General features: G+C 69.4%; 50 protein-coding genes (1 of these 50 only partly in view). 17 read left to right on the forward strand and 33 right to left on the reverse strand.

The genetic code is table 11. The annotated features are described in order from the left end of the window. The 4 genes from VFZ09_RS11590 to VFZ09_RS11605 form a co-directional block, all read right to left on the reverse strand. Positions 1-962: the 5' portion of a serine/threonine protein kinase gene (locus VFZ09_RS11590; protein WP_329727591.1), read on the reverse strand. It extends 745 nt beyond the left edge of the window; only the first 962 of its 1,707 coding nucleotides appear in the window; the start codon lies at positions 960-962; the stop codon falls past the left edge of the window. A 106-nt stretch (positions 963-1,068) separates the two neighbouring features. Then, the gene (locus VFZ09_RS11595) at positions 1,069-1,677 is read right to left on the reverse strand and encodes a head protein (RefSeq protein WP_329727592.1); all 609 of its coding nucleotides are present in this window, start codon (positions 1,675-1,677) and stop codon (positions 1,069-1,071) included. Between the two features lie 227 nt (positions 1,678-1,904). Continuing rightward, positions 1,905-4,082 (reverse strand): IPT/TIG domain-containing protein, encoded by a 2,178-nt coding sequence (locus VFZ09_RS11600; protein ID WP_329727593.1) that lies wholly within the window; start codon positions 4,080-4,082, stop codon positions 1,905-1,907. A 71-nt stretch (positions 4,083-4,153) separates the two neighbouring features. After that, a complete protein-coding gene (locus VFZ09_RS11605) occupies positions 4,154-4,771 on the reverse strand; it encodes an HmuY family protein (RefSeq protein WP_329727594.1) in 618 nt (205 codons plus the stop codon). A 151-nt stretch (positions 4,772-4,922) separates the two neighbouring features. On the opposite strand from VFZ09_RS11605, the gene VFZ09_RS11610 reads away from it, so the two are divergent. Further along, complete coding sequence (locus VFZ09_RS11610) at positions 4,923-5,438, forward strand: hypothetical protein (protein WP_329727595.1); 516 nt, start codon at positions 4,923-4,925, stop codon at positions 5,436-5,438. Between the two features lie 48 nt (positions 5,439-5,486). Next, positions 5,487-5,867 (forward strand): hypothetical protein, encoded by a 381-nt coding sequence (locus VFZ09_RS11615; protein WP_329727596.1) that lies wholly within the window; start codon positions 5,487-5,489, stop codon positions 5,865-5,867. Between the two features lie 32 nt (positions 5,868-5,899). Here VFZ09_RS11615 and VFZ09_RS11620 read toward each other — a convergent pair whose 3' ends face one another. Both VFZ09_RS11620 and clpB read right to left on the reverse strand, forming a co-directional pair. Then, positions 5,900-7,930, reverse strand: coding sequence for a TonB-dependent receptor (locus VFZ09_RS11620; protein WP_329727597.1), 2,031 nt, complete (start codon positions 7,928-7,930; stop codon positions 5,900-5,902). Between the two features lie 186 nt (positions 7,931-8,116). Further along, positions 8,117-10,720, reverse strand: a complete 2,604-nt coding sequence (gene clpB, locus VFZ09_RS11625) for an ATP-dependent chaperone ClpB (protein ID WP_329727598.1) — start codon at positions 10,718-10,720, stop codon at positions 8,117-8,119. A gap of 67 nt (positions 10,721-10,787) precedes the next feature. Here clpB and VFZ09_RS11630 point away from each other — a divergent pair, with 67 nt between their 5' ends. Next, positions 10,788-11,456, forward strand: a complete 669-nt coding sequence (locus tag VFZ09_RS11630; protein ID WP_329727599.1) for a hypothetical protein — start codon at positions 10,788-10,790, stop codon at positions 11,454-11,456. Between the two features lie 12 nt (positions 11,457-11,468). On the opposite strand, the gene VFZ09_RS11635 is transcribed toward VFZ09_RS11630, so the two are convergent. From VFZ09_RS11635 to VFZ09_RS11645, 3 genes are read right to left on the reverse strand one after another with little or no spacing between them, the layout of a single operon-like run. Then, on the reverse strand, positions 11,469-12,128 hold the full coding sequence (locus VFZ09_RS11635) for a hypothetical protein (protein ID WP_329727600.1): 660 nt from the start codon (positions 12,126-12,128) through the stop codon (positions 11,469-11,471). Beyond that, positions 12,125-12,424, reverse strand: coding sequence for a DUF1844 domain-containing protein (locus VFZ09_RS11640; RefSeq protein WP_329727601.1), 300 nt, complete (start codon positions 12,422-12,424; stop codon positions 12,125-12,127). Before VFZ09_RS11640 ends, VFZ09_RS11635 begins: the two co-directional genes overlap by 4 nt. A 4-nt stretch (positions 12,425-12,428) precedes the next feature. Continuing rightward, positions 12,429-12,662, reverse strand: coding sequence for a hypothetical protein (locus VFZ09_RS11645; RefSeq protein ID WP_329727602.1), 234 nt, complete (start codon positions 12,660-12,662; stop codon positions 12,429-12,431). A 95-nt stretch (positions 12,663-12,757) separates the two neighbouring features. Between VFZ09_RS11645 and thiE the strand changes: the two genes are divergently transcribed. The 4 genes from thiE to VFZ09_RS11665 all read left to right on the forward strand — a co-directional run bounded on the left by thiE (position 12,758) and on the right by VFZ09_RS11665 (position 15,676). Further along, positions 12,758-13,435, forward strand: a complete 678-nt coding sequence (gene thiE / locus VFZ09_RS11650; RefSeq protein ID WP_329727603.1) for a thiamine phosphate synthase — start codon at positions 12,758-12,760, stop codon at positions 13,433-13,435. After that, entirely contained in the window at positions 13,432-14,193 is a 762-nt protein-coding gene (locus tag VFZ09_RS11655) for a gamma-glutamyl-gamma-aminobutyrate hydrolase family protein (RefSeq protein ID WP_329727604.1), read from the forward strand. Before thiE ends, VFZ09_RS11655 begins: the two co-directional genes overlap by 4 nt. Further along, on the forward strand, positions 14,190-14,930 hold the full coding sequence (gene thiD, locus VFZ09_RS11660) for a bifunctional hydroxymethylpyrimidine kinase/phosphomethylpyrimidine kinase (RefSeq protein ID WP_329727605.1): 741 nt from the start codon (positions 14,190-14,192) through the stop codon (positions 14,928-14,930). The genes VFZ09_RS11655 and thiD overlap by 4 nt, the downstream gene beginning before the upstream one ends. An 80-nt stretch (positions 14,931-15,010) precedes the next feature. After that, entirely contained in the window at positions 15,011-15,676 is a 666-nt protein-coding gene (locus tag VFZ09_RS11665) for a hypothetical protein (protein ID WP_329727606.1), read from the forward strand. A 3-nt stretch (positions 15,677-15,679) separates the two neighbouring features. On the opposite strand, the gene dnaB is transcribed toward VFZ09_RS11665, so the two are convergent. The 9 genes from dnaB to VFZ09_RS11710 all read right to left on the reverse strand — a co-directional run bounded on the left by dnaB (position 15,680) and on the right by VFZ09_RS11710 (position 22,169). Beyond that, a complete protein-coding gene (gene dnaB / locus VFZ09_RS11670; protein WP_329727607.1) occupies positions 15,680-17,053 on the reverse strand; it encodes a replicative DNA helicase in 1,374 nt (457 codons plus the stop codon). 215 nt (positions 17,054-17,268) lie between these two features. Continuing rightward, positions 17,269-17,715 (reverse strand): 50S ribosomal protein L9, encoded by a 447-nt coding sequence (gene rplI, locus VFZ09_RS11675; RefSeq protein ID WP_329727608.1) that lies wholly within the window; start codon positions 17,713-17,715, stop codon positions 17,269-17,271. Positions 17,716-17,748: 33 nt separating this feature from the next. Next, positions 17,749-18,096 (reverse strand): 30S ribosomal protein S18, encoded by a 348-nt coding sequence (gene rpsR / locus VFZ09_RS11680; RefSeq protein ID WP_116120511.1) that lies wholly within the window; start codon positions 18,094-18,096, stop codon positions 17,749-17,751. A gap of 51 nt (positions 18,097-18,147) precedes the next feature. Further along, positions 18,148-18,612 (reverse strand): 30S ribosomal protein S6, encoded by a 465-nt coding sequence (gene rpsF / locus VFZ09_RS11685; protein ID WP_047856541.1) that lies wholly within the window; start codon positions 18,610-18,612, stop codon positions 18,148-18,150. Positions 18,613-18,840: 228 nt separating this feature from the next. Further along, positions 18,841-19,419, reverse strand: a complete 579-nt coding sequence (gene pth, locus VFZ09_RS11690) for an aminoacyl-tRNA hydrolase (protein WP_329727609.1) — start codon at positions 19,417-19,419, stop codon at positions 18,841-18,843. Between the two features lie 72 nt (positions 19,420-19,491). Continuing rightward, positions 19,492-20,157 (reverse strand): 50S ribosomal protein L25/general stress protein Ctc, encoded by a 666-nt coding sequence (locus VFZ09_RS11695; RefSeq protein ID WP_414640696.1) that lies wholly within the window; start codon positions 20,155-20,157, stop codon positions 19,492-19,494. A gap of 193 nt (positions 20,158-20,350) precedes the next feature. Continuing rightward, positions 20,351-21,304: a ribose-phosphate pyrophosphokinase gene (locus VFZ09_RS11700; RefSeq protein ID WP_047856544.1), complete on the reverse strand. Its 954-nt coding sequence runs from the start codon at positions 21,302-21,304 to the stop codon at positions 20,351-20,353. A gap of 67 nt (positions 21,305-21,371) precedes the next feature. Further along, positions 21,372-21,677 carry a septation regulator SpoVG gene (gene spoVG, locus VFZ09_RS11705; RefSeq protein WP_329727611.1) on the reverse strand — a complete coding sequence of 102 codons (306 nt, stop codon included), beginning with the start codon at positions 21,675-21,677 and terminating at the stop codon, positions 21,372-21,374. A gap of 90 nt (positions 21,678-21,767) precedes the next feature. Beyond that, positions 21,768-22,169 (reverse strand): DUF5658 family protein, encoded by a 402-nt coding sequence (locus VFZ09_RS11710; RefSeq protein WP_414640693.1) that lies wholly within the window; start codon positions 22,167-22,169, stop codon positions 21,768-21,770. A 134-nt stretch (positions 22,170-22,303) separates the two neighbouring features. On the opposite strand from VFZ09_RS11710, the gene VFZ09_RS11715 reads away from it, so the two are divergent. From VFZ09_RS11715 to VFZ09_RS11735, 5 genes are all read left to right on the forward strand, one after another. Continuing rightward, on the forward strand, positions 22,304-22,906 hold the full coding sequence (locus tag VFZ09_RS11715; protein ID WP_329727612.1) for a thymidine kinase: 603 nt from the start codon (positions 22,304-22,306) through the stop codon (positions 22,904-22,906). Positions 22,907-22,936: 30 nt separating this feature from the next. Beyond that, a complete protein-coding gene (locus VFZ09_RS11720) occupies positions 22,937-23,752 on the forward strand; it encodes a uracil phosphoribosyltransferase (RefSeq protein ID WP_329727613.1) in 816 nt (271 codons plus the stop codon). Positions 23,753-23,762: 10 nt separating this feature from the next. Further along, the gene (gene hpt, locus VFZ09_RS11725) at positions 23,763-24,296 is read left to right on the forward strand and encodes a hypoxanthine phosphoribosyltransferase (RefSeq protein ID WP_329727614.1); all 534 of its coding nucleotides are present in this window, start codon (positions 23,763-23,765) and stop codon (positions 24,294-24,296) included. 141 nt (positions 24,297-24,437) lie between these two features. Next, positions 24,438-26,678: a peptidase domain-containing ABC transporter gene (locus tag VFZ09_RS11730; RefSeq protein WP_329727615.1), complete on the forward strand. Its 2,241-nt coding sequence runs from the start codon at positions 24,438-24,440 to the stop codon at positions 26,676-26,678. Positions 26,679-26,681: 3 nt separating this feature from the next. Beyond that, a complete protein-coding gene (locus tag VFZ09_RS11735) occupies positions 26,682-26,852 on the forward strand; it encodes a hypothetical protein (protein ID WP_329727616.1) in 171 nt (56 codons plus the stop codon). Between the two features lie 71 nt (positions 26,853-26,923). Here the strand turns inward: VFZ09_RS11735 and VFZ09_RS11740 are convergent, their stop codons facing one another. The 9 genes from VFZ09_RS11740 to VFZ09_RS11780 form a co-directional block, all read right to left on the reverse strand. Next, entirely contained in the window at positions 26,924-27,085 is a 162-nt protein-coding gene (locus VFZ09_RS11740) for a hypothetical protein (protein WP_329727617.1), read from the reverse strand. Between the two features lie 176 nt (positions 27,086-27,261). Beyond that, on the reverse strand, positions 27,262-28,218 hold the full coding sequence (locus VFZ09_RS11745) for a hypothetical protein (RefSeq protein ID WP_329727618.1): 957 nt from the start codon (positions 28,216-28,218) through the stop codon (positions 27,262-27,264). Next, positions 28,215-29,987, reverse strand: coding sequence for a vitamin K epoxide reductase family protein (locus VFZ09_RS11750; RefSeq protein WP_329727619.1), 1,773 nt, complete (start codon positions 29,985-29,987; stop codon positions 28,215-28,217). The genes VFZ09_RS11745 and VFZ09_RS11750 overlap by 4 nt, the downstream gene beginning before the upstream one ends. Before the next feature lie 144 nt (positions 29,988-30,131). Beyond that, positions 30,132-31,283, reverse strand: coding sequence for a serine/threonine protein kinase (locus VFZ09_RS11755; protein ID WP_329727620.1), 1,152 nt, complete (start codon positions 31,281-31,283; stop codon positions 30,132-30,134). Positions 31,284-35,543: 4,260 nt separating this feature from the next. After that, complete coding sequence (locus tag VFZ09_RS11760; protein ID WP_329727621.1) at positions 35,544-36,479, reverse strand: DUF2381 family protein; 936 nt, start codon at positions 36,477-36,479, stop codon at positions 35,544-35,546. A gap of 104 nt (positions 36,480-36,583) precedes the next feature. Then, entirely contained in the window at positions 36,584-38,440 is a 1,857-nt protein-coding gene (locus VFZ09_RS11765) for a serine/threonine protein kinase (protein ID WP_329727622.1), read from the reverse strand. A 68-nt stretch (positions 38,441-38,508) separates the two neighbouring features. Further along, on the reverse strand, positions 38,509-39,054 hold the full coding sequence (locus VFZ09_RS11770; RefSeq protein ID WP_329727623.1) for an MmcQ/YjbR family DNA-binding protein: 546 nt from the start codon (positions 39,052-39,054) through the stop codon (positions 38,509-38,511). 51 nt (positions 39,055-39,105) lie between these two features. Then, complete coding sequence (locus tag VFZ09_RS11775; RefSeq protein WP_329727624.1) at positions 39,106-39,561, reverse strand: dirigent protein; 456 nt, start codon at positions 39,559-39,561, stop codon at positions 39,106-39,108. Between the two features lie 86 nt (positions 39,562-39,647). Next, entirely contained in the window at positions 39,648-40,502 is an 855-nt protein-coding gene (locus tag VFZ09_RS11780; RefSeq protein WP_329727625.1) for an IF-2 protein, read from the reverse strand. 101 nt (positions 40,503-40,603) lie between these two features. On the opposite strand from VFZ09_RS11780, the gene VFZ09_RS11785 reads away from it, so the two are divergent. The 4 genes from VFZ09_RS11785 to VFZ09_RS11800 are packed head-to-tail and all read left to right on the forward strand — an operon-like array spanning position 40,604 to position 49,267. Continuing rightward, positions 40,604-44,989 carry a hypothetical protein gene (locus VFZ09_RS11785; RefSeq protein WP_329727626.1) on the forward strand — a complete coding sequence of 1,462 codons (4,386 nt, stop codon included), beginning with the start codon at positions 40,604-40,606 and terminating at the stop codon, positions 44,987-44,989. Positions 44,990-45,004: 15 nt separating this feature from the next. Then, positions 45,005-45,859, forward strand: a complete 855-nt coding sequence (dapF, locus tag VFZ09_RS11790; protein ID WP_329727627.1) for a diaminopimelate epimerase — start codon at positions 45,005-45,007, stop codon at positions 45,857-45,859. A 37-nt stretch (positions 45,860-45,896) separates the two neighbouring features. Next, entirely contained in the window at positions 45,897-47,747 is a 1,851-nt protein-coding gene (locus VFZ09_RS11795) for a GGDEF domain-containing response regulator (RefSeq protein ID WP_329727628.1), read from the forward strand. A 17-nt stretch (positions 47,748-47,764) separates the two neighbouring features. Further along, a complete protein-coding gene (locus VFZ09_RS11800) occupies positions 47,765-49,267 on the forward strand; it encodes a DUF4388 domain-containing protein (protein WP_329727629.1) in 1,503 nt (500 codons plus the stop codon). A gap of 79 nt (positions 49,268-49,346) precedes the next feature. Here the strand turns inward: VFZ09_RS11800 and VFZ09_RS11805 are convergent, their stop codons facing one another. The 4 genes from VFZ09_RS11805 to VFZ09_RS11820 form a co-directional block, all read right to left on the reverse strand. After that, the gene (locus tag VFZ09_RS11805; protein ID WP_329727630.1) at positions 49,347-50,894 is read right to left on the reverse strand and encodes a hybrid sensor histidine kinase/response regulator; all 1,548 of its coding nucleotides are present in this window, start codon (positions 50,892-50,894) and stop codon (positions 49,347-49,349) included. Continuing rightward, positions 50,894-51,352: a response regulator gene (locus VFZ09_RS11810; RefSeq protein WP_329727631.1), complete on the reverse strand. Its 459-nt coding sequence runs from the start codon at positions 51,350-51,352 to the stop codon at positions 50,894-50,896. Before VFZ09_RS11810 ends, VFZ09_RS11805 begins: the two co-directional genes overlap by 1 nt. Positions 51,353-51,361: 9 nt before the next feature. Next, positions 51,362-52,981 (reverse strand): PAS domain S-box protein, encoded by a 1,620-nt coding sequence (locus VFZ09_RS11815; protein WP_329727632.1) that lies wholly within the window; start codon positions 52,979-52,981, stop codon positions 51,362-51,364. 219 nt (positions 52,982-53,200) lie between these two features. Beyond that, positions 53,201-53,536 carry a hypothetical protein gene (locus VFZ09_RS11820; RefSeq protein WP_073567959.1) on the reverse strand — a complete coding sequence of 112 codons (336 nt, stop codon included), beginning with the start codon at positions 53,534-53,536 and terminating at the stop codon, positions 53,201-53,203. A 40-nt stretch (positions 53,537-53,576) separates the two neighbouring features. Here VFZ09_RS11820 and VFZ09_RS11825 point away from each other — a divergent pair, with 40 nt between their 5' ends. Further along, the gene (locus tag VFZ09_RS11825) at positions 53,577-54,896 is read left to right on the forward strand and encodes a tetratricopeptide repeat protein (protein WP_329727633.1); all 1,320 of its coding nucleotides are present in this window, start codon (positions 53,577-53,579) and stop codon (positions 54,894-54,896) included. 16 nt (positions 54,897-54,912) lie between these two features. Here VFZ09_RS11825 and VFZ09_RS11830 read toward each other — a convergent pair whose 3' ends face one another. After that, the gene (locus VFZ09_RS11830) at positions 54,913-55,728 is read right to left on the reverse strand and encodes a class I SAM-dependent methyltransferase (protein WP_329727634.1); all 816 of its coding nucleotides are present in this window, start codon (positions 55,726-55,728) and stop codon (positions 54,913-54,915) included. A 67-nt stretch (positions 55,729-55,795) separates the two neighbouring features. Next, positions 55,796-56,797: a class I SAM-dependent DNA methyltransferase gene (locus VFZ09_RS11835; RefSeq protein ID WP_329727635.1), complete on the reverse strand. Its 1,002-nt coding sequence runs from the start codon at positions 56,795-56,797 to the stop codon at positions 55,796-55,798. Positions 56,798-56,833 lie beyond the last annotated feature (36 nt).

The following is a 56,833-nucleotide window of genomic DNA, read 5'->3' on the forward strand; positions in this document are numbered from 1 at the left end:
CATCGCCCGGGGACCCTGCGTCGGGGCGCCGCCGGGGCGGGTGCAGGCTGCGGGTCCTGACTGGCTTCCGGGAACATCCGTGTGCGCCAGCTCTTGTCCGCCTGGGTGCACTGTTCCGCCAGGTCCTCCGCGAGCGCCCGTGCATCCGGGTAGCGGGCCTCGGGGTCCTTCTCCAGCATCCCCATGCACAACTCGCTCAGTGCCACGGGGACACGTGGGTTGAGCACGTGCGGAGCGGGTGGTGTCGTCTCGAGGATGGCCCGGTTCAACCCCGGATGGCTCCGGTCTCCGAAGGGAAGCGTGCGCGTCATCAGCGCGTAGATGACGACCCCCATCGCCCACAGGTCGTCTCCAGGCGAGAAGGGGTAGGGCTCGCCCTCCCACTGCTTCGCGAAGCGCAACGCCTCGGGGCTGCGGTACTCGGCGGTGCCCGGTGGCAGCCGCATCGTCAGACGCGGCGCCCCCTCCTTGATGCCCGCCGCGCCGAAGTCCACCAGCACCGGTTGCCCGTCCGCCTCGCGAACGATGATGTTGGCTTCCTTGATGTCCCTGTGCACCACGCCCGCGTCATGCACGTCCGCGAGGGTGAGCGCGAAGGGCAACAACACCCGCGTCACCAGCTCGAGCGCGGAGGGATTCTCCCGGGCCGCCCAGGCATCGAGCGTGAGGCCCTCGACCAGCTCCAGGGCCAGGACGAGCCAGTGCGGAGCATCCTCTGGCCAGAGGCCATAGCCGTGGAAGGACACCACGTTGGGGTGCCGCATCAGACGCAGTGCGGTCGCCTCCCGGTCGCCTCGCGGATCAATGCGCACCAGCTTGATGGCGTAGGGCCGTCCGCTCCGCCTCGCGCGGTACACGGTGCCGAAGCTGCCAGAGGCAATCGTCGCCTCGATGGTGAAGCCCGCCACCTCCGTTCCCGGCGCGAAGCGCGGCCCAAGAAGCTCATCCCTCTCGTCGAGCATCTCCCTGCCTCCGAAAAACCGTGGAGGCTACCAGGGAGATGGGCCCATGACCCGGATGCGGCAGGTTGGGTAACAGGTGGAGGACCAGGCTCGGGCAGCAGTGCTTCTATTCTTCCTCTCCTCGCCCCTCCTGTTTTCTTCTACTCCGCCTTTCATGGAGCTTCTCGACGAGCGAGAAGGGGAAGAGGGCGCGGTGATGGATGTTGCGGTAATACGCCGCCAGGTAGTGCTGGCCACCAATCTGTATGACGGTTTGAGCGGGAGGAGCGGTCTGACTGTTGAACCAGGCGCTTGCCTCTTCACGCGTTTCGAACGTGGCCACGGCTGGCGGAAGGCCGTCCCTCGTCATCTCCTCGAGATGGTATTCGAGGTCCGGGTGAGGGACCAACGAGCAGCGCTTGCCATCACGAGAAGACATGATGACATGGTATTCATCGTCGATCAGGACATAGGCCAGTTCAGGCGGATGTGGATTGGCGCTGAGCCAGGCCTCCGCTTGTTCGCGCGTCTTGAAGGCCGCAATCACCCGGGCAGGGCCCTTGGATTCGGCATCCCTCCGATAACCCTCGAAATCATTCGTCCGGCCATCTCTCCAGATGAACCAGAGTGCATCGATGGCCAGGAGAAACAACTCCTGCTCCTTCGGAGACTGCGTGTCTTCACGATTCTTTCCGAGGAGCTCCTGTGCTTCGATGATTCGGTCGAAGATGGTCACGGTGCCACCGCCGTGATGGAGGGAGCGCGGACCACTTCCGATGAAGCCAGAGCAGCTACTGGCCTCAGTGCATGGAGCGCTGTCTCCAGGATGATGTGGCAAGGGGGCGGCTTCATCTGACGGACTCTAGAAGAGCCAGGCTGACAGCGCCACCGCGTTATCTCATGAATGGCTCCTCACGCTTCGTCGCGGTGGCGACGGGCGTGGGATGGGTGACTTCTCTTTGTTCACGGAGGGGCGCCCTGGGCGACCCAATCGATGATGGCCTGCTTCTGCGCGGCGGTGAGTGGAGAGCCCTTGGGCATGGGCGAGCCCGAGCAGGCGGGGCTGGTGTTGGTGGCGAGGATCTTGTCGACGAGGAAGCTCTGGGTGCGCAGCGGGCCGCAGGCCGTCACCTGGGGACGCGAGGAGCAGCCACTGCTGGGGACGCCGACGAGCTCGCCGTAGGCGCGGCCCGCGGTGAGGTTGACGGGCGTGGACGGGCTGCTGTGGCACCCGGCATTCGCGCAGCTCGCGGTGAAGATGGGCTGGACGTCATTGGCCAGCGTGGCGGCCCGCGTGGCCACCCCGAAGTAGGCCGGGGCGGAGGGGCCGCCTCCTGGCGCTGGATTGCTGACGACGACGGCCGCCGCGTTCCCCGTGGGAGCCGTGGCCACCAGCGAGGAGGGGATGGCGGCCCGCAGCTCACCCGAGCTCACGAAGGTCACCGTCACCGGGTTTCCGTTGAAGGTGGCGCTCGCTCCCTCCACGAAGCCCGTGCCACTCAGGGTCAGGGTGAAGCCCGCCGCACCGGCCACGAGCCCGCAGGGAGACAGCGAGGACACCACGGGCACGGGATGAGGTGTCTCGACGGTGAAGCCGAGGCTGTTGCTGGCTCCTCCACCCGGCGTGGGATTGGTCACCGTCACCGGGAAGCTGCCCGCGGTGGCCAGGTCCGAGGCGGGAATGGATGCCGTCACCTCCGTCGGGCTCACGGAGGTGGTGCTCCGGGCGGCGCCGTTGAAGGACAGCGTGGCACCGGACACGAAGCCCGTCCCCGTGGCCCGCAGGGTGAAGGCCACCCCTCCGCGAACGGCCTGGGACGGCGACAGCGCTGTGAGCGTGGGCACCGGGTTGGCCTCGCGCACCTGGAGCGTGGGCGTGTTGCTCGTCTCGCCCGTGCTGTTCTTCACCTGCACCGGGTAGTCGCCCGCGGGCGTGGCGGGCAGCGCCACCGTGAGCTGCGTGGAGGCGCAGGTCGACACCGTGTACGAGGCTCCGTTGAAGAGGACGGTGGAGCGGCTGGCGGGAGGCGAGCAGACGTAGCCCGAGCCCGTCACGGTGAGGGTGAAGGCGGTGCCCGCGGCCACGCGCGCCGGGGCGAGCCCGGTGATGGTGGGGGCGCTCGAGGTGACGGCGGTGAGCGTGAGGCCATTGCTCGTGCCTCCGCCGGGGGCCGGGTTGCGCACGGTGACGGGGTAGCTGCCCGGCGTGGCGAGGGTGGGAATCCGGGCCGTCAGTGTGGTGGGTCCCACGTAGGTGGTCGTCACGTCGGCCCCGTTGAACGTCACCGTGGAGGCGGGGGTGAAGCCCGTGCCGGTGAGCGTCAGGGTGAAGGGCGCGCCGTTGGTGGCCACGCTGGAGGGCTCGAGGCTGCTCGAGGCTGGCACCGGGTGGGTGACGAGGAACTCGAGCTCGGCGCTATCGCCACCGCCCGGAGAGGGGTTGCTCACCCGGAATCGGTGGGTGCCACTCTCGGAGGTGATGGCCGCAGCCAGAAGGACCTCCAGCCGCTCCGGGCTCACATGGGTGGAAGCGAGGGGCACGCCATCGAAGAGCACCTGGCTGGTGGAGACGAAGCCTCCGCCGTTCAGGGCCACCCCCACCTCGCCCGTGCCCATCAGCACCGAGGCGGGCGTGAGGGAGTCCAGCCGGGGCAGCGGGTTGTCCGCGCCCCCATCCGTTCCACCGGTTCCCGAGGGCTCCGGTGCTCCCGAGCAGATCCACCCCGCGACGTCGCGCAGCGCCGCCTCATCGAGGTAGGGCCCGCCCTGGGGCATCCGCCCCGGCGCGTCTGGCAGCAGCTTGAGGTAGAACTGGCTGCGCTCGGGCCGGCCGGGGACCACGAGCCGGCGGGTGGGCACTCCGGTGGAACTCTGGTTGACGGTGGCCCGCCACAGCTCCTGGGCGTCGCGGAAGGTCAGGCCTCCGAGCCCCTGCTCGTGACAGGCCGTGGTGCAGCCCGTCGGTTGTCGTCCCGAGAAGTGCGCGGCGAACACCTCGTCCAACGTACGAGGGGCCACACCTTCGCACACGGGGCTGGGGGACTCGGGAAGGACCTCGGCCTCGGGTAGCTCGTCGGTACAGCCAGCCATCCAGACGAGGCACAGCAGGGGCGCGATCGAAATACCGGACGTTGAGCGCATCTCCACTCCTGGGACTGGAGGGAGGACCCGCATGCGCCCCCGATGGCCACAATTCCCGCGCCGCCCTCCGCTCAGGGCGCCGCGGTGGGAGGAGGCAGGGGCTGGTAGCGGAACGAGAGGCGGGCCGGTGTGCCCGCGCCGTCGTAGTACGAGAGCATCTGCAGCTTGAAGAATTGCCCGGTGTTGCTGCGGACCACGTACAGCAGCTCCTCGCGGGGGGTGAGCCGGTGCACGGAGAGATCGTAGAAGTACCAGCCTCCCTCGACGCCGCTGAACACGGGCTCCGAGGCATCCTGCTGGTAGCCCTCGGCGGGCGCGGCCGTGAGTGAGTCCCAGGGCGTGTTCTTGAGCACCGCCACGCGGACCTGGCCGGTGGGGTTGCCGCCCCCGCCGTTCATCGTGATGGTGTAGCGCTGGAAGGACAGATCCCAGGCATTGGTGTCGAAGGCCTCATCGGTCTTCATCTCCCGGCCCTCGTCGATGTCGAAGAAGACCAGGGCGGACTTGTTCGTCGCGTCGATCAGCGCGTGGGAGCTTCCGTCCTCCTGATCCGTCACCTCGACGAGGGGTCCGCTGTTGGTCTGACCATCGAAGGGGTAGTCCGAGCGCAGGTCGGGTGCACAGCCCGCCACCGCGAGCCCGAGGAGCAGCACCGTCTCGTGAATCCGCATCCGCATGTCGATCCTCACCGTGACTTTCTCCCAGGCGAGGAGGGGGCCTGTCCAGCGGTGAGCAGTCCGTGCCGCGAGGAGCAACTTGTCGGGCTGGAGGTGTTCGCGGCTGGTACCGTCCGAGCCGGCGGGCAGGCAGGCAAGGCCGCGCGGCATGAGGGAGAGTGCAATGAGGTCAGTCGTCCTGACGCAATGGACGTTTCTGCTGATGGTCGTGGCTGTGGCCAGTGGCGGATGCTCCCACACGCAGCAGCCAGAGCGAAGGGTCTACGTCATTTCCGAGGACGCGAGCGGAGTGGGCTCGAACCTCGAGAGCGGAACGGGCGGGGCTGGCGCGGAAGCTTACTGCAACGAAATGGAGAAACAGTGTTTCAAGAAGTGCTGGAGGCGCAAGCCCAAGGAGCCGAGTATCGAGAAGCATACCGAAAACCATCACAAATACTGCTCCAGTGAATGTCTCAAGGTGTTCATGCAGTGTCTCAAGGAGCAGGAGGAACTGGAGCGGCAGGAGTCACAGTCTCAGCGCAAAGAGCTCCATTTCCCAACTGTGGACGCGGCTCTCGACTGGATCAGGGTGCACAAGACCGAGGTAGCGATTGGAACAGTCGTCATCGTGGGGGGCATGGTCGCCGCTCCTTACGTCATTGCTGTGATGGGTGGCGCGTTGGTTCTGGCCCCGCTGTGAGCGGACCGAAGGTCTGGTGCAGAGATGGCAGACATTCCAGGATTTGATTTGGATGAAGCGATCTATTTTCTGAACCCCTTCATCGAGAATCATGCAGAAGGTTCGAAGGAGAGGAGGTTATTCGGGCTTGCTCAGATTGCGTTGCTCTACATCCGTGACCGCGTGAAGCGAGAGGAGTTCGCAAAATTCCATAGGGCATGCTTCGACACCGACTTCACGGTCGAGGTCGCTCATGAGTTCGCGACGCGGGAAGAGGCGAACCAATGGCTTGCCAGTGGGAAGGCCAAGGACTCCGAGCGTGTGAAGATCGCCGGCAAGGGCTTCATGGTGGTCGAGGTGTCAGGGAAGCTGTACTTCATGATCGCCCCTCTCCCGGAGGAGTTGGAGACGGACGAATGGAAGGATGACTCCGACGACTCCGACGAGTAGGTGCGGAGGGCACCTCGGTCGTGCCCTCTGGCTCAATACTCCCACTGGACTCCGCCCAGTACGCCGCGCGGAGGGCGCGGGTTGAACTGCTGGTCACCCACGTTGAGCAGGTTGTAGCCGTTGACGAAGACGTCGAACCCGCCCCGCAGCTTGTAGGTGACCTGGGCCTCGAGATCGAAATACGAGGGCGCCCAGACCTCGCGCTCCTCGCCGAGGCCGAGCACGTTGGCCATGCCTCCGTCCGTGCCCAGGTAGTACGGCCGTCCACTCACCCACGAGCCCCGGACCGTGGCCTCCAGGTTCCACGGGCGGTACTTCGTGGCCAGCTGCGCGTTGACGCGGTGCCGCGAGCGCGCCTCCAGCGGGCGGTTGCGCGTCTGATCCTTCGCGTCCAGCAGCATGTACGCCAGGTCCAGGTACGTGGCCCGGATGGGCAGCTTGAAGCGCCCGTTGAGCTCGAAGCCCTGTGTATAGGCCCTGGCCACGTTCTCGTAGCTGAACGTCACCGGGTTGTCCGGGTCCGGCGCCCCTCCCGCCGTGATGTTGATGAGGTTGGTGAGCCGGGTGTGGAAGGCGCTCGCGGAGAGCACCCACCCGTCGATCGGGGGCCGCCAGTCCACGCTCGCGTTCACCGCCGCGGAGCGCTCGGCCGTGAGGCTCCGGTTGCCCGCGACGATGTAGCCGATGCCCTGGTTGGTGAAGCGCAGGTACAGCTCCTGGAAGGACGGCGGGCGGAACCCGAGTCCCACCGAGGCGCGCACCGTCACCGCCGGGGACGGATCCAGCTTGAGCGCCAGCCGTGGCGAGGGCGCTCCGCCGAACTGCGAGTCCAGGTCGAAGCGGAAGCCCGGTGCCACTTTCAGTTTCGGCCCGGCTCCGTCCGAGGACAGCGCCACGTCCCACTCGTCCTGGAGGAACGCGCCGCCCCGGATGCGGGCCACCGGGCTCTCCTCGAGCCGCGCCGAGGTGAGCCGCTCGCCGAGCACCTCGATGCCTCCGGTGAGCGCATGGTCGCCGAGCCGGTGGTCCGCCTGGACGACGCCCTCGTAGAGCCGGTTGACGTTCTGCGTGTAGTCGTCGAGCCCCCGCGAGCCGCGCTGGTCCTGCTGCAGCTGATCGCGGAACAGGCCGAAGTGTCCCCGGACGAGCAGGGCGGTGTCGCTGGCGAGCCGGTTCCTGCCGCCGAGCGACACATCGAATTGCTCCTGGCGCTGCCGCCGGTCCAGCACGGCGCCCGAGGGGTTGAGGTCGACGGCGTTCTCGTCGCGGAAGGTGTACTGGCTGCGCAGCCACAGGCGCGACCGTTCATCCGGCGTGTAGGCGAGGGCCACGTCCCCGTCGATCCGGCGGATGCCCGAGCCGCTCGTCGCCGCGTCCGCCGGCACCCAGTCGTAGGGGTTGCGCGTGCGGTAGCCGCCGCCCACGCGCACCTCGAAGGGGCCCTGCTTCGTGCCCGCGTTCGCGCGGACGTCGCCCTCCAGCAGCGTGCCGAACGAGCCTCGGACTCCCAGCTCCAGCGGGCGCTGCACGTGCCGGGTGATGAGGTTCACCACGCCGCCAATGGCATCCGCTCCGTAGAGGGCCGCGGCCGGTCCCTTGACGATCTCCACGCGCTCCACGTCGCGCAGGCTGAAGCGTCCCAGGTCCAGCGTGGTGCCCACCCGGCCGCTCACGCGCTCGCCGTCCACGAGGATGAGCACGTACTCGGGATCCAGGCCCTGCAGCCGCATGCCCGTGCCCCGGAAGGTCTGCACGAGCTCCACTCCCGGGTGTTGCTGCAGCAGCTGGCCCAGGTCCCGCGCCCCCACCGCTTCGATCTGCTTGCGGGTGATGACCTCGGTGGCCACCACCACGTCCTCGAGCTTGCGCTCGGAGCGCGCGGCGGTGACGACCGTCTGCTTGCGCCGGTCCGGCTCCTCGGGCTCGGGCGGCGCCGGAGGCGGGGCAGGGGGGGATTCGGAGACGGCGGGCGTGGCGGCGTCGGGGGTGGCGGCGCCCACGTCCGGCTGCGGGGGGTCGATCGGCTGGCTCACCACGAGGGCGGCCACCAGGGGGAGGATCACGGGGTGACTCTCGGCCGGATGCTCCCTTGCGTCAATGGGCCCACACCAGCCGAGCGGGCTCGTGACATGACAAAGGGCCCCGGGGTTCAACCCGGAGCCCTCGATACCCTCACCCCGTCCCTCTCCCGAGGGGAGAGGGGATGTTGGGGAGCCAGGGGACTTCTGGAGTGCGGCGACTGGCTGGAGCTAGGCGGCCTTCGCCTGGCCCTTGCCGAACGTCAGCCCGTCCTTGCCCGCGTCCACCACGATGTGGTCCCCGGGCAGGAACTCGCCCCCGAGCACCTTCAGCGCCAGCGGATCCATCAGGTACTTCTGGATGGCCCGCTTCAGCGGCCGCGCGCCGTACGTCGGATCGTACCCGCGGTCGGACAGCACGTCCTGCGCCTTCTCCGTCAGCTCCAGCGTCAGCCGCTTGTCGCTCAGCAGCTTCTGCAGCCGCGCCACCTGCAGCTCGACGATCCTCCGGATGTCCTTCTTGCGCAGCGGCTCGAAGAGGATGACCTCGTCCACGCGGTTGAGGAACTCCGGCCGGAAGTGCTGGCGCAGAATCCCCAGCACGTCCTCGCGCGTCGCCTCGTCCAGCTCCTCCTTGCCCTGCATGCCCTCCTGCAGCGCCTGCGAGCCGATGTTGCTCGTCATGATCAGCACCGTGTTCTTGAAGTCCACGGTCCTGCCCTGGCTGTCCGTCAGCCGGCCCTCGTCCAGAATCTGCAGCAGCATGTTGAAGACGTCCGGGTGGGCCTTCTCGATCTCATCGAACAGGACCACCGTGTACGGCCGGCGCCGCACCGCCTCGGTGAGCTGGCCGCCCTCCTCGTAGCCGACGTACCCCGGAGGCGCGCCCACCAGCCGGGCCACGGAGTGCTTCTCCATGTACTCGGACATGTCGATGCGCACCATCGCGCTGTCGTCGTCGAAGAGGAACTCCGCCAGGGCCTTGGCCGTCTCCGTCTTGCCCACGCCCGTGGGGCCCAGGAAGATGAACGAGCCGATGGGCCGGTTCGGATCCTGCAACCCGGAGCGCGCCCGGCGCACCGCGTTGCTCACCGCCTCGATGGCGCTGCGCTGCCCGATGACCCGGTTCGCCAGCCGGTCCTCCATGTGCACCAGCTTCTGGACCTCGCCCTCCATCAGCTTGGAGACGGGGATGCCCGTCCACTTGCCCACCACCGCGGCGATGTCCTCCGCGTCCACCTCCTCCTTGAGGAACTTGTGGCTCTTCTGCAACTCGGCCAGCTTCGCGTTCTGCTGGGCGATCTCCTTCTCCAGGCCGGGGACGACGCCGTACTTGATCTCCGCCGCCTTGTTGAAGTCACCCTGGCGCTCGGCCGCCGCCTGGTCGTTCTTCGCCTTCTCGAGCTTCTCCTTCTGCTCGCGGATGCCGGCAATGGCCTTCTTCTCCGAGTCCCAGTGCGCCTTCAGCCCGGTGAAGCGCTCGTTGAGCTCGGCCAGCTCCTTCTCGATCTTCCCCAGCCGCTCCACCGAGTGCGGATCCGTCTCCTTGCGCAGGCCCTCGCGCTCGATCTCCAGCTGGTTCATCTTGCGCCGGATGTCGTCGATCTCCGTGGGCATCGAGTCGATCTCGATGCGCAGGCGGCTGCACGCCTCGTCCACGAGATCGATCGCCTTGTCCGGCAGGAAGCGGTCGGAGATGTAGCGGTTGGACAGGTTGGCCGCGGACACCAGCGCCGAGTCCTGGATGCGCACGCCGTGGTGCACCTCGTAGCGCTCCTTGAGGCCACGCAGGATGCTGATGGTGTCGTGCACGCTGGGCTCGCCCACCATGACGGGCTGGAAGCGCCGCTCCAGGGCCGCGTCCTTCTCGATGTGCTTGCGGTACTCGTCCAGCGTGGTCGCGCCGATGCAGTGCAGCTCACCGCGCGCCAGGGCCGGCTTGAGCATGTTGCCCGCGTCCATCGCGCCCTCGGCCTTGCCCGCGCCCACCAGGGTGTGCAGCTCGTCGATGAAGAGGATGATCTCCCCCGCCGCGTCCGCCACCTCCTTGAGGACGGCCTTGAGGCGCTCCTCGAACTCGCCGCGGTACTTGGCCCCGGCCACCATCGCGCCCAGGTCCAACGTCACCAGCCGCTTGTTCTTCAGCCCCTCGGGCACGTCGCCGTCGATGATCCGCCGCGCCAAGCCCTCGACGATGGCCGTCTTGCCCACGCCCGGCTCACCGATGAGCACCGGGTTGTTCTTCGTGCGCCGGCTCAGCACCTGGATGCAGCGGCGGATCTCCTCGTCACGGCCGATGACCGGATCCAACTTCCCGGAGCGTGCCGCCTCGGTCAGATCGCGCCCGTACTTCTCCAGCGCCTGGTAGGTGGACTCCGCGTCCTGGCTCGTCACGCGGCTGGAGCCACGCACTTCCTTCAGGCTGGACAGCACGCGATCGCGCGTCACGCCCGAGGACTTCATCACCTCGCCCACCGCGCCCTTGTCCTGCGCGAGCGCCAGCAGCAGGTGCTCGCTGGAGACGAAGTCGTCCTTGAGCGACTTGGCCTCGTCCTCGGCCTTGTCGAATGTCTTGAGCAGCCGCTGGCTGAGCGTCGCGCCCTCGCCGCCCTGCATCCGCGGCAGCTTCTGGAGCGCCTCGCCCAACCGGCCGGCGAACAGCTTCACGTCCACGCCAATCTTGCGCAGCAGGGGCTCGACGATGCCCTCCTTCTGCCCGAGCAACGCGGTCGCGAGATGCTCTGGCTCGTAGTTCGGGTTGTCAGCCCGGCGCGCCAGAGACTGCCCTTCCTGGATGGCCTCCTGGGCCTTGACTGTGTACTTGTCGAGTCTCATGCCCCCAACGTAAGAGCCGGGGCAGCCTTGGCAAGAACGGGGGGACCACCCAGATTTCACTTGTCGCGTGAGCCTGGATGCTTGGAGCCTCCACGAACTTCCAGGCTCTCCGGGAGTTGCCTTCCTCCCACCACCCCGGGTATATGCGCGCCCACTTGGGGGGCATCCTCTGGAAGCGCACGGCGGTTATCTCATCCGAACTGAATCCCTGGGCGGCCTGAAGCTCCTGGAGCTGGCCCGGCGTGCGCTCGTCGAGGACGGTGCTCCGGCGGACACCCAGCTGACGGTGTCCGTCTACCGCAAGCGCAAGGTCGTCCGGCTGGCCCTGGACGGCCCCCACACCGCGGGGCGCCGGGGCTCGCACTGGTACAGCGAGCACCAGGCGCTCGCCCGGCTGCTGTCCAAGGAGGCCGGCCTCACCGTCCATTCCTACGTCTACGACCCCCAGGAGTACGAGGAGGTCATGGCCTTCGGTGGAGGCCAGAACGTGGGCGGGGAGCGGCTGCTCTATGACGAGGTGGAGCTGCCCGAGTGCCTGGACGGGGAGTTCGACGACGAGGCCTTCGCGCGGATGCAGGAGCGCTGGCCGCTGGGCCACCTGGCGTGGGTGTACGGGGTGGAGCGGGACCTGTTGCTGCAGCTGCACCGCATGCCGGGGACGCGGCTGGGGCTCACCGGCTCGGAGCCGGAGTCGGAGCGGCCGCTGGAGCACCTGCTGCGCGGCATCGCGGCCTAGTCCGTCCTCGTCTCAGTCCTCTTCTTCGACGGCCAGCTCGCCATCCTGGGCGGTGATGGCCTGGCGGACGCTCTCGGAGCGGAAGTACTGGCCGAGCAGGGCGAAGGTGCCGGCGATGAGGGCCGTCATGCCCATGGCGAAGGCCGCGGCGATGCCGGGCAGCATGGCCTTGAGCTGGGCGGCGGCCTGGGGATTCTGGAAGGCGGGCAGGGTGCTGAGGTGCTCGGCCATGACGGGGCCGATGCGCCGGGCCACCACGGCCCACTGCGCGCCGTCGATGGTGCGCAGCAGGGCGGCGAGGATGGCGGAGATGGAGAGCACCCGGCGCATCCGCTCCAGGGGCAGTCCTCCGGGCCGCAGCAGCCGGCCGGCGGCCACGAAGGCGAAGGAGCACGCCACCGAGAGCGCCCCCAGCACCAGCGAGCGCGCCTCGCGCATGGGCTCGAGCGCGGCGATCTGCGCCTCGGAGATGTGCGCGGCGACGAGCACATCCGGATCTCGGGAGAAGCGCGACAGGTTGCTGACCTCGTCGCGCAGCTCCCCCAGGTGGCCCAGCTCCAGGGTCTCCCGGAGGGCCGAGAAGCCCGTGAGGGCGGCGAGCACGAGGCACACCGCCGCCGCGAAGCGGATGCGCCGCGGCAGGAGCGGGGTGGGGGAGTTGGGGGACGTCACCGCTTGTTGGCCTCCACGAAACGCAGGCGCAGATCGGCGAGGAGGTTGTCGAAGAGCTGCTTCTCCTCGGGGGTGAGATTGCCGCGCGTCTTCTCGTGCAGCATTCCCAGCAACTCGATGCTCTGCCGGGCGAGGACGAGGTCCTTGCCGGCCGTGCCCGTCTCCGGGTTGGGCGCCTCCCCCAGGTGGATGAGGGCACTGGACGCCAGCCCGATGAGGAAGGTGCTGAAGGTGATGGGCGCCTCGGGCGCCTCACCCCGCATCACGAAGGTCTCTCCGCGCTTCTCCTCGCTCATGGCATCACTCGTCCGACTCGGAGTCCTCGTCGCCCTCGTCCTCGTCGTCCTCGAAGTCCTCGTCCTCGTCGTTCTCCAGCTCGTCGTGCATCACCGTCTCGACGGGGACGCTCTTCTCGGAGACATCCGGGAGGGACTCGATGTGGCGCTGGTACGCCTTCTCGTCCACGGCGCCGGAGCGCAGGTAACGCTCGGCCGTACGCTTGTCGAGCTGCTTGGGGTCTGTCGGGTTGGCCATGGTCAACTCCTCGGAATCTCTTGGAAAAGGGCGCGCCACCTTATAGCAGGGCTACCCTCTGTCAACGCCGCTGAACCCCCACCCATCCGGAGCCGATGAACGCCCCCGCCCGTCCGTCCCTTCCCCGAGGCCTCTATGTCCTCTGTGACGACACCGTGCGCCCCGAGCTGCCGCTGAGGGAGAAGGCGGCCGGTCTGCTCGCCGGAGGGGCGAGGGTGGTGCAGCTGCGGATGAAGCGGACGCCCCTGCGGGAGGCCCTGGCGGCGGCGCGCGAGGTGGTGGCGGCCTGCCGGCGCGCGGGAGCGGTGTGCCTGGTGAACGACCGGGTGGACCTGGCGCTGCTGTCGGGAGCGCACGGGGTACATGTGGGAGATGAGGATCTGCCGGCGGAGGAGGCGAGGGCGCTGCTGGGCCCGGAGGGGCTGGTGGGGGTGACGGTGCGAGGCGTGGAGGACGCGAAGGCGGCGCGGGCGGCCGGAGCGGACTACGTGGGCCTGGGCCCGGTCTTCGGCACCACGACCAAGCAGGTGAACGCGCCAGTGCTGGGGCTGGAGGGCTTCGCCGCGGTGGTGCGCGCCAGTCCCCTGCCGGTGGTGGGGATTGGCGGGGTGAAGCTGGAGAACATCGCTGGCCTGGCCGCCACGGGGGCACACGGTGGAGCGGTGGCCTCGGATGCCCTGCTCGCCGGGGACATCGCCGAGCGTGTCCGGCGCCTGTCCGCTGCTTTTGACAGGGGCGCCCAGGGGGCTAGCCTCGTGGGCGGAGACGTATGAAACCTCATGGCCATGGCCAGGCACCGCGCCGGCCCAACATCGGCATCACCCCGGACTTCAGCGCCAGCCGGCCGGACTCGCAGTTCCCGTACTACGAGTTGAAGGTGCCCTACGCGGACGCGGTGCTGCGCGCGGGGGGCCTGCCCTTCGTGCTGCCGTACTCGGACGAGCTGGCGTGCGTGGACGCGTACCTGGATCGCATCTCCGGGCTGCTCGTGACGGGTGGGGCCTTCGACATCCCGCCCGAGGCGTACGGCGAGACGGCGCGCGAGGGCATGGGGCCGCTGAAGCTGTCGCGCACGGCCTTCGAGTCGGCGCTGATGCGCGGGGCGCTCAAGCGGAACATGCCGGTGCTGGGCATCTGCGGGGGCATGCAGCTGCTCAACGTGGTGCTGGGCGGCACGCTGCACCAGGACATCGGCCGCGAGGTGAAGGGCGCGCACGAGCACGAGCAGAAGCACGACCGGACGCACCCGCAGCACCCGGTGGACGTGCGGGACGGGACGCTGCTGGCGGAGGCGCTCGGCAAGGGCCAGCTGATGGTGAACTCCACGCACCACCAGGCGGCGCAGCGGATGGGCGCGCAGGTGGTGGTGAGCGCGGTGTCGCCGGACGGGGTGGTGGAGGCCATCGAGTCCACCCAGTACGGCTTCGCGCTGGGCGTGCAGTGGCACCCGGAGCTGATGCTCCACACGGTGCCGGTGCACGTGGGGGTGTACCGGCTGTTCATCCAGAAGGCGCGAGAGCACCGGCGGTGAGCGGAGCGCCGCGCGTGCTGCTGTGCGCGGGCCACGAGCCCACGGGCCGCGCGGGACTGCTGGCGGACGTGGCCGCGGTGCGGGCGCTCGGTGGCGCCCCGGTGGCCGTGCCCTCGGCGCAGACGGCGCAGGGCCGGGGGACGTTCCTGTACCAGCCCACGCCGGCGCGGGTGCTGGGCGCGCAGGTGAAGGCGGCGCTCGAGCTGGGGCCGCTGCACGCGGTGAAGCTGGGGCAGGTGCCCGGACCGGCGCTGCTGGAGGCGCTGCGCGAGGCGCTCGACGGCGTGGACGCGTGGTGGGTGGTGGACCCGGTGGTGCGGACGTCGCGGGGCGAGCCGCTCTCGAAGCTGACGCGGCGGCACTACCTGGGCCTGGCGGGGCCGAAGGTGGTGCTCACCCCGAACCTGGACGAGGCGGCGTGGCTGCTCGGCGGGGGCGAGGTGCGCTCGGTGGAGGAGGCGCGCGAGGCGGGGAGGGCGCTGGTGGCCCACGGCTTCGGCGCGGTGCTGGTGAAGGGCGGGCACCGGGACACGGGGGCGGTGGACGTGCTGGGCCTGCCGGACCGGGAGGTGCTGCTGGAAGGGGAGCGGCTGGAGCGCGCGCCCGAGCGCCGGGGAACGGGGTGCCGGCTGGCCTCGGCCCTGGCGGTGGAGCTGGGGAGGGGCAGGACCCCCACGGCCGCGGCCCGGCGGGCGAAGTCCTACGTGACGCGCTACCTGCGCACCGGCCGGGACTGAGTCGCCTCCAGTCAGGACATCCGTGCAACCACTGTCAGACCGGTATGGGACACAGGAGATCCCTAGCACGGAGAGGAGACATGGCCATCCAGAACGAGCACCGGCTGCGCGAGCTACTCCAGATTCCGCCCGATGCCTGGATACCCGAGGACGACAGGCCCGAGTACTGGGACGAGACCTTCATGAGACTGGGGCGCGGTTACGGCTTCGAGCCGGAGGCGGGCGAGTACCCGGTCAACCATGGGCAGCTGGTGTTGGATCTCGCGAGGCTGGTGGCGCCGCTGCTGGACGGAGCGCGGTTCACGCAGGTGCTGCCAGGAGAGCCGGATCCGGAAGGGGAGGAGCACGCCCCGCCGGAGGACGCCGACCAGCAGGGAAGCGGAACGGACAACCGGTACACGCTGCGCCTGCGGCACGGTGGGCGGCGGTACAGCGTCACGTTCCATGACTTCTCGGGCTTCTTCAACATCAACGCGCTGCTGGCGCTGCTCAACGCGGCGCTGGAGCCGACCGGCACGCCGATGCGCTTCTTCGGCTTCGGAGACGTGGTCGTCGTCGGGCCGCTGCGCGGCGTGCAGCAGGCCATGCGCGAGGGCTTCATCCCCGGCTTCTCCGGGGCGGGCCTCTTCGAGGACTGGGAGCTGGAGGAGATCGACGCCTGGAGCGAGTCCGGCGACACGCCCGAGTCCCTCGTGAGACAGCTGGAGAAGGGACGCAGGCGCGTGCGGGCCGTGTTCGTGGTGTGAGCGCTACTCGACGCGCGCCCGGCTCTCGAAGCGCGTGTACTCGGCGAGGAACACCAGGTCGATGTCCCCGATGGGGCCGTTACGCTGCTTGGCGATGACGAGCTGCACGGGGATGGCCGAGCTGGTGCGCTGGACCTCGCCGCCTTCACCCCCCTCGCCCTGATCCTCGCGGTGGATGAACATCACCACGTCGGCGTCCTGCTCGATGGCGCCCGATTCACGGAGGTCCGAGAGCATCGGCTTGCCGCCCTTGCGCTCCTCCACCTTACGGCTGAGCTGCGAGAGCGCGATGATGGGCACCTCCAGCTCCTTGGCCAGCTGCTTGAGGCTTCGGGAGATCTCGGAGATTTCCAGCTGGCGGCTCTCCACCTTGCCCTTCTGGTGCATCAGCTGGAGGTAGTCGATGATGATCAGCGACAGGCGCGGGTCTCGCTGCTTGAGCCGCCGCGCCTTGGCGCGCAGGTCGAAGGGGGACAGACCACCCGAGTCGTCGATGTAGATGGGGGCGTTGTAGAGCTTGCCCGCCATCTCCTGGAACTTCTCCTCGTCATGCGGGGTGAGCCGGCCGCCGCGCAGCTTCTTCATGTCCACGCGCGCGCTCGAGGCCAGCAGACGCATCAGCAGCTGGTCCGCGGGCATTTCCAGGCTGAAGATGGCCGCCGCCTTGGGGTCCTCCGCCAGGCCCACGTGCGTGGCGATGTTCATCGCGAAGGACGTCTTTCCGACGCCGGGGCGCGCCGCGAGGATGATGAGCTCGCCGCCGTGCAGGCCCGTGAGCTGGTTGTCCAGGTCGACGTAGCCCGTGGACAGGCCGGTGATGCCCGTCGTCGCGGTCTTCATCTTGTCCAGGAGGTCCAGCGTGTGCTCCATCAGCTCGCTGACGGGCCGCAGATCTCCCACGCGCTTCTTCTCGGCCAGGAGGAAGACCTTGCGCTCGGCCTCGTCCAGCAGCGCGTCCAGCTCGCCCGTTTCCTGGCTGGCGAGCTCCTGGATCTCCCGCCCCGCGTTCGCCAGCCTCCGCCGGAGGGCCTGGTCCTTGACGATCTTCGCGTACTGGACGGCGTTGCCCGGCACGGGCACCACCTGGTCCAGGCTCATCAGGTAGGCCGGGCCGCCCACCGCCGCCAGCTGCCCGAGTACCTTCAGCTCCTCGGCCAGCGTCAGGTGGTCCACCTGCCGCGAGGAGCCGGCCAGCTTGATCATCGCCGCGAAGATCTGCGCGTGTGCCGGACTGGCGAAGTCGTCCTGATGAACGACCTCCGCCAGGCTGTCGACGATGGTGTTGTCCGCGAGCACGGCGCCCAGCACCGCGCGCTCGGCGGCGAGGTCCTCGTGAGACCTGCGCCCGCCCGTCCGAATGTCGAGGATGTTGTCCATGGATGCCCGGCCAGTCTACAGGCTCCGCTACGAGGATGTAGCAGCAGCCTGATCGCGGCCTCTGACATGCCTGGGGCCCCGGGACCGGCTTCCTCCCGCAAACGAAAGGGCCGCCCGGGGGTTGACTCCCGGACGGCCCTTGTCTTCACAGGTACTGAAGACGGTGACGGTTACCCTCACCCCGACCCTCTCCCGGGGGGAGAGGGGATGGAGGCTCAGGCCTCGGCGGCGACCTCGACCTTGATCTTGGCCACCACGTCACGGTGCAGCCGCAGCTCCACCTCGTACTGACCCGTGGCCTTGATGGGCTCGGGCAGGTGGATGTGACGGCGATCCACCGTCTGGCCCTGCGAGGCGAGCGCCTCGGCGATGTCCAGCGCGGTGACGGAGCCGTACAGCTTGTCCTGCTCTCCCACCTTGCGGCGGATGACGGCCTTGACCGCGCCGATCTTCTTGGCCTGCTCCTCGGCCGCGCCCTTCAGCTTGGCGTTGCGCGCCGAGATGACCGAGCGCTCGTGCTCGAGCTGGCGCACGTTCTGCTCGGTGGCCAGCACCGCCATCTTGCGCGGCAGCAGGTAGTTGCGGCCGAAGCCGTCCTTGACCGTCACGAGATCACCGGACTTGCCCAGGTTCGCGACGTCCTCACGAAGAATGACCTTCATGTGATGTCTCCGTTGGTGCGTGAGGTGCGGCTGTCAGCCGACCATCGCGTTGTAGGGGAGCAGCGCCAGACCGCGGGCGCGCTTGATGGCCGTGGCGATCTCGCGCTGGTGCTTGGCGCAGTTGCCGGAGATGCGGCGGGGGATGATCTTGCCGCGCTCGGTGACGAAGTACTTCAGGGTCGGCTGATCCTTGAAGTCGACCTTGGAGTTCTTCTCGGCGCAGAAGCGGCAGACCTTCTTGCGGCCAAAGCCGCGGCCACCGCGCTTCTCGTCATCACCCCCGGCGCCGCCGCGGTCACCGCGGTCACCGCCCCGGTCCCTGTCACCACCGCGGTCCCGGTCACCACCGCCGCGGGAAGCGTTCCTGTCGTTGCCAATCATGAGTGTTTCCTCTTCTCTGGAATGGATCCGTAGAAGACGACCTCGGGGGCACTAGGCCTCCTCGGTGCCCTCCTCCTCGGTCTCGGCGACATCGTCCACCACCGCGGCGCGCTCGACGCCCGCGGGAGCGCCCGGACGGGTCTCCTCGACGTCACCGGCCAGCTTCAGATCCTCGAGCACCGGACGGGACTCGGGATCCACCTCGTCCGCCAGCTTGGTGGACAGGAAGCGCGTGACCTCGTCGTAGTTGCGGAGGTTGCGCTCGAGCTCGGCCACCAGACCCGTGCCGCCCAGGTAGCTGGCGTGCACGTAGATGGCGCGGGGCTGCTTGGCGATGGGGAAGGCCGTCTTCTTCTTGCCCCACACCGTGAAGCGGAGGACCTTGCCGCCCTCACGGCCGACGATGCCACGGACGCGCTCCTTGAGCTTGTCCACGTTGTCGTCGGTGAGGTCCGGCTTGACCAGGAAGATGGTCTCGTACTCACGAAGCCGCTTGGCGGCCTGCGTCTCAGCCATGTTTCTCTCCCCTTGGGGTTGAGTGCCCCCCGGAGGTCCGAGGAGCGGGGAAACGGTCAGCCGGTCCAAGGGGGACCGTCCGCCGGGAACGGGAAAACCACGCGCCCGTCTCCCTCGCGTTACGTCCCGGAGGCTCGCGCACCCGGGATGATGGAAAAGAACAGACCCACCCGGCAGAAGCTTCCGGCCAGCGGGGAAGGGGCCTTCTACGGGGGGGAGGACCCCGAGTCAAGGCGCCCGCTTGTTGTACCGGTTCATGGCCGTGGCCAACCCGTCGCGCACCCAGGTATCGGCCGCGTCCGCCGCCAGGGCGATCAGGTCCTCCAGCTGCCGGCGCTCCCCGTCATCGAAATTGGACAGGACGTAGCCGGCCACCCGCTCCTTGGCGTTGGGCCCCTGGGGCTTGCCGATGCCGAGGCGCAGGCGGATGAAGCCGTCCGCCCCCAGGCTGGAGACGGTGCTCTTCAGCCCGTTGTGGCCCCCGCTGCCCCCGCCCGCCTTGAGCTGCAGCCGCCCGAAGGGCAGATCCAACTCGTCGTGGATGACGAGGATGTCCTCCACCGCCACCTTGTAGAAGCGCGCCGCCTCGGCCACCGAGCGGCCGGACAGGTTCATGTACGTCTGCGGCTCCAGGAAGAGGACCTTCTCGCCGCCCAGGGAGCCCTGGCCCACCCGGGCCTGGAACTTCTCGTGGTTGAGCTCGGCGCGCGCTCGCCCCAGCATCGCCTCCACCACCATGAAGCCGATGTTGTGACGGTGGCGCTCGTACTCGCGCCCGGGATTGCCCAGTCCACAGATGATCTTCATGGCGGTGACTCCGAAAAACAGACGGGGCCAGCCCCAGTGGGCTGACCCCGCGAGTACGGCAGGACGAAGAGACTACTTCTTCGCGCCGGCCGCGGGCTTGGCCGCCGCACCGGCCGCGGGCTTGGCCGCAGCAGCCGCGGGAGCCGCAGCAGCCGCCGCCGCGGGAGCCGCCTCGGCCGCACCCTCGGGCGCGCTCACGACGGCGATGGTGTAGTTGACGTTCGACTTCACCACCACGCCCTCGGGCAGCTTCACATCGTTGATGTGCATGGCCATGGCGATCTTCAGCGGCGTCACGTCCACCTCGATCTTCTCGGGGATGGAGCGCGGCATGGCGTAGACCTCGATCTCACGGCGGACCTGGGAGAGCAGACCGCCATCGGCCACGCCCTCGGCCTTGCCGATGAGGATCAGCGGCACGTTCACCTTCACCTGCTCGTCCTCACGCACGGCGATGAAGTCCACGTGTAGGATGTCGCGGGTGACCGGATCCCGCTGATAGTCCTTGAAGAGGACCTGCTGGTCGGCGCCCACGCCCTTGAGGGTGATGAGGGTGTTGAGCTTGTGCGGGGTGTTGATGGCGGCGCGCACGGCCTTGGGGTCGACGGCGACGCTCAGGGGCTTCTCCAGGTGCTTGCCGTAGACGACGGCGGGCACCAGGCCCTGGCTGCGCAGACGGCGGGCGGCGCCCTTGCCGGAGCCCTCACGCGCCTTCACCTCGAGCGTGCTCTTGTCGATGGACATGGATTTCCTCTTTTATGGGGACTGCGGTGTGACCGCGCTGGACCCTGGCGCCTCTGGCATCCCGCCCCCGTGGCGGGCCCCGAGACGGCGCCTTCCGGAAGCGAAGGGCCAACGTGGTGTGGGTGCGACATGCCAGCGCGGGCGGCCGGAGTCAAGCCGCCCGGCGGACAGGAGGGCCCTTCTTCGCCTAGACGAAGAGGGAGCTGAGCGAGTCGGCGCGGTGGATGCGCGCGATGGCCTCACCGAAGAGCCGCTCGGTGGTGATGATCTTCAGCTTGCCGCAGGCCTGGGCGGCGGGCGAGAGGGGGACCGTGTCCGTCATGACGAGCTCCTCCAGCACCGAGTCCTGGATGCGCTGGATGGCGGGCCCGGAGAGGATGGGGTGGACGGCGTAGGCCACCACCCGGCGAGCGCCCCGCTCCTTGAGGGCGGCGGCCGCCTGGGTGAGCGTGCCGGCGGTGTCCACCATGTCGTCCACCAGGATGGCGTCCTTGCCGTTGACGTCTCCAATGAGGTTCATCACCTCGGAGGAGTTGGGCCGCGGCCGGCGCTTGTCGATGATGGCCAGGCCGCAGTTGAGCCGCTTGGAGTAGGCGCGCGCCCGCTCCACGCCGCCCGCGTCCGGCGACACGATGACCATGTCCTGGGTGTCCGGGAACTTCTTGCGCAGATCATCCAGGAAGACCGGCGAGGCGTAGAGGTGATCCGAGGGGATGTTGAAGAAGCCCTGGATCTGCCCGGCGTGCATGTCCATGGACACCACGCGCGTGGCCCCGGCCACCTCCAGCAGATCCGCCACCAGCTTGGCGGTGATGGGCGTGCGCGGCGCCACCTTCCGGTCCTGCCGGGCATACCCGTAGTACGGGATGACGGCGTTGATGGAGCCGGCGCTCGCCCGCTTGAGGGCGTCGCAGATGATGAGCAGCTCCATCAGGTTGTCGTTCGTCGGCGGGCACGTGGACTGGACGATGAAGACGTCCAGACCGCGCACGTTCTCGCCGATCTCCACGTGGATCTCTCCGTCCGAGAAGCGGCCCACCGAGGCCTTTCCCAGAGGGCGCTTGAGATAGTCGCAGATGCGATGGGCCAGACCCGGGTTGGAGCTCCCGGTGAACACCTTGAAGTCGCGGGGCTGCTGCATGGGCGCGCTACTAACGCGCCCCGTGGCGGAAGGGAAGTACCTTCCACGTGCTTGCCCGGACGGGTGCTCAGTCGTGGTCGCCCGCGGCGGCCAGGAAGGGGCTCGGTACCCCGCCCCCCGTGTGCTGCTGCCGCTCGTACTCCTGGAGGATGGTCCGCTCCATCTGGTTGCGCGTGTCCGCGTTGAGCGGATGGGCGATGTCCTTGTACGTCCCGTCCTTGCGGCGCTTGGCCGGCATGGCGATGAACAAGCCGGACGCTCCGTGAATCACCTTCAAATCCCGGATCACGAAACAGTGATCCAGCGTGATGGTCACGTAGGCCTTCAGCTTATCTTCGTCGACCGGGTACACCTTGACGTCGGTGATGTTCATGGTCCCCCCACAGACCCTCGAGGTACGCGCTGGAGGGGAGCCTGAATCGGACCGGGCCGGAAAAGCAAGTCTTGCGGGGCTTCTTGTGCGTCAACCGATGCCCCGATGACACATGTGGGCCAGGAACGCGAGGTGGTAGACGTCGATGACGATGTAGAGGGCGGCCCCCGCCTGGATGGCCCGCTGGCTCAGCCGCATGGAGCGGTGCAGGCACAGGAGCGTGAGTCCGAGGCTCACGATGGTGACCTTGATGGCCATGAAGGCCAGGGGCGAGTGCTCGTAGGCCACGCGCATCAGCGGGTTGAGCTCCTCGGCCACCTCCAGCTGTAAAAAGGTGAGGGTGAAGAGCCCGTCCAGCAGGTTGAGCACCAGCAGCAGGACCGCCGCCGGAGTGATGTGGAACGAAGCCCCCTCGATACCCGACCACCGCGATGCCTGCGTCGTCGCCGCCACCCGGACCTCCCCGTTGGAATCCGCGACGGGGTTCTTCAAGATGCTTGCCAACGTGGAGGGGCCCCGGGAGGCCTGGTGCGGGAAGCCCGGGCGGATTTCGAAAGTTGACGTGCCAGGAGGGGCGTGACAGAGGAGACCCGCGCTCCCGCACCGCCTGCCGACGAGTCCTCCGCGTGCAACAATTTCCCAATGACATCGGGTGGATAGAGGTCATCTGCGGCTCGATGTTCTCGGGCAAGACGGAGGAGTTGATCCGCCGCATCAAGCGCGCCGTCTACGGCAAGCAGGTCGTCCAGGTGTTCAAGCCCCGACTGGACAACCGCTACGACGAGACCCAGGTGGTCAGCCACTCCCAGTTGAAATTGACGTCCATCCCGATTGAACGGGCTGAAGAAATTTTCCACCATCTGGGCCCCAAGACGCAGGTGGTGGGCATCGACGAGGTGCAGTTCTTCGGCACCGAGGTGGTGGCGGTGTGCGAGGCGCTGGCCAACCGGGGCATCCGCGTGGTCGTCGCGGGGCTGGACCAGGACTACCAGGGCCGCCCCTTCGAGCCGATGCCGCAGCTGCTGGCCATCGCCGAGTACGTGACGAAGCAACTGGCCATCTGCGTGGTGTGTGGGAATCCGGCCAACCGCTCGCAGCGTCTGGTGGATAGTGGAGAGCGCGTGGTGGTGGGCGCCGCCGGGGCCTACGAGGCCCGCTGCCGCAAGTGCCACCGGGCCGAGCCCACCGAGGCCACGCCTCCCCAGACGCTCGATTTGTTCGAACACTGAAGCCCCGACTGACGCTCCAGAGGTCCGGCCATGCGTGACACCCTCTACGCCAATGTCCCCTTCCAGTTGAGCGAGATGCCCCACCGGTATGGCCCCAACGTGCACCTGGTGGGCAACCCCTTCCTGCTCTCGCAGCTGGCGAAGCTGTGCAGCAAGGGCACGGTGCAGCCGGAGATCAACCGGCTGGTGGCGCTGCTCTACACGGACCTGGTGAAGACGGTCATCAACGCGGAGTTCCCCCGCAAGATGGTGGCCATGCCCACCCGGATGATCGACCACACGCCCCAGGGCATGTACCAGGGCGAGGTCATCGACCCGGCGGTGCGCGCGGTGACGGTGAACATCGCCCGCGCCGGCACGCTGCCCTCGCAGGTGACGTACGATCTGCTCAACACCACGGTGGACCCGGTGCTGGTGCGCCAGGATCACATCATCATGAGCCGGATGATCGACGCCAAGGAGCACGTGGTGGGGTCGAACATCGGCGGGGCCAAGATTGGCGGGGACATCGACGACGCCATCGTCCTCTTCCCGGACCCGATGGGCGCCACCGGCGGCAGCCTGAGCACCGCGGTGAGCATGTACAAGGAGAAGGTCCCCGGCACGCCCCGGCGAATCCTCAGCCTCAACCTGATCGTCACCCCCGAGTTCCTGCGGAGGATTTCCCGCGAGCATCCGGATGTGGTGGTGTACGCGCTGCGCCTGGACCGCGGGCTGTCACCGCCGGAGGTGTTCGGCACGGTGCCCGGCGAGCTGTGGGAGAAGGAGCGGGGGCTGGATGACCGGCAATACATCGTCCCCGGTGGCGGCGGCTTCGGGGAGATCATGAACAACGCGTACGTGTAGAGGTAGGACCGTGGCTTTCTACGAGAAGGATGTCGGCGTCCACATCGACGAGAAGAAGCTCCAGGCGCGCGTGCGCGAGCTGGGTGAGCAGATCACCCGCGACTACCAGGGCAAGGAGCTGACGTTCATCTGCGTGCTCAAGGGCTCGGCGTTCTTCGCCATGGACCTGGCGCGTTACGTGGACCTGCCGCTGACGATCGAGTTCCTCGGGGTGTCCTCGTACCAGGGCGGCACCGAGACGACGGGCGAGGTGCGCATCACCACCGACGTGAGCAAGCCCATGGCGGGCAAGCACCTGCTCGTCATCGAGGACATCATCGACACCGGGCTCACCATGAGCTTCCTGCTGGAGAACCTGAAGGCCCGGCACCCGGCGTCCGTGAAGGTGTGCTCGCTGCTGGAGAAGCCCTCGCGCGCCCGCACCCAGGTGCCCATCGACTACAAGGGCTTCGTCATCGACGACGTCTTCGTCGTGGGCTACGGGCTCGACTACGCCGAGCGCTACCGCAACCTGCCCTTCATCGGCGTGATGAAGGGGAAGTAGTCCCGAAGTCCTCCGCCGTGTCCGGGGCCCGCTGGGTCCCCGGCCCGGCGGCCAGCGGACCAGGCGCTCCTTGCGAGGCAGTCCGCCCCTCCCCATGGTCTGCCCCATGTCACGTGCGTGGGTCCATCCATCCGAGGGGCCGTGCTAGCCACTTCCGCCCCGCGCCTCCGCACCCGGCTCGCCGCCTTCTCCCGGCGCCGCCGCCGCTATCCGCTCCGCCGTCAGGTCGAGGAGGCGGACTGTGGCCCGGCCTGTCTGGAGATGCTCTCCGCCTACCACGGCTCGGAGCAGGCCCAGGCCCTGCTGCGCGAGCTCGCGTATGTGCGTGCCCCGGGCTCCACCCTGTTGGACATCGCCCGGGCGGCCGAGCAGCTCGGCTTCCGGGCCCGCGGTGTCCACGTGGAGGACGCGGCCGACCTCGAGGACGAGGAGGGCCAGGCCCTGCTGCCCGCCATCGCCCACTGGGAGGGCAACCACTTCGTCGTCCTCTATGAGGTGAATGCGCGCAACGCCGTGGTGGGGGACCCCGCCATGGGTCTGCGGCGCATTCCTCGCGCCGAGCTGGCCTCGCACTGGAACGGCATCCTCCTGCTGCTCGAGCCCACCGAGGCCCTCTTCCAGCCCCGGGCCGTGTCCGATGCTCCCGCGCGCCGCCCCACCGCGCTGCGCCGCTTCGTCCACGGGATGCTGCGCTACCGCGCGCTGCTGGCGCAGATCGTCCTCGCCACGCTTCTGCTCCAGGGACTGGCGCTGGCGCAGCCGTTCCTCGTCCAGGGGCTGGTGGACAAGGCCGTGGGCGGACGCGACGTGCCGCTGCTCACCGCCATCGGCGTGGGCCTGGGCGTCCTGCTGGCCGCGCAGGTGGCCGTCACCGCCGCCCGGGGCGCCGCCCTCTTCCTGCTCTCCGGCAGCTACTCGATGCTGCTGCTCACCCGCTTCTGGAAGCGGTTGCTGTCGCTGCCCCTGTCCTTCTTCGCCCGGCGCCACCGGGGCGACCTGCTCAAACGCATCGAGGACCACCAACGCATCCGCCGCATCCTCCAGGGCGCCGCCTCCTCCGTGCTGCTCGACCTGGTGATGCTGGTGGGCTACTCCGGGGTGCTCCTGCTCTACGACACCACCGTCTTCGCCCTCTTCCTCGGCGGTGCCGTGCTCTACGCGGCCTGGACGCTGGTGCTGCTGCCTCGCCGCGGCCGTCTGGACGCCGAGCGCTTCCGCGTGGGCGCCGAGGCCAGCCGCCTGGAGCTTCAGATGCTCGGAGGCATCCAGACCCTCAAGGCCGCCAGCGCCGAGCAGCAGATGCGCGCCTCCTGGGAGCGGCTCCAGGCCCGTGACTTCGCCGCCTGCCGCCGCCTCTGGTTGCTCGACACCCTCCACCAGGGCGGCACCCTCTTCATCAACCAGGCCATGTACCTGGGCATCCTCCTCTACGAGGCCTGGCTCGTCCTCCAGGGGCGCATGTCCATCGGCCAGCTCGTCGCCACCCTCGCCATCCTCGCCCTGGTGCTCAACCCCCTGCAGAACCTCGTCACCTTCGTGCACGAGCTGCAGGACGTGGCCCTCTCCCTGCGCCGCGTGGAGGTCGTCTACGAGGCCGAGCCGGAGTCGCTCGAGGCTCCCGGCACCCAGGCTCCGGGGCTCGCCCACGCTCCGGAGATCCGGCTCGAGCACGTCACCTTCCGCTATGGCTCTCCCCACGAGCCTCCCATCCTCGACGACGTGAGCTTCACCCTGCCCGCGGGGAAGATGACCGCCATCGTCGGCCGCTCCGGCGCCGGGAAGACGACGCTCGCCCACCTGCTGCACGGCCTCTACCGCCCCCAGCAGGGCCGCATCCTCTACGACGGCGCTCCCCTGGAGTCGCTGCCTCCCTCTGGCCTGCGCCGCTCGGTGGCCTACGTCTTCCAGAAGACGGACATCTTCGATGGCACGCTCGCGGAGAACATCTCCCTCGGCGACGAGCGGCCCCACCCGGAGCGGTTGATGCACGCCGCTCGCACCGCGTGCCTGGATGACCTGCTCGCGTTGCCCAAGGGGCTGGATACGCGCATCGGCGAGTCCGGCATCCGGCTCTCCGGCGGCGAGGAGCAGCGGCTGCAGCTCGCGCGCGCCATCTACCGGGATCCCCGCGTGCTCTTCCTCGACGAGGCGACGAGCCACCTGGATGCCACCACCGAGCGCGCCATCACCGAGTCGCTCCAGCGCGAGGTGGCCGGCCGCACCGTGGTGGTGGTGGCGCACCGGCTCTCCACCATCCGCCGCGCGGACCTCATCGTCGTGCTGGAGCGCGGGCGCGTGGTGGAGCAGGGCACCCACGAGGAGCTGCTGGCTCGCGAGGGCGGGCGCTACCGCGCGCTCGTGGAGAATCAGATGGAGGGTTGAAGGATGCACCCGCGTGAGGAGGACGAGGACGACCTGACACTCACCGAGGAGCTGCGCACCGTCATGCGTCCACGCTCCGGGCGGCTCCTCGTGCTGCTGGTGCTGATCGCGCTGGTGCTCGGCGCGCTCGTGCTCGTGGCCTCACGCACGGTGCTCGCCGGGTTGTGGCGATAACGGACCGCGGGGCCGGACGGCAGGGCGGTGGGGGAGCCCCACCGGCCTCTGCCCGGATTCAACGGCGATGCTCAGCAGGCCAGACAGCCCACGGGCTCTTCGCCACACGCGTAGGTGGTGATGTCCGGGCACTTCGGGCCCTTCTCCGCCCCGGCGCCACCCTCGATGCGAGCGAGGTCCTGCACGAAGAGCTCCTTGATCTTCTTGACCTTCTTCTCCTTCTTCGGCTCCATGGTCGTCTCTCCAGGCTTCGGTGGCGCGCGGGTCCATCCCACGTGCCGCAGGCGCTCGATGAACCTGCATTCGAGAGAACGACTCCCGGAGAGAGCCCAGTCCAGGAGAGCCGAGAAGCCATTCCGTGCCCGATTGCCCGCCTGCCTCGGGCACGGGCGCTCGGCCGCTCGTGGGCTCAGGGAATGGGAATGCGCGCGGCTCGCACGAGCGCCCTCGCCAGCTGTCCGAGGAGGTCCGTGCCCGCGCGCGCGTCGAAGCCGAGGAACATGGGCGAGGCGTTGAGCTCGAGGAAGCGCAGCGTGCCCCGTGCGTCGCGCTTGAGGTCCATCCCCGTCCAGCGCAGCCCCACCACCTCCGCGGCCCGGAGGCACTGGCGCGCCACCTCGGGTGGCAGCTCGAAGGACTCGATGCGCTCCTCGTTCTGCCGGAAGTCGAGCGCGCGCGAGATGATGCGCAGGCTGGCGATGATCTCCCCGTCGAGCACGTAGACGCGCACGTCCTCGCCGGGCATCAACTCCTGGAAGGTGACGGGCGCGGCTTCCAGCGCCTCCAGCCGTGCGCCGGTGAGATCCTCGGGCCCCAGCTCCAGCGTGGCCGCGCCCCCCTCGACGGGCTTGTAGGCCACGCGCCGGCCCGCGGCGAACCGGCGTACCGCCTCCGGATCATTCGTCCAGAGTGTCTCTGGCACCGGCAGCCCCGCGTCCGCCAGGAGCGCGAGCTGCACCGGCTTGGGCGTGCGCCAGTCCGAGGCGAGCGGGTTGTAGAGCGGCACACCCATGGCCTCCCAGCGCCCCACCAGCCCGCGCAGCAGCGTGGTCTTCTCCCGGAAGGCCACGAGCGTGGTGCGCCAGTCGTCGTCCATCGCCTCCCGCGCGTCCACGCCGAAGGTGAGCGGATGGGCGTGGTAGCTGCGCAGGTAGATGGACCCGGGCCGCTCGAGCCGCCGCCCATCCAGGATGATGCCGTCGAGGCCCTCCGTCAGCGACAGGCGCGTCTCCTGCGGGAAGGTGAGGGTGTCCACCACGAGGGCCTCGACTCCCTCCTGCTCGACCCGGCGCGCCAGCTCGGAGATGTGAGCGTCGTCGCGGGAGCCCACGAAGAGCACGGGCCGGGCGGGTGAGCGGGTCGTCATGGTGCGTGTGCTCCGTCGTGGTGGGGCTCGCTGGAGGAGGCCCGGGGCGTGAGGGTGTCGAGCAGGGCAGGTGGGTCGAGCCACACGGCGACATGGGCCAGCGGCGCCTCGCAGCGGCGGCCATCGAGGAAGAGCGTGGGCAGGCCCCGGGCATGGCGCTGCTTGAGCGCCGCGGCCGCGCGCACCCGGTCCCGGGCGCTCTCCCGTACGGCCCTGAGTGTTCCGGCTTCCTGTCCGGCATCGGCCGCCACGAGGGCCAGGGGATCCCCGGCGTTCCGCAGGCGCGCGGAGTCCCGTTTCGCCGCGCGGAAGAGCTGGAGGAAGACCTCGCCTCCCCAGGCCACGCCGGCCGCCGCGAGCGCCTCGCATGCCGCCTGGTCTCCCGGGTCATCTGGATCCATGGGCGCGAGTGCCACGTGTGCGCGCACCTGCGTTCCCCGCCGAGTCACCAGCGCCTCCAGCTCCTCGAGGACGGGGCCGCAGTGGCTGCATGCGGGGTGCGCCAGGACGACGAGCACGTGCGGTGCGTCCGGCTCTCCCAGCCGGGGACCGAGGGCTTCTCCGTCCAGGTTCAGCCGTGGCTCCTGGGAGAGCTGGGCGAGCGTCGCCAGCGGAGAGCGCAGCAGGCGCGTGTGCTCGCGGAGGAGGGACTCGCCCTCGCCGCCCCGGGAGAGCAGGGGCACCGCCGAGGACAGCACCAGCCCGAGCAGGAGCACCAGCAACAGCGCGGCGGGGAGCAGCCCCGGAGGCGGTGTGGGCCCGTGCGGCAGGACTCCCAGGAGGAAGACGGCCGCGCCGCCAAGGTCCACCGCGTGCACCATCATGCAGAGCGTGCAGAAGCGCCGCATCCGCACCTGCGCCACGACCAGGAGCAGGGAGAGGGGCAGGGTGGGGAGGAAGGCCGCTCCCGTGAGCCACGCCTGCACGGGGCCTCCGCCGAGCGGAGCGGTGCACAGCACCAGCAACAGGGCTCCGAAGAAGGCGGTGCCCAGCCCGGCCAGTGGCACTCCGGCGGGACTCGCCCAGGCGGAGAGCAGCACGCTCTCGCAGTCCAGCGGTCCACCACCTCCGCACAGGCGCGAGGCCTTGCCACCTCGGGTCCACGAGAGCGCCGCCAGGGACGCCGTGAGTCCCACTCCACAGAGCAGGGCCAGCAGCGCGGTGGGCAGCCGGAGCCCGGAAGGTTGGGCGAGCACGGCCAGCACGAGCAGCACGCCCACCAGCGCGGCCAGGGCCCCACGCATCCAGGGCGAGGCGGACGGGCCGGCGAGGGCCGTCTTCAGCTTCCACTCCCGGAGGAGCAGCTCCCGCGCGCGGTGACGGAGATAGCCCGGCTCGGGCTCGCCCTCGCCGCCGTACTCCAGGAAGACCACGACGCCCGACCAGAGGGCCGAGAGCGTGTCCCGATCCATCTCCCGGCTGCCCCGCCGGCTGTCCCAGATGCGGAAGCCGCCCGGCGTGTCCTCGGAAGGCGGGATGACCGCTTCGAGCAGGCCGAAGCCCCCCTGGGGTCCGGACTGGAAGTGGAGGATGGCGGGCAGCTCGTCCGCATCCAGGGCATCGAGGGTCTCCAGGTCTCCCTGGCCGGCCGTGACGTCCAGCCCCAGCGCGGGAGCCTCCTGCGCCAGGGCCAACAGGGTGCCCGGTTGCGCATGGCGCGCGAGGACCTCTCGCACGTGGGTTCGCGAGTAGCGCAGGCCCAGGCGCCGGGCCACCTCGGCGAGGACCTCCGCCGGGTCATCGCTGGGGACGTCGGGATCTCGAAGCATCGGGATGCACGCCGGAAGGGCGCGCTTCCCGGAGATAAGGCGGGGGGCGGGTTCGTGACGCCGGTAGGCCGCTGGCACGAGCACCAATGAACAGAGCCGGCTCCCGGGCGATGAAGAGTGGGCAGGGGGAATGTCCTCCAGCCTTCACGAATACCCGGGCACGTCCTCCGGGAAGATGCCCCGCTCCATCAGCGAGGCTCCCTGCCTTCGGGGCGAGCCCGCCGCCTCGGTCCGGGCCATGAGAAGCTCCATCGCGGCCATGCGCGCTCCATAAGGCTGTTCTCGCGAGGCTCGGAGGTTCTCCTGGAGGTCGTCCCGCAACTCCGCTGCGGTCGCGTACCTCTCGTCGGGGTTGACGCGCAGCGCCTTGTGGACGAGGCGCTTCACAGGCGCCGACACCCCCTGGAGGGCCTCTTCCACGTGCTCGGGACGCAAGGCCGCGGCCAGTGCCTTCAGGTGTTCGGGCCTGGCCCAGCTCGGCCGCTCCGCGCGCACCGTGCTCCGTGGGAGGGTGCGCCTCGCCGGCAGGCCGGCCGCTGCCTGCAAGGAGGTCAGCCCATAGAGGCAGTTTCCGGTCAGCGCCTCCAGCAACACCAGGCCCAGCGAGAAGACATCCCAGCGGGCGTCCGGCACGGCCGTGCGGAGATGTGCCAGGCGCTCCGGCGCGGCGTACTCGAGCTCGCCCCGCAGCAGCCCCCCGGGGGTCGGTACCCGCTGGGGCAGCAGTGAATACGCCGATGCGAAGTCTCCCAGCTTCACCGTTCCCTCCCACCCGATACGAATCCCACAGGGGTTGAGCGCGCGGTGGACGAGCCCCAGCGGCTGGCCTTCCTCATCCGTCGCGGCGTGGAGGTGGTGCAGCGCCTCGGCCACCGCACCGGCGACGTAGAGGCAGAAGGGCTCGGACATCCACCGGTCTTCCCGCAGCACACTGAAGCTGATGACCGTCCCCAGGGAGCAGCCATCCACATGCTCCTTGAGGAGGAACGTCTCGTCCCCCGCCGTGTGCAGTCCGAGGACGCGCTCGATGGCCGGGTGCACGAGCCGCGAGGCCATCCGCACCTGCTCCTCCAGCCGTTGGTGTGCCGGGGCGGGCGCTCCGTGCGGCAACAGCTCCGCCTCCAGGGGCTCGCCCACGTGCCCGTGGCTGCGCGGACGGACCAGGTAGTGCTCCAGCCCGTTCGGGGTGGAGCCCATCCGCCAGACGACGAGGTAGTCCGTGCCCTGGTGTGAGAAGAGGACATGCTTCGTGGCCTCCTTGCCCCGGACGGTCTGCCTGCGGAAACCCGAACCCATGCGCGCAACGCTCCTGCCTCCGGTGGAAGGCGGCTCCTTCCCGGACGCTGGGTGGACGCCGCTGTCTGGAGGCGGGGCGGACTGTACTTTCGAAGTCCAGCGGCGGATAAGGACGTGCGGGGTTTGCTGCCTGGAGCTTCGCGCTGTAAATCGGGGCGCGCGTTGCAAAAGCGTTTACAGCGCGGGGCGCGCGCTCATTTGTCATGTGCTGCTCCGTTTATTGGCGCAGGGAGGGGTCAACCCTCTTGCGCGGACCGTGTGTCCGGTATGCACGTCCAAGGTTCTCCGGGGCGGCGTCCGCATTTGAATCCCTTTTCACAGGCTGAGGCGTCCTCGGGAGTACAAGACTTGCGGCATCGGTATAGATGGCAGACCGTCCCTTCGGGACAAGTAGGAGCATCTTGGGTGCCGCAGGGTTGCAGGCAGTCCATCCACACCGTGTGCGCATGCTTGGGGGACTCATGGATGGAGCAGACCTGTCCCTGGGGACAGGTGTTCCGTTGGCAGTCCTGTCCGAGAACCTCTGCGCAGACGGAGATGCGCCCGCCTCTGGAGACGCACCGCTGACCCTCGGGGCAGTTGCGCCCCTCACACGTCGGTTGGCAGGAGGGGCCCGATGGATCATCTTCGCAGAAGGAGCCTTCGGGGCAGGTCGAGGCGTCTTCCAACCGGCACGGACGACCGCACCGGCTCCGGCAGAGCAAGCCCCGCTCGCAACCATCCTCGCGTTCGCGGGGGAGCATCTCGCATACCTCTCCTTCCTTGCGGACTCCCACGACCGAGCAGGTGCGGAGTTGATCCCGCTCGTTGTTGGCGGCCCAGGTCTGGCAGGTGAATCCCTCCGGGCAGTGCTGCTCTGTCATGCACGTGCTGTCCGCGCAGTAACTGTGCTGCACCAGCATGTTGAAGAAGCAGCGGAGGGGTTGTTCGCAATCCGCGTCCGTGCGGCACTCCTGCTTGTAGGTGAGCAGGCTTTGACGCTCGCCGGGCGTGAGCATGGGAATGAGGCCTGGCTGCGCGGGTGACGACACCCTGTCATCTCCGGGTCCATGGCCGTACAGGAACAGCAACCACACCAGTGGTAGAGGCAGCAGAAGACCGAGCAGTGCGGCCAGTCGAGTACGCCATGTCATGGTTCAGAGAAGTAGGGAGCGACAAGGTCCATGCTCAATTTTCTTCAGGGAGGCCCGGAACACACGCCCAGGGCTGGCTGGGATGGTTGCGACCGCAGGAGAAATCGGGTCCGCAGGCCGAGGAGTTTTCGGGGTCGCATGTCTTGCGGCACTGGAAGAGGAAGCAGGCTGTCCCCTCAGGACAGGGCGGTCTGCTCCCACCACAACCCTGGAGGCATTCCATCCAGATATGGCCCGGAGTGCTCGGATACGTGTTTCGAATGCACTTCAATCCCTGGGGGCAGGGGGCTTTCTCGCAGTCGTATCCATGGACTGCCATGCAGACAGACGCGTGTTCTCCTAATAGCTGAACACACCGTTGGCCAGCTGGGCAGGGACGGCCTTCACATGTGGGGAGGCAGGAAGAGCTTATTTTCCCCGTATGACAGAAGGAGGCTTCCGGGCAGCTGTCGGGCGGGTCTGCCCGGCATGGGCGACCGCAGAACCCTTGACAAACAAGACTTTTGATGCAGCCGTCCTCGCGGTCCGAAGGCAACCTCATGCACAGTTCTCCCTCCTTGCGCGTGCCGATCAGGGAACAGACTCCGATCAGATCCTTGCCATTCTCAACGGACCACGGAATGCAGGTGGAGCCCTGCGGGCAATGTTCGTCCGCTGTGCATAGACTGTCGGTGCAGTGGTGACGCTGTGTCGGCGCGTCGTAGGAGCAGCGGAGTGGAGGGTCGCAGTCCGTGTCCGTGCGGCAGTCATGGGCGTAGGTGAGCAGGGACAGACGCTCCTCTCGCGATAGCATGGGGACGAGACTCCTGCCCTGGGGCAACTCCATCCGCGCACCGGGTTCGGGTCTGGACATGGCGATAGAGAGCAGCCACACCAGGGGCAAGGGAATGAGGAGCACCAGCACCGCGGGCAGCACCATGCGCCATTTCATGGATTTCGTGGGGTGTGGCGAACTCGGTGGAGGCTCCCATCGGCGGGAAGGGCTGTGTCAATCCTCACCCTCGGTCCGGTGGTCGGGTCTACAAAGCCACCTGTCATCAGGCTGCCGCTTACAGCTGTAACCCGGTTCGCAGGTCGTGGAAACGCCAGGAGTGCAAGTCTTCCGGCACCGGTACAACTCGCAGACGGTTCCTTCAGGGCACGGTGTATCATCCTCCGTGGGGCCACAGGTGTGCGCGCAGCCCATCCATACCTCGTCCGCCGGCTGGGGATATTCACTGAACGTACAAACCTGTCCCTCTGGGCAGGGGGTCTGCTTGCAGTTCTGCCCATGCACCGTGGCGCAGATGGAGACACGTCCGCCCACGGAGACGCATTGCTGGCCCTCGGGACAGGTGCGTCCCTCGCACGTGGGCTGGCAGGCGGCACCCACGGCCGCGGGATGCTCCTCGCAGAAGTAGCCTTCCGGGCAACTCCTGGGGTCGTCCACCTGGCATGGACGGCCGCACCGGAAATGACAAAACAGGCCTCGCTCACATCCGTATTGGAGCTCGCGGGTGAACATGGCGCACACCTCTCCCTCCTTGCGCTTTCCCACCAACGAACAAGCCTTGAGCAGATCATTGCCATTCCTGGCTTTATAGGTCTGGCAAGTGAATCCATCCTGGCACTGCTGGTCCGTCATGCACCGGCTGTCCACGCAGTAGCTGTCCTGGGTCACCATACTGAAGAAGCAGCGGAGCCGCGGATCACAGTCCGCGTCCGTGCTGCACTCCCGGCCATAGGTGAGCACGTTCTGCCGCTCCACGTCGGTGAGCATGGGAATGACATCCGGTTGCTGAGCGCGTGGCCTGCCCAGGTGAGGGCCAGGTAAGGAGGTGAAAAGCAGCCACAGCAGCGGCAAGGGCAGTAGAAGACCGAGCAGTGCAGCCAGTCGAGTGCGACATGTCATGGTTGGAATGGAATAGGGCAGTGCAACGCCCTGCGTTCAAGTCTTGGAGCCCGGAAGGCACACCCAGGGCTGACTGGGGTGTTTGCGGCCACAATGGAAAGCGGGTCCGCAAGTCGTGGGGTTTTCGGGGTCACACGACTTGCGGCATTGAAAGAGGAAGCAGGCCGTTCCGTCAGGGCAGGGAGGCTGGCTCGTGCCACAACCCTGCAGACATTCCATCCACATGTGACCCGGAGTGCGCGGATTGGCGTTGAGTGTGCAGTGCTGGCCCTGCGGACAGGGGGTTTGCTCGCAATCTTGTCCATGAATCGTCATGCAGACAGACCCCTGTCCTGCCATCAACCCGATACAGCGCTGGTCCGCCGGACAGGGACGGTCTTCACAGGTGGGCATGCAGTAGGAACCTTCTTCGTCGGAACGGCAATAGTACCCCTTCGGGCAACTGGCGGACTCGTCCACCCGGCATGGGCGACCGCAGAACCCATGGCAGAAGAGGCCCTTGGCACAGCCGTCCTTCGGGCTTTCAGGCAGGCGTTCGCAGAGTTCCCCCTCCTTGCGCACGCCGGTGAGCGAGCAGATACCGATCAGGTCCTTGTCATTTTCAACGGACCAGGGGATGCAGGTGAAGCCTTGTGGGCAATGTTCATCCCCCGTGCACAAACTGTCCGTGCAGTGGTAGCGGCTTGTCGGTACGTCGTAGGCGCAGCGGAGTGGAGGATCGCAGTCCGCGTCCGTGCGACAGTCATGCGCATAGGTGGTCAGGCGCATGCGCTCCTCATGAGAGAGTACGGGGATGAGCGCCCTACCCGGGGGCAGCGTCATCTGCGCACTGGACCCATGCCCGGACATGGCGATGTAGACCAACCAGACAAGGGGCAGAGGCATAAGGAGAACGAGTAAGGTGGACACTACTTTGCGCCATTTCATGCGCCATTCCTGTTAATCCCTGGGTTTACATACGTCAGGACATCTCTTTTGTTGCGAGGGCAGTCTGCTCCAGTAGTCTTCACCGCATTTGTCCATCCATTCTTCATTGCTCAGCGGGCAGTGCTTGAAGCGATTCACCATGTCCCTGTGGAGGGCCATGGGGATGGTGCCGTCCGGTCCGAAGGCCGTGCAACTCGTCAGCATGGAAAGCAGGAACAGCAAAGGTCTCTTTGGCATGGGGCCTCCCTGTGTTCACCCAGGGTATCACCGGGTCTGATCCTCCCATGAACCAGTCGGATGTGAGCCGTCTCACGGGAAGGACACACCGCCAAAGGTGACGGGCCTCGTCCGGCCCTCCTCCCAGAGCTCCAGCAGGAAGTCGCCTCGCGCTTCCGATTCCGGCATCTCCGCCTCCACCACCACGCGCTGCTTGCGCGGGCCGGGAAGGACCGGTGCCTCCTGCCACACCGTGGCGCTCCACCGGACGCCACTCCCGGACACCAGCTCCGCGCCCGCCGCCAACCACGGGAGCGTGCTCGCATTGCTCAGCCATAGCTCCATGGCCACGCGTACCTTCCTGGGTTGCACTTCAGGGTTCCCCCTGTCCGGGCTGGTGGCGCGGTAGCTGATGGGCTCCCACGCCGTGAGCTGCTCTCCGGCGAGCCGGGTGAGGGCGTCGACGAACTCACGGGTGACCACGCCCTCCGCGTTCATCAGCCTGGAGACGAGCAGGCCCATGAGGCCCGACAGCTTCTTGCGCTCCGCGAGCTCCGCCTGACACTGCCGCGCCTTCTCGCGTTCCTCCCGCGCCTGCTCCCGGCCACTCTCCATGGAGCGCGGGCGGTACACTTCCACATGGTGCTCGGCCTGGGCTGGGGGCACCACCACCAGGAGGAACTCCACTTGCGCTGGCACCTGGCCGTCCAGGAAGCGCACCGGCATGTGCAGCCGCTGCCCTGGCTTCAGCGCACGCGAGGCCATGAGCAGCAGGGAGTCGCCTGTCACTGTCACCCGCCGGAAGTGCTCGCGCTCCTCCAGTCCGACGAGCTGCACCGGCACGTCGAAGAACAGGTTGAGGGGGGTATTGGGGCCGATGCGTACCTCGTATTCCCGCTCGGGCGCGTCCACCGACAGCATCAATTGGCGCCCCCCTCCCGCTTCCGTGGTGGCGGGGCTGGATTGGGCAGCGGCGGGAACGCTCGCCAGGAGCGCGAGCACGGCGAGGGCGGCGGGCAGGGCAGGCATGAAGGGGAGAGAACCTCCAGAGTGAGCCAGTATACCAGTTACTTCCGCCGTTGGCCTCGCTGTGTTCGGGCGCGCCTTGTCCAGGTGGATTCACCGCGCTGCGGCTATTCGAAGCGGCGTACGGGTATCACCGCCGCGAAGGAGGTGATGCGGGGCAGTTCCGGTCCGGGGCCCTCTCCCCGAATCGGTACGCCCGGCTTGTCCCGGTGCATGAATTGGAAGCAGACGGGGAAGGTGTCTCCCCGGGGCGTCCTGGCCTCGGTGAGGCGGCCGTATACGCGATCCTTCCCGATGATGAGTTGGCCCGAGAGCGCCGAGCCCGCTTCCAGCTTCCCCTTGTCGTCCATGGTCACCACGGTGACGGGGCCCCCGCGCACGGTGATCATGCTCTGCCCCAGGTTGGGGGCGGTGAGGGCGGTGCCGATGGGGTACCCCGGCTCGAAGACGCCCAGCTCCTCCATGGCCTTCACCGCCCCGGCCGGGCACTCCACGGGCGGGGGCGGTGGGCGCACCTGGGCGCCGGGGCAGCCGGAGAGCAGGGTGCACACGGCGGCCATGCCCGCGGCCATGGGGCCCGTGGCTGGCGCCTGCTGCTTCTGTCGGGACGGAGGAGGGGCACTGCGTGCGGTCTTCACGCGCTGGCTGTCCTTTGCGAGCGTCGCGCTGGCGACGGGCGCGGGGGTGGTGGCCCCGGAGGGCGCCGCGCCGCCATCACCTTCCGGCCCCTTCCTCGGGGGCGCCACTTCCTGGCCCGCCGGCTCCCACCCGACCGGAAAAAACTCTTCGGGTAGGGCCGCTCGCGGTGTCCCCTCGCGTGGGATGGAGGGCGCCCCCGTGAAGAGGAACAGGGACAGCCATGCCGCCGCGAGGAGCACGAGTCCGCCCGCGAGCACCGCGCCCCGGTGGCCGCGCCGTGGACGCTGCCCGGCCACGGCGGGCGGCTCGTCCTTCGTGGCGGGTGCCTCACCGGGCTCGCGCAGCGGCACCTTCCACGTCTCGTCCGCCCCGCGCTTCACCTCCATCAGCGCCGCGTCCAGCGCCTGGGTGTCCGGGTAGCGCGCGTGCGGCTCCTTCTCCAGCAACCGCAGGCACAGCCCGCTCATCGCCTGGGGCACGCGTGGGTTGCGCACGTGCGGCGGCTCGGGTGCCTCGTGGAGAATCGCCCGCTCCAGCTCCGCCGCGTTGTGCCCCTGGAAGGGGTAGCTGGCCGTCAGCAGCCGGTAGGTCATCACCCCCAGCGACCACAGGTCATCCAGCCCACTGGCCTCGTGGTGCTCGCGCTCTCCGCGGTTGAAGCGCACCACCTCGGGGCTGAGGTACTCGCGGCACCCGGGCACCTCCGGCCCCGTGGCGCGCGGCGCCCCCGGAAAGGTCGCCACGCCAAAGTCCACCAGCAGCGCGCGCCCGTCCGTCTCGCGCACCAGCACGTTGTCACCCCTCACGTCGCGGTGCACGACTCCCGCCCCGTGGGCCGCCCCCAGCTCTCGCGCCAGGTCCAGCAACACCTCCACCACCTCCAGGGCCGTGCGGTGGGGGTGCAGGGCCCAGGTGTACAGCTCCTGGCCGGGCACGTAGTCCATGACGATGAACTGGAAGAGCGGCTGCTCGGCCGGCCACACGCCATGGCCCCGCAGGCCCACGCCGCCCACCGTCTCCATGCGCACCATGGCGCCCAGCTCCCGCAGCGCCCACTGCGCCGCCCGCGGAAGGGAGGTGAACTTGACGGCGTACGGCCGGCCTTCCCGCCGGGCCAGGTACACGGTGCCATAGCCGCCCTGGCCGAGGACTCGCTCCAGGACGAGCCCCTCCACCTCGGTCCCCAGCGGGGGCAGCGCGGCGAGCAGGGCCGCGTCGCTCTCCGCCTCCAGCCCCCGCAGCCGCGCCAGCTCGCGCCGCCTGTCCGTCACCCCTCGCGCCCGCGTGCCTCCAGGCTGGGGGGTGCCCGCCCCGGGCTCGTTCATGTGCACCACCTTTCAGGTGGGTCACCGTAACATGACCGCCGCCATCCGGTGGGCCCGCGCCCATGAGCTCAGGCGCGTTGAGCTCGCTTCCTGGCGGGGGCCGTCTTCGCCGCGGCCTTCTTCACAGGAGCCTTCTTCGTCGCGGTCTTCTTCGCCGCGGCCGGCGCGGACTTCCGGGCCGGTGCGCTCCGGGTCCTGGTGGGCGCGGCCTCCGTCTTGGGTGCTCCCGCCGCACCGCCCAGCTGTGCCACGAGCTTCTTGGGCGCCACCGCCCGGTAGCTCTCGTCCAGCCACTTGCGCAGCATGTCGAGCGGCGGCGTGTCACGCGCACCGAAGCTGGCGGACACCCAGCCGCTCTTGCCCAGGCCGTACCCCGTCGGCTGAACGAACGGCAGCATCAGCGCCGCGCCGTTCGACTGCGGCAGCTTCATGGACATCGACAGGCCCTCGCCCGTCAGCGACAGGAAGACGAAGGCCTTCCCCTTCACCTTGAGCGTCCGGTGCCCCCACGGGAAGTCCTCGGTCACCTCGGGGTAGCCCATACCCGCTTCGCGCAGGGCCAGCTCGAAGGGCTCGAGTCGCTTCATCTCGGGGGGAACCGGCGTCATCGTCATGGAGTGCGTCTCCTCGTGGGGCCCTCAGATATATCCCACGCGGACACGCCTTTACTTCTTCGGCTTCAGCAGCGTGAGCACCTGGGTGAACGTCCTGTCACCGTTGGGGGTGGTGGTCAGCACGCCGCTCGCCCCTTCGTAGGTGCCCGTGCCTCCGATGATCGGAATCCGCGACGTGCCCGTCTCGGCTTCCCGGCCCGCCACCGTGATGGTTCCGTCGGCCATCGTCAGCGTCCACTGGCACTCGCTGAACTGCCCGGGCAGCGTCCGGACGCAGTAGCCACTGTTGCTCCCGATCGTCTCCTTCGCCTCGTTCAACAACGGCTGGTCGAACACGAACATGTCGCCCGGCGAGTCTCCCGGCGGACCCAGATCCACCGGCGTGGCGATGCCGCTGCGGGCATCGGCGATGGTGTTCAGCGTCCACGCTTCCTCCGCGGGCGCGTTGTTGACACAGCTCAGCATCGGCGCCGCGGTCAGGACCGCCATGAGGATGGTCTTGCGCATTCTCTTCCCCTCCTTGGGTGGGCTCGCTCTGGAGCCAACCCGCGCACCTAGCTTCCGGAGGGCATCAGGGCAAATTCCTCGGCCCGCTACTGGGGGCGTTGCTGCGTCTCGCTGTCGCTGGTGCGCACTCCCGCCGGCGCCGTCGTGGGCGGCGGCGTGGCCCCGGTGCCCTGCGGCTGCGGCGGGGGCGTTGCCTGCTGGCCCTCGGGAGCCGGAGGGGGAAGGCCCGTTCCGGACGGGGTGGGGGAGGAGCCGGACTCGGCCAGGCTGGCGTCCACCGCCCTCAGGGCCTTCTCCAGCGCCTGGGCCGCCGGGCCCACCACGGTGAGCATCTGGTTGGCCCGCTGCGTGTTCCGGTTGCGGCTCTCCGACGCCAGCTTCAGCTGCGTCAGCGCCTCCGTCACGTCCCGCCGCGCCTCCTCCAGCTTCTGCCGCGCCTGGAAGAAGGCCACGTCCGCCTTCATCGTCTCCAGCGTGCGGCGCTGCTCCTCCGTCAGCCCGGACAGCAGCTCCGCCCGACGCAGGAAGTAGAGTCCCTTCTCCAGCACCGCCGGCTCGTCCGACTGCACCCGCGGCCGGGCCAGCCCCTCCAGTATCGGGAAGAGGGCCCGGTCCAGCTCGTCCCGCTCGGTGAAGCGCTGCTCCAGCAGCCCCGAGACGTCCCGGCCCTCGGTGGGCAGGGGGGCGTAGGCGTCCGCCAGCCGCGCGTCACCTGGCCGGTAGGGTGCCGCCCCCGTGGGCAGCATCCGCCCCTTCATCACCACCAGTTGCCCGTTCTCCTGGGCCAGGGTGAAGGTGCGCGCGTTGAGCTGCGAGAGCAGGAAGGCCACCGCCCCTCCCAGGCCCAGAATCAGGAGGGTGATGAGCAGCCGCGTGAAGGCGCTCGTGGCCCGGCGGCCGAAGCCCGGGCGGTTCTGCTGTGGGTTCATCATGGGATTCATGTCGCTTGCTCCCCGAACGTCCAGGCGGCGAGCCGATTTCCCGGCCCCAGTGCTTTCCTTGGGACAACCGTCTCCAGGGCTATACTCGGCCGGCCCTACTCATGCATCCCACATTCCGCCGCCTGGGGACCAGCGAGCTGTTGCCCCGGTACATCTTCGCGGAGAGCCTCTTCGCACGCCGTCGCGTGTTGGAGGTGGACGCGGTCGCCACCACCGGCGGCGAGAGCGCGCGCTTCCTCCTGGAGCGCGGCGCCCGCACCGTCGTGGCCTGTGACGCGGACCTCGCGGCCGTGGCGGCGGCCCAGAAGGCCCATGGCGGCGCCTCGCTGCGCTACCGCGCCAACATCTACGACGACCTCGAGCCCGGCAGCTTCGACCTGGTGCTCGTCGCCGACCTCGCCCCCTACGTGCGCGCCCCCACGCTCCTGGCCGAGCTGGCGCGGCTCGTCAGCCGTCAGGGCTACCTCATCGGCGGCCTGCGCAACACGGCCGGGCTCGCCCTCTGGCAGCTCATGGATACGGAGGAGGGCGTGCCGCCCACGTACGGGCAGCTGCTCGATGCGCTCTCCCCTCACTTCCCGAACGTGGAGGTCGCCACGCAGGCGCCCGTGCTGGGCTACCAGCTCGCCTTCGAGAAGGGCGATGGCCTCCAGGTGGACGGCTCCCTCATCCGGGGCAGCGAGGCCGCCTACTACGTGGTGATGGCCGGCGCCGAGCCCGCCCGCATCGTGGACCCCACCTGGGTGCAGCTGCCTCCCGAGCCGCTCGCCTTCACCCGCGGCAAGCTGGACGAGGTGGCCCAGCGCTCCAAGGGGTGGGAGGAGCGCACCGGCCGCCTCAAGGAGTCCCTCACCCGGCTGCGCGCGGAGCTGACCGACCGCGAGAACGAGGTGACGCAGCTCAAGCCCGCCCTGGAGCTGGCCCGCGACGAGGTGGCCCGCCTCACCGCCCAGCTGGAGCAGGCGCGCGGCACCCCGGAGACGACGCGCGAGCGCGATGAGCTGTCCTCCCGCCTGCGCCGCACCGAGCTGGAGCTGCAGGTGGCCCTGGAGCGCGTGGCCGACGCGGACCGGCGGCTCGGGCAGCAGCGGCTGGAGCTGGAAGCCGCGGAGCGCGCCCGGAAGGAGGCCGAGGTCCAGACCCTGGGCTCCCAGGAGACGCTGCGGCTGGAGCGCGCCCGCCGCGAGGAGCTGAACACCACCCTGGAGGAGTCGCGCGAGCGCCTCACCCAGGCCTATGCCCAGCTGCGCGAGCTGCAGGACGAGCTGGCCGGGTTGCGCGTCGAGCGCGAGAAGGATCGGCTCTCGGCGGAGCGCGCGCGGGAGCAGGCCGAGGAGCTGCGGCGGCAGGTGGAGGCGGCCCGTGAGCGCGAGCTGCGTCTGGCCGAGCAATATTCGACGTCGCTCGCCGCGGTGGAGCTGCTCAAGTCGGATGTGGCCAGGGCCGAGCAGGCCCGCCAGACGTCCGATTCGCTGCTGCGCTCGCGTGACGCGGACCTGGCGCGCCTGACGCGCGAGGTGGAGGACGGCTCCCGGCGCGTGTCGGCGGCGGAGGCGGCCCGGCGCGACGCGGAAGTGAGCCTGACGGCCCGCGAGGCCGAGTGGCGCGGACTGGAGACGGAGCTCACGGCGGCACGCGCCGAGCTGGAGCGGCTCACGGCCGAGGTGGAGGCCCGGACTCGCGCCGAGGAGAACGTGCGCGCGGCGGCGGCCCGGCTCGAGCAGGAACTGCACGAGGCCCGGGGCAGCCTGGAGTCGCTCGAGGAGGAGCGGGTCCGGTCCGCGGCCGAGCTGGAGGAGACCATCGAGGAGGAGCGCCAGCGCGCGGAGACGCGGGTGGCGCAGGAGCGGGCGCGGACGGAGCAGGCCGAGGCGGAGGCCGCCCGCGAGAAGGCCGCTCGCGAGGAACAGGAGTCGCGCGCCGAGGGGCTCGAGAACCAGGTGCGCGTGGAGGCCGCCGCGCGGGAGGAGGCCTCGCGGGCCCTCGCCGGGCTGGAGGCCCAGCGCCAGCAGTGGGCCGATGAGCGCGGCGCTCTCCGTCGGCGCGTGGTGGAGGCCGAGGCGACGCTCTCCGAGCTGGAGCGGGTGCGCTCCTCGGACGTGGAGTCGATCACCCGGCTCGACGCGGCGCTGAAGGCGACGCAGGGCTCCATCACGGCGGAGCAGCAGGCGCGGGCGAAGGCCGAAGAGGAGCGCGAGCAGGCGCTGGCCGAGCTGGAGCTGGAGCGCGAGGGCAGGGCGCGGCTGGAGGAGGCCACTGCCCAGGCCCAGGCCCGGCTGGAGGCGGAGCACCAGCGGCTCGAGGAGACGCGCGAGGCGCTCTCGAGTGTCCGTGCCGAGCTGAAGTCGGAGCGGCAGCAGCGCGTCCAGGTGGAGGAGGAGCGCACGCGGCTCCAGGCCGGGCTCGAGGAGGAGCGCCAGCAGCGGGCCCGCGCGGAGGAGGCCCTCGCCGAGGTGCAGTCCGGGCTCGACGCCGAGCGGCAGGGGAGCACCGGGCTCGCGTCCGAGCTGGCGGAGGTGCAGTCCGGGCTCGAGGTGGAGCGGCAGCAGCGGATTCTGGTGGAGGAGTCCCTGGCGCAGGCGCGGGCCGAGCTCAAGGCGGAGCGTCAGCGCGGCACCGCCCTGGAGTCCGAGCTGGCCCTGGCCCGGGCCGGGCTCGAGTCCGCGTGGCAGGCGCATGGCGCGTCGAAGGAGTCCACCACGCGGGTGCTCGCCGAGCTCGAGGAGGAGCGGCGGCAGCTCACGGCCGTCCGGGCCGAGCTGGAGGCGGAGCGCGCGAACAGGACGCGCACCGAGGAGTCGCTGGAGCTCGCCTGGACGCAGCTGGAAGCCGAGCGGCGGCAGCTCACCGAGGCCGAGGTGTCGCGCGCGTCCGAGCGCGAGAAGGCGGAGGCGCTCCTGGCCCAGGTGCGCGCCGGGCTCGAGGTGGAGCGGGACGCGCTGCGCCTGGATCTGGATCGCGCTCGCGAGCTGTCCGAGGCGTCCCTCGAGGAGACGCGGCGCAAGCTGGAGGAGGAGCGCGCCGGACGCGAGGCCCTGGCGCAGTCGCTGTCCGAGGCGCGCTCGGACCTGGAGTCCGCCCGGGCGGGCGCGGACGAGCGCGAGCGGGCCCGGCTCGAGGCGCTGGAGGAGGCCCGGCGGGACTCCGCGGCGCTCCGGGCCACCCTGGAGGAGGAGCGCGCGAGCCTGGCGGCCGTGAAGGAGTCGCTCGCGGAGGCCCGGGCACGCGAGGAGGCCATCTCCACCGAGCGCGACACCCGCAAGCGCGACGCGCTGGAAGTGCGGATGGAGCTGGAGGGACTCCGGGACGACCTCGCGAAGAAGGACCAGGAGCTGGAGGCGCTGCGGGCCCAGGTGGCGCAGCTCGACATGACCCGCTTCCAGGCACATCAGGCCTCCATGGCGCTCCAGCAGGCGCACCAGGGCCTGCGAGACCGGGACATGCACATCGCGCACCTCCAGAAGGAGGTGGCCGACGTCCGGACGCGGCTCGCCGCCGAGCACGAGCAGATGGAGCTGGTCACCCTGCAGCTCGAGTCGGCGCGGCGCATCGCGGGCAAGGCGCCCTCGCTGGAGACGGCCCTGGAGGAGGAGCGCGCGGAGCTCGGGAGTGTCCGCGAGGCGCTGGAGACGGCGCGCGGCGGGCTGGAGACGGCCCGGGCGGAGCTGGAGACCCTTCGCGCCGAGCTGGCCCGCTCCCAGGAGGAGCGCGAGGCGGAGCGGGAGCGGGTGGCCGAGGCGCGGGGCTCGGCGGACGCGTTGGAGACGCGGCTGGCGGAGGCCCGGGGCGAGCTGGAGGCCGCGAAGGCGAAGCAGGCCGGGCTGGAGTCGCGGGCGGAGGAGGCGGAGCGGCGGCTCCGGGAGCGCGAGGGCTCCACGCAGGCCATCCAGGAGCAGTTCGCCAAGCTGGAGATGGAGAAGGGCACGCTCGTCTCCGAGCGCGAGCGGCTCAACTCGGACCTCACGGTGGCCCGGGCGGCGCGCATCCGGCTGGAGGGCCGGGTGACGGCGCTGGAGGCGGCCTCCGCCGAGGCGGTGAAGTTCCTCGACGCCGAGCGCGCCGAGAAGGCGAGGGCGGCCCAGGCCCTGGCCGACCGCATCCAGATGCTGGAGACGGAGCGGGCCCAGATGCGCGAGCGCATCGAGCAGCTCCAGGCGCGCAAGCCGGTGTCGGACTCCGAGGCCATCCTGGAGATGTCCGAGGAGCTCGAGCAGCTGCAGGGCGAGTTCGACGCCCTGAAGTCCACCCTGGCCGAGCGCGAGCTGACGCTGGCCGAGCAGAAACGACGCTTGGAGGAGCAAGAGTCCGAGCTGGCCTCCCTGAAGCGCCTCTCGGCCCGCAAGGGAGCGGACACCGTGCAGGACATCTACGCTCGGGCCAACGCCGAGCTGAACGCGGTCAAGAATGAGTTGCTTCGCCGTCCGAAGGGGAGCACACCCCCTTCTGCGGCACCCGCGTCCACCCAGAAACCCGATGACCCGGGCTGAAGAGACCCGACGACCATGAGCACTACGGCAGAGTTCTTCTTCAAGTATCACGGCCTCGGCAATGACTTCATCGTGCTGGACTACCGGCAGGGTGGCCCGGACATCGACGCGAAGTCCTCCCAGTGGTTGTGCGACCGGCGCAGGGGGATTGGCGCGGACGGGGTGCTCAGCCTGCTGCCCTCGGAGACGGCCCTGGCGCGCATGGTGGTCCACAACGCCGATGGCAGCATCGCGGAGATGTGCGGCAATGGCCTGCGCTGTGCGGTGAAGTACCTGGTGGACCACTCCGGCGAGAAGCCCGAGCGCATCGAGGTGGAGACGGGCGCCGGCATCCTCACGTGTATGCCCGGGTACGGCACGGACGGCGTCGCCGAGGTGGAGATCTCCATGGGGCCCGCGCGGCTCATCGCCCCCAACCTGCCCTCGGGCGCCACCGGCCAGCCCTTCCTGGGCGAGGAGGTTCCCGGCCACGCCGGGCTGCGCGGCTACGCCATCAACATGGGCAACCCCCACCTCGTCCTGTTGGATCAGCCCCTGGAGGACGCCGCCCGGTTGGGCCCCGTGCTCGAGCGCCACCCGGACTTCCCGGAGCGCACCAACGTGGAGTTCGTGCGGTTGACGGAGGAGGGCATGGCCGCCGTGGTGTGGGAGCGGGGCTGTGGCCTGACCGAGGCCTGTGGCACCGGGGCGTGCGCGGCGGCCGTGGCGGCGGTGCTCGCCCGGCGGCTCCCGGCGGATGCCTGGCTGCGCGTCACGCTGCCGGGCGGGGACCTGCATATCCGGGTGCCCTCGGACCTGTCGGACGTGCGCCTCCGCGGGCCCGTCTCCTTCGTCTTCACGGGCGTTGTCCCGGATCTCCCGGGCCGGTAACCTCGCCGTCTCCCCCCTGCTCGTCGAGTCCTCCGCTGTGGCTGGCCCCATCCTCGTCGTCGATGACGACAACTTCTTCCGGCAGCTCGCTTCCGACATGCTCTCCCGGAAGGGCTACCTCGTCGTCCCCGCCGCCAACGCGGCCCAGGCCCTGGAAGCGGCCACGCACGAGGCCTTCGATCTGGTCATCACCGACGTGGTGATGCCCGAGATGGACGGCTTCGGTCTCACCACGAAGCTGCGCGAGCGCGACCCCGAGCAGGAGGTCATCCTCGTCACCCAGCGCACGGACGTGAAGGGCTCGGCCATGGCGCTGAGCGCCGGGGTGGCGGTGGTGCTCACCAAGCCCGTCGACGAGACGGACCTGTTGCTCGCCGTGGAGCGCGCCATGGAGCGCGTCCAGCTGCGCCGCGAGCGCTCCCAGCTCCAGACCGAGAACCTGGAGTTCGCCCGCTACCAGAACCTCCACCAGCGCTGCCTGGAGTTCCTCTCCCAGCCGGACCTCGAGTGGCTCCAGGAGCGGGTGGCCGGCGAGCTCGCCGCCGTCTGCGATGCGCAGAGCGCCGCCCTGTGGATCGCCGATGACCGGGGGCACCTCGTCCTGCGCGCCTACCGGGGCCTGCTGGACAAGCAGTTCCTCGCCGAGCGCATGAGCCCGGACGGGCCGCTCGGCAACCGTCTGCGCGAGGCCATGCCGTGGATCGCCCGCGACGAGCGCTCGCCGGTGCTCTACGTCCCCTTCGTCATCGCCGGGGAGATCATGGGCCTGGCGCAGCTGTCGGATCCGGTGGCCGGTGACTTCCGCTCCGAGCACGTGCGCTACGCCAAGATTCTGGGCGACTCGGCGGCGGTGGGCGTGAAGAACGGCCGGAGGATGCTGGCGCTGCAGCGGTTGGGCCTGAGAGACAGGGACACGGCCGCCTACAACCTCAGCTACTTCACGGACTACGCCTCCAAGGAGATCTACAAGGCGCGGCGCTACGGGCGGATGTTCTCGCTGCTGACGTTCAGCGTGGACAACCTGCCGCTGGTGCGCATGCGCCTGGGCGTGCCGGACGCGAAGCTGGCGGTGCGCGGCATCATCAAGGCGTTCGGGCGCATCGTCCGGGACTCGGACGTCATCGCCAAGGCGAGCGACCAGGAGTTCTACCTGCTGCTGCCGGAGACGGACTTCTTCGGCGCGATGATGTTCGTGCGGCGCGCGCTGGACGCGGTGCGCGCGGAGCCGGAGGCGCAGGAGGTGGAGTCGCGTCTGCCGCTGGCGCTGGTGGGCGGGGCGAGCACCTTCCCCAAGGACGGCGAGGACTTCGACGAGCTGGTGCACCGGTGCCGCCGGCGCATGGACGAGCGGCGCTGCTCGCTGCAGCGCAAGCTGATGCTGGACACGCTGCCCTTCTGGGACGAGGTGGACCTGCTGCTCGGCAATGCCTCCAGCCCCAAGCTGCCGGTGGAGGACAACGCGGAGCCCTCGCGCCGCGGCAAGGTGTCCGACGTGCTCTTCGACGAGCTGCAGGCGGAGATCGCCCGCGAGCTGATGCGCGACCCGAGCTCGCGCGGGCTGCTGTACGTGGGCGGGCCGGAGATCCGCGCGGACCTGCCCATTGCCCAGGGGCTGGAGTCGGCCTCGCCGGAGATGGCCTCGCGGATCTACCTGCTGGGGCGGCGCGGGGATCTGGACTCGCACCCGGCGCTCACGCCCGTCTTCCTGGAGGGGGACGAGCGCATGGCCCGGCACGAGTTCATCCTCTGGATGTCGGAGACGGCCTCGTACGCGCTCATCCAGCGCCGGGGACTCGGCGCCACGTGGGGCTTCCACTCGTCGGACACGGCCGTGGTGGATGGGCTCATCACCCGCCTGCAGGCCGAATACGACCTTCAGCCGTACTGACCCGGTAGGGAGCGACCATGGCCCAGGTTCGAAAGATCCTCATCGCCGATCCCGACCTCGAGTCGGTCCGTCCGCTGTCGCGCTCCCTGCGCACGCGGGGCTACCAGGTGCACTACGCGCCGGATGGCTCGCGCGCGCTGGAGGTCGCGGTGCTGCGCCATCCGGATCTCATCCTCTTCGATGAGGCGTGCCGGATGCTGGACGCGCGCACGTTCATCAACATCCTGCGCACCAACCCGCGCACGGACGACATCCCGGTGGTGGTCTCCACCGGCCAGTTCGAGGCGGACAAGCTGCGCGGCCTGCGCGACGGCTTCCTGCGCAAGCCCTTCAACATCGACGAGGTGCTCTCCCGCATCGAGCACGTCTTCCGCCGCAACGAGGCGGCGAAGGACCTCAAGAGCGAGGTGCAGGAGATCGAAGGCTCGCTCAGCCAGCTGAGCATTCCGGATCTGATGCAGATCCTCGGGATGAACAAGCGCAGCGGGAAGCTGACGCTGGAGCGGGGCAGCGAGCGCGGGGAGATCGTCGTGGTGGACGGCCGCCCGGTGAACGCGCGGGTGGGCCGTGCCGAGGGCGAGAAGGCCCTCTTCCGGCTGCTGGTGTGGGCCGAGGGCTCCTTCACCTTCTCGCCGGGGAACACGGGCGGCAAGCCCCGCATCCAGCGCGCCGTGGACGACGCCCTGCTGGAGGCGATGCGCCAGGCGGACGAGGTGAACCGGCTGCTGCCCGGGCTGCCGGCGCGCAATGTGCGGCTGGTGCTCGCGCCGGAGGCGGACCTGACGCAGGACCAGCACCCGGTGACGGCGCAGGTGGTGGAGCTGTTGCGCCAGCCGCGCGCGCTCGGCGAGGTGTTGGACCTGGCGCCGGCCACGGACCTGGAGGTGGTGGGCGTGCTGCACACGCTCCTCCAGAAGGGCGTGGCCCGCATGTCCGAGCCCGATCGGGACGAGGGCTCGGGTCCGCTGCTCGGGCCCGCGGAGCTGCACTCACTGCGCGGACGCATCCTCCGGGGCAGGGGCCCCTCGCGCGAGGCCACGGCCAAGGTCTTCGTCTGTGGAAGCGGCCCGGCGGTGGCGCGGCGGCTGTTGTCGCAGTTGCCGGACATCGCGGCCGTGGCGGCCGAGCCCGCGGCGGTGCGGAGTGGCTTCGGGACGCTGGGGCGGTTGGATCTCAACGAGCTGCTGCACCTGGACTTCTGCGTGCTGCCTCCGGCGGAGGCGGCGAGGCCGCTGTGGCGCCCGTTCAGCTCGGGGGGCGTGGGCGCGCTGCTGTTCGATGCCTCGGAGCCGGCGGTGAAGCTGGCGCACTTCCTGGCGTGGGACATCCGCATGCCGGTGGTGCTGGTGGGCCATCCGGTTCCGCCGGAGCTGCATGGGGCTCCCGCGGGCGCGGCCAGCGTGGGCGAGGACCTCACGGAGGCGGTGCGCAGCCTGCTCCTGCTGGCGCTCAACCCGGCGCCGATGCTGCCCGGGGTGCCTCAAGCGCAGGGGCCCCGGCTCAACCTCACCGCTGGCTGAGCCCGTCCGCGCCCATTTCCCCTCGCCCTCCGGGAGAGGGGATATCGGTCACATTCCTGAAAGGGGGCTCACGCCTCCCTCACGCCGTCTTGGTCGCGGCGTCCTCTTCCTCGCTCAGCGGCGGCATCGCGGCGAGCAGCGAGCGCAGCCGCTGGAACTCGACGGGCTTGTCGATGCAGGGCATGCCCGTGGTGGCCAGGAAGGCGCGCGACTGCTCCGTGAAGGCTCCGCCGGTCATGAAGATGACCCGCCTGGCCTGCTCGGGCGCCAGCCGTGACAGCTCCTCGTAGAACCGGGGACCGCTCATCTCCGGCATCATCAGGTCGCACAGGATGGCGTCGAAGCGCCGGCCCGCGGACAGCAGCGCCAGCGCCTCCCGGCCCTGGCTGAGCACCAGCACCTCGCAGTGCGCCTGCAGCAGCCGTTGGAGCGCCCGGCCGACGACCGTCTCGTCATCGAGGATCAGCAGCCGCTGCTTGAGCACCTTGCCCGGAGCGGGCTTCTCGGGCTTCTCGGCGTCGCCGTGGGCCGTCTGCAGCCGGAGGTGGAACACGGTGCCGCGCCCCACCTCGCTGTCCACGGAGATCTCCCCGCCCATCTCGTTGAGGGTGCGGCGGCAGATGGCCAGTCCCAGGCCCGTGCCCACCCCCACCGGCTTGGTGGTGAAGAAGGGCTCGAAGATACGCTCGCGCAGCTCCGCGGGGATGCCCCGGCCGGTGTCGTGGATCTCCACCCGGACGTGGTTGGGCCCGTCCTGGCGCGTCACCACGCGAATCTCATGCGTGGTGCTGTCCCCGTCGGGAATGGCGTCCGCGGCGTTGACGAGCAGGTTGAGGAAGACCTGGCCCAGGGGCGCCTCGCTGCCGAGCACCGGGGACACCGCCGTGTAGTCCTTCACGATGCGGGCGCGGTGGAAGATGTGGTTCCACGCCATCCGCAGCGACGAGTCGAGCACCCGGTGCACGTCCAGCGGGCCGCGCTGCTTCTCGTCCGGCCGGGAGAAGATCTTGATGTCGCGGACGATCTCCCGGATGCGCTCGGAGCACAGCATGCAGTCGCGCAGCGCCTGCTCCTGGTCCGCGGAGACGGTCGTCGAGCCCGCCTCCGGATTCAGCACGAAGTCCAGGTTGGCCATGAGCGAGGCCAGCGGGTTGTTGATCTCATGGGCCACGCTGGCGGCCAGCAGACCCAGCGACGCGAGCCGGTCCGACAGGAGCAGCTGCTCCTGCATCTTCCGGCGCTCGGCCCGGAGCGACGCCTCGCGCAGCTCGCGCGCCACGGCGGGTCCCAGCCGGCTCAGCCGGTCCTTGAGGAGGAAGTCGTGGACGCCGGCCCTCATCGCCGCCACGGCGGTGTCCTCGCCAATCTGTCCGGAGACGATCAGGAAGGGCACGTCCAGTCCCCGCTGCTGCACCAGGGAGAAGGCGGCCAGCGCGTCGAAGCGCGGCAGGGCGTAGTCGGCGATGATGGCGTCCCAGGGACCCGAGTCGAGCGCGCTCGCCAGCGCCTCGGCTGTCTCGACGCGCTTGTGGGTCACGTCGTAGCCGCTGCGCCGCAGCTCACGCAACACCATCAGGGCGTCGTCCTCGAAGTCCTCGATGAGGAGCAGGTGGAGCGGTGTGGCCATCAGACACTCCGTCTCGGGGTAGGAAGCTCGTTGAGGACGAGCCAGTACATGCCCAGCTGCCGCACCGCCTCGAAGAAGGCGGTGACGTCCACGGGCTTGTGGACGAAGCTGTTGACGCCCGCCTCGTAGCCCTCCACCAGGTCGCGCTCTTCCTTGGACGAGGTGAGGATGACCACCGGCAGCGCCCGGGTGTGCTGGTTGGCGCGGATGCGCCGCAGCACCTCGATGCCGTCGATGCGAGGCAGGTGCAGATCCAGCAGGATGACCTGCGGCCGGATGTCTGGATCCCGGTCCGCGTGCCGGCCCTGGAGGAAGAGGAAGTCGAGCGCCTCGGCGCCGTCGCGCACGACGACCACCGGGTTGTGGATGTTGCTCTTGCGGAAGGCCCGGAGGGTCATCAGCTCGTCATCTTCGTTGTCCTCGACGAGCAGGATGATGCGCTGGTGCGGATCATACATGGCGGTTCCTCACGTACCGCTGGCCGCGCGGGGCGCGGGAGGCGCCGCGGGTGCGGCGGGCTCGTGGAGGGTGAAGTAGAAGGCCGCGCCCTGGCCCACCCGGCCCTCACCCCACACGCGCCCACCGTGGCGGCGGATGATGCGCTGCACGGTGGCCAGTCCCACGCCGTTCCCCTCGAACTCCTGCTGCGTGTGCAGCCGTTGGAAGACGCCGAAGAGCTTCTTCTGGTACTCCATGTCGAACCCCGCCCCGTTGTCCCGGACGAAGTAGACGCGCCCAGGGCCCGTCTCCGGCAGCGTGCCGAACTCGATCTCCGCCACCGGTTTCTCGCGGGTGAACTTCCAGGCGTTGCCCATCAGGTTCTCCAGCACCAGGCGCAGCAGCTGCGAGTCCCCGCGGTCCACCAGGCCGTCCTGGAGCTGGAAGCGCACGCTGCGCTCGGGCTGCCAGCGCTGGAGCTGCTCGGAGATGGAGCGCGAGATGCCGGACAGGTTGACGTCCGTCTCCACGAACTCGGTGCGGTTGACGCGCGAGAGCGCGAGGATGCCGTCGATGAGCTCCGCCATGCGCTGCGAGGAGGCGCGGATGCGCTGCAGGTAGTCCAGGCCCGTGGCATCCAGCTTGTCGGCGCAGTCCTCGGACAGGGCGAGCGTGAAGTTGGAGATGCTGCGCAGCGGGGCGCGCAGGTCATGCGCCACCGAGTAGGCGAAGGCCTCCAGCTCGCGGTTGGAGAACTCGAGCTGGGCGGTGCGCTCGGCGATGCGGCGCTCCAGCTCCGCGTTGAGCTGGCGCACCTGCTCCTCGGCCTGGCGGCGCTGGGTGATGTCGGTGATCATCGCCATGGCCCCGATGTACCTGCCGGTCTCATCGTAGAGCGGGCCGGTGGAGACGAGCGTCCACAGCACCGTCCCGTCCTTGCGCACCATGCGGAAGTCGTTGAGGACGGCGGACCTGCCCTGGCGCCGCTCCTCGACGTACCGTTGCATGAGGGGGATGTCCTCGGGACAGATGACGTCGAAGAGCGTCCTGTCCAGCATCTCCTCCACCGTGTAGCCCAGCATCTGGGCCAGGTAGCGGTTGGCGTAGATGGTGTGGCCGTCCACGTCCACCGTCCACAGTCCCTCCTGCGCGGACTCCACCAGGAGCTGGAAGCGCAGCTCGGTGCGGCGCTGATCCGCCTCGGCCATCCGCTGCTCGTGGGTGTCGCGCAGGCTGAGCGTCACCCCGAGGATCTTCCCCTGGCTGTCGCGCACGGGCCGGGCGATCGAGTGGACGTGCCGGCCCTCCGGGTGCGTTTCGTTGCGCATGAAGAGATCCTCTTCGGGCGACGCCTCGCCCTGGAGGGCGCGGTAGATGGGCAGCCGCTCGGAAGGGCAGCGCGTCGTCGTGTCCGGGAGGAAGACGCCATAGCGCTCGCTCCACGCCTCGGGCGCGGCGTCCACCAGTCCCACGCCGAGAATCCGGCGGGCCGTGTCGTTGAAGTAGAGCAGTTGGCCCTTCGCGTCGGCGACGGCCAGTCCTTCCGCTGCGTTATCGAGGATGGCCCGCAACAGGGGCTGGTACTGAGGCTGGAAGAGGCTTTCGGCCAGCTCGTCAGGAGGCAGGTTCGAGGAGGGCGTCGCGGTCATGGCAGGGCTTGAGGCCTGTCGAGCATAGCGAGTCCCCGGAGCAAGAGTCATCCGGGCGACAGGTTTCCCCGGGCGGTAGCCCCGGTGCTTCACCCCCAGAGCGGGAGTGCTCGCGAGGGGTTGCTCCACGAGGAGTGGCTCCACGGGGATTTTCCGGGATCTTCCGCCGTCCACGGTCCTTCACCGCTGAAGGACCGGACACCCGGTGCTCCAGGGAAATCAGAGGTCGCCTGCGAGTGCGTCCCGGACGCCCGGTAGCTGGGCGAGCAATTCCAGCTCGGCGGCCTTCAAGTGGGAGACGCGGCGGCCGGCGATGCGCTCGAAGTGGAGCTCGAGCCGGTGCTCGCCCTCGGCGTCGATGTGGCGGAAGAGGCGGGCGCGCCGGCCCTCCCGCACACAGGCGAGGATGTCCTGGTGGAGGCTCTTCAGCCGTCGAGACACCTTCAGCGCCATCCGGCCCTCGGGGGTGTCGAACGTGTGGAAGTGCCGGTTGCGCGACAGGGGGCGCGCGGGATCATGGAGCCTCTCCACGAGGCGCCGAACGAATGGGTCCATCGACGGCGCAGGATAACATCCGCTACCCTGCATCTCAGCGATGCAATCGACATTTCCCCGCCTGCTCTGCGTCCTGCCCCTGCTGCTGCCGCTTGCCTGCAAGGACCCGGACACACTCTCCGTTCAAACCCAGGAGCAGAAGTTCCAGGCGAAGATGAGCGAGGGCCAGGCGCTGCTCGACAGCGGAGAGCCCGAGCAGGCGGCGCGGGCCTTCGAGGCGGCCTCGGGGTTGAAGCCCGACAACCCCGAGCCCCTGCTCCTGGTGGCCGAGGCCCGGCGCCGGGAGGGTAACACGGGGGCGTCCATCCTGGCGCTCAAGCGGGCCATGACGCTCAATCCGGGGCAGGCGCCGGAGATCAAACGGAAGATCGCCGAGCGCCACGAGCAGGACGGGCGCCTGCGCGAGGCCATCAGCATGCTGCTGGAGCTGCGCGAGGCCGACGAGCTCGGGGACCTGGACGTGCTCAAGCTGGCGCACCTGCAGACGGAGATGGGCGAGCACCAGGCCGCGTTCCAGACGCTGGAGCGCATCCTGCGCGAGCGCCCGGACGACGTGGACGCCAAGGTGGTGGAGGCGGAGATCCTCCTGGCCAAGGGGGACGAGGTGCTCGCCGGCAAGTTGATGGACCGGCTCCTGGAGGAGCAGCCGGGGCTCACGGCGGCGCGGAAGCTGCGCGCCCGCTACTTCCTCCAGAGTGGCTACGCGGAGTACGCCGAGCAGGACCTGGCGGCCGTCCAGGGCGAGGAGGCCACGAAGCCGGACTTCGTCGCGCTGAAGGCGCGGGTGCTCACGAAGCTCGAGCGCCACGCGGACGCGGAGGCGCTGTTGGCCTCGGCGGTGGCGAAGTACCCGCAGAACGCGGACCTCATCGCCCGGCTCGCCGAGACGCGGCTGACGCTGGGGAACAAGGCCGGGACATTGGCGGCGGTGGAGCAGGCGCTGAAGGCGCAGCCGGACTCGGCCCGCGCGCTCTATGTCCGGGGCCGGGTGCACGAGACGCAGGGGGACCTGAAGCGCGCGAAGGAGGACTACGGCTCCGCCCTCCAACACAATCCCCGGCTGGTGCCCGCGCTCTCTCGGATGTGGCGGCTGCAGGAGCAGGCCGGCGAGAAGGAGGAGGCGCTGGTCTCCCTGGAGCGGATCATGGACGCGAACGAGGCCTCGCTGGAGGAGAAGGTGGCGCTGGCGAACCTGTACGCCCAGACGCGGCGGCGGCCCGATCGGGGCCTGAAGCTCATCGCCGAGGCGCTCAAGCAGGACGCGGGCAACCCCGAGTACCTGGACATCCAGAAGGAGCTGAAGAAGGCCCTGCCCCGGAAGAAGAAGTCCGGGCCCATCATCATCCGCGGCCGGCGCTGAGCGCGGCCTTCCGCGGCTACGCGGGTGGACGCTGGCCCCAGACGCCGAAGATGGTGGGGCCGTAGAACCAGGTGTTCGGATCCTTCAGCCGCTCGGAGTACTGGTCGAACTGCTCGCGCGTGAGCAGCCGCATCTTCTCCGCGTACGGCCAGTACTGCTCGCCGGTGAGCTGGTGGAACTCGGCGGTGGGGCTGCCCCCGGAGAAGTAGAGCATCTCGCCCTCGGCGTTGACGTTCTGCAGCCCCAGCCGCTGGAAGGTACGCGGCAGCGTCCGGGCCCAGTCCACGGCCGTGCCCGCGGCGCGCCCCATGGCGTGCATGATCTCCACCACCTGGAGGAAGGGCCCCGTCTCGTTCTGGAAGAGCGAGAAGGTCTCCATCTCCTCCAGCAACAGCCAGCCGCCCGGCTTGAGCGAGGCGGCCAGCCGCTCCACCAGCTCCTCCCGCTCGGCCAGGTGCTGGAGCAGCATCCGCGAGTGCACGAGATCGAAGGTCTTCTCGGGAGGCCGCATCGTGGGGACGTCCTGCTGGCGCACCTCGAGGATGGCACTGGCCGCGCCGGCCACGTACCGGGTGTTCGTGTCCACGGCGAGCACGTGGCCGTGCGGTGCCACCCGGTAGCTCATCCAGCGCGCGATGGAGCCGCTGCCACAGCCCACCTCGAGGCAGCGCCACCCCTCCTGGATGCCCAACCCCTCGATGCGCCGCAGGGTGATGTGATCGGCCATTCCCTCGATGGCTTGCAACCGCCGGCGCCCCTGCGCGCCGGAGTTGCCCAGGTCCTGTGTGTAGCCCTGGATCTTCGCTGCCACCGTCTCGACCTGTGAGGTCATGGAGTCCACCCCAGATTCAATGGGGGGCGGAGCATAGCGTGTGGACCGCGCGCTTTCCGACCCCCCCTCAGGAAGACCCGCCTTCCACCGGTGGGGCCACATGGCTTTCACTTCTGGACAGCACGACCACGTGGCCGGTGACGGGTTGTCCGGCCTGCTTGCGCAGGGTCTCTTCCCGCTCCAACACCGGGTGAAGGTGGGCCGCGCTGGCGCAACCTCGCAGGTAATCGAGGTGGTGGACGTAGCGCGCGGTGGGCTGGAGCCGGTACCCGGGTGCGGTGCCCTTCTCCACGGTGAAGGCGAACAGGCCGCCGGGCGCGAGCCGCCGGGCCACGTGCTGGAAGAGCGTCTCCAGCGCGCCGAAGTAGACGAGTACGTCCACGGCGACGATGAGCTCATGGCTCGCCGGGGAGGCGGCGAGCTCCGCGGTGATCTCCCCGGCCCGGAGCACGTCGTACACGCCGCGCTCGCGCGCCTTGTCGAGCATGCCCGTGGACAGGTCGATGCCCTCCAACCGCCGGGCGAAGGGCCGGAGGAGGGGACCGGCCAGTCCGGTGCCGCACCCCAGGTCGAGCACGTCCAGCTCCCGCCGTCCGCCGAGCACGGAGCGCACCGCGTCCATGAGCCGCTCGGGCGCGCGGTAGGAGAGGAAGCCGCGCAGGCTGTCGTCGAAGCTGGGGGCGTAGAGGTCGAAGAGCGCGGCGACATGAGCGTCGGCCATGCGCTCCGGCGGGGGGCCACCGGACTCGGCCGCTTCCATGTAGGCGATGGCCGCGTCCCGGGCGGACTCGGGGATGCGCAGCTCGTGGCAGCGCCGCTCGTACAGGTGGCGGCGGAGCGGAACCACCTCGCTGGCGCGCCCGTTCTCCTGGAGGATGGAGATGAGCATCTTCAGCGAGTCCTTGTCGTCCGGTTGCTGGTCGAGGTGCTCGCGCAGCGCCGCCTCCGCCGCCAGCGGCTCGCGCCGGGACCACAGCACGTGGGCCGCGTAGGTGGCGGGCACGAGCTCCGCCCCTTCGAATCCACACGCTTCCAGGCGCGCACGCCAGTCAATGGGAGAGGGCTTCATGGGGTTCCCCCAGAAGGTACACCCCGGGCGATCCAC

The organism is Archangium sp. (assembly GCF_036277355.1).
In the GTDB taxonomy this organism is placed as follows: domain Bacteria; phylum Myxococcota; class Myxococcia; order Myxococcales; family Myxococcaceae; genus Archangium.

Bases quoted from the DNA above. Each gene is read 5' to 3' on its own strand.
- rpsR (WP_116120511.1), bottom strand. From the start codon at position 18,096: ATGATTGGCAACGACAGGAACGCTTCCCGCGGCGGTGGTGACCGGGAC.
- VFZ09_RS11765 (WP_329727622.1), bottom strand. From the start codon at position 38,440: ATGAACGAGCCCGGGGCGGGCACCCCCCAGCCTGGAGGCACGCGGGCG.
- VFZ09_RS11755 (WP_329727620.1), bottom strand. From the start codon at position 31,283: ATGGGTTCGGGTTTCCGCAGGCAGACCGTCCGGGGCAAGGAGGCCACG.
- VFZ09_RS11835 (WP_329727635.1), bottom strand. From the start codon at position 56,797: ATGAAGCCCTCTCCCATTGACTGGCGTGCGCGCCTGGAAGCGTGTGGA.
- VFZ09_RS11610 (WP_329727595.1), top strand. From the start codon at position 4,923: ATGAGGTCAGTCGTCCTGACGCAATGGACGTTTCTGCTGATGGTCGTG.
- VFZ09_RS11750 (WP_329727619.1), bottom strand. From the start codon at position 29,987: ATGCTTCGAGATCCCGACGTCCCCAGCGATGACCCGGCGGAGGTCCTC.
- VFZ09_RS11815 (WP_329727632.1), bottom strand. From the start codon at position 52,981: ATGACCGCGACGCCCTCCTCGAACCTGCCTCCTGACGAGCTGGCCGAA.
- VFZ09_RS11640 (WP_329727601.1), bottom strand. From the start codon at position 12,424: ATGAGCGAGGAGAAGCGCGGAGAGACCTTCGTGATGCGGGGTGAGGCG.
- VFZ09_RS11775 (WP_329727624.1), bottom strand. From the start codon at position 39,561: ATGCGCAAGACCATCCTCATGGCGGTCCTGACCGCGGCGCCGATGCTG.
- VFZ09_RS11735 (WP_329727616.1), top strand. From the start codon at position 26,682: ATGCACCCGCGTGAGGAGGACGAGGACGACCTGACACTCACCGAGGAG.
- rplI (WP_329727608.1), bottom strand. From the start codon at position 17,715: ATGAAGGTCATTCTTCGTGAGGACGTCGCGAACCTGGGCAAGTCCGGT.
- VFZ09_RS11770 (WP_329727623.1), bottom strand. From the start codon at position 39,054: ATGACGATGACGCCGGTTCCCCCCGAGATGAAGCGACTCGAGCCCTTC.
- rpsF (WP_047856541.1), bottom strand. From the start codon at position 18,612: ATGGCTGAGACGCAGGCCGCCAAGCGGCTTCGTGAGTACGAGACCATC.
- spoVG (WP_329727611.1), bottom strand. From the start codon at position 21,677: ATGAACATCACCGACGTCAAGGTGTACCCGGTCGACGAAGATAAGCTG.
- VFZ09_RS11780 (WP_329727625.1), bottom strand. From the start codon at position 40,502: ATGAATCCCATGATGAACCCACAGCAGAACCGCCCGGGCTTCGGCCGC.
- VFZ09_RS11600 (WP_329727593.1), bottom strand. From the start codon at position 4,082: ATGCGCTCAACGTCCGGTATTTCGATCGCGCCCCTGCTGTGCCTCGTC.
- VFZ09_RS11820 (WP_073567959.1), bottom strand. From the start codon at position 53,536: ATGGACCCATTCGTTCGGCGCCTCGTGGAGAGGCTCCATGATCCCGCG.
- VFZ09_RS11655 (WP_329727604.1), top strand. From the start codon at position 13,432: ATGAAACCTCATGGCCATGGCCAGGCACCGCGCCGGCCCAACATCGGC.
- VFZ09_RS11785 (WP_329727626.1), top strand. From the start codon at position 40,604: ATGCATCCCACATTCCGCCGCCTGGGGACCAGCGAGCTGTTGCCCCGG.
- VFZ09_RS11665 (WP_329727606.1), top strand. From the start codon at position 15,011: ATGGCCATCCAGAACGAGCACCGGCTGCGCGAGCTACTCCAGATTCCG.
- VFZ09_RS11825 (WP_329727633.1), top strand. From the start codon at position 53,577: ATGCAATCGACATTTCCCCGCCTGCTCTGCGTCCTGCCCCTGCTGCTG.
- clpB (WP_329727598.1), bottom strand. From the start codon at position 10,720: ATGAGACTCGACAAGTACACAGTCAAGGCCCAGGAGGCCATCCAGGAA.
- VFZ09_RS11745 (WP_329727618.1), bottom strand. From the start codon at position 28,218: ATGACGACCCGCTCACCCGCCCGGCCCGTGCTCTTCGTGGGCTCCCGC.
- dapF (WP_329727627.1), top strand. From the start codon at position 45,005: ATGAGCACTACGGCAGAGTTCTTCTTCAAGTATCACGGCCTCGGCAAT.
- VFZ09_RS11720 (WP_329727613.1), top strand. From the start codon at position 22,937: ATGCGTGACACCCTCTACGCCAATGTCCCCTTCCAGTTGAGCGAGATG.
- VFZ09_RS11810 (WP_329727631.1), bottom strand. From the start codon at position 51,352: ATGTATGATCCGCACCAGCGCATCATCCTGCTCGTCGAGGACAACGAA.
- VFZ09_RS11830 (WP_329727634.1), bottom strand. From the start codon at position 55,728: ATGACCTCACAGGTCGAGACGGTGGCAGCGAAGATCCAGGGCTACACA.
- VFZ09_RS11645 (WP_329727602.1), bottom strand. From the start codon at position 12,662: ATGGCCAACCCGACAGACCCCAAGCAGCTCGACAAGCGTACGGCCGAG.
- VFZ09_RS11805 (WP_329727630.1), bottom strand. From the start codon at position 50,894: ATGGCCACACCGCTCCACCTGCTCCTCATCGAGGACTTCGAGGACGAC.
- thiE (WP_329727603.1), top strand. From the start codon at position 12,758: ATGAACGCCCCCGCCCGTCCGTCCCTTCCCCGAGGCCTCTATGTCCTC.
- pth (WP_329727609.1), bottom strand. From the start codon at position 19,419: ATGAAGATCATCTGTGGACTGGGCAATCCCGGGCGCGAGTACGAGCGC.
- VFZ09_RS11760 (WP_329727621.1), bottom strand. From the start codon at position 36,479: ATGCCTGCCCTGCCCGCCGCCCTCGCCGTGCTCGCGCTCCTGGCGAGC.
- dnaB (WP_329727607.1), bottom strand. From the start codon at position 17,053: ATGGACAACATCCTCGACATTCGGACGGGCGGGCGCAGGTCTCACGAG.
- VFZ09_RS11740 (WP_329727617.1), bottom strand. From the start codon at position 27,085: ATGGAGCCGAAGAAGGAGAAGAAGGTCAAGAAGATCAAGGAGCTCTTC.
- VFZ09_RS11800 (WP_329727629.1), top strand. From the start codon at position 47,765: ATGGCCCAGGTTCGAAAGATCCTCATCGCCGATCCCGACCTCGAGTCG.
- VFZ09_RS11700 (WP_047856544.1), bottom strand. From the start codon at position 21,304: ATGCAGCAGCCCCGCGACTTCAAGGTGTTCACCGGGAGCTCCAACCCG.